The organism is Shinella sp. BE166 (assembly GCF_051201095.1).
GTDB lineage: Bacteria > Pseudomonadota > Alphaproteobacteria > Rhizobiales > Rhizobiaceae > Shinella > Shinella lacus.
Genome location: NZ_JBPEHL010000008.1, coordinates 112,460 through 170,130, shown reverse-complemented (window position 1 = coordinate 170,130; position 57,671 = coordinate 112,460). Strand labels below are relative to the sequence as shown.

Sequence of the window (57,671 nt, the reverse complement as noted above, 5' to 3'; positions counted from 1 at the left end):
CATCTGGTCGAACCACATCTGCGTGCCTTCCTTCGGGATCGTGTAGCCGATCTCGACGCCGTTGCCGGCCTCTTCCGCGCGGTCGCGGCCCTGGAAGATATCGCCCGACCAGCCGACCGCGATGCAGATATCGCCGTTCGCCAGGCCGTTGATGAATTCGGAGGAGTGGAACTTGCGCACGAAGGGGCGGATCTTCTGGAGCGCTTCCTCGGCCTTGGCAAGATCGGCCGGGTCGTGGCTATCCGGGTTCAGGCCGAGATAGGCGAGCGTCACCGGGATGATGTCGGTCGGCGAATCGAGCAGGTTGATGCCGCAATCCTTGAGCTTTTCAGCATTTGCCGGATCGAAGATCGCCGTCCAGCTGTCGATCGTGTCCGTGCCGAGGGCTTCCTTGATCTTGGCCTTGTTGTAGCCGATGCCGATCGTGCCCCACATATAGTTGATCGAATATTCGTTGCCCGGATCGAAGGGCTGCATGCGGGTGGCGACCATGTCCCACATATTCTTGAGGTTCGGCAGCTTCGATTTGTCGAGCTTCTGGTAGACGCCGGCCGAAATCTGGCGTTGCAGGAAGGTGTTGGTCGGCACCACCACGTCGTAGCCCGTGCCGCCGGCAAGCAGCTTCGTCTCAAGGATCTCGTTCGAATCATAGACGTCGTAGACGACCTTGATGCCGGTTTCCTTGGTGAAATCGTCGATGATCGAGCTATCGATATAGTCCGACCAGTTATAGACATTAACGACTTTTTCCTGCGCCAGCGCACCACCTGCACCAAACAGGGCGACCGTGGCAGCCGTCGTCAAAAGAGTACGTCTTATCATTGATTTATCTCCCAGTTTTTTTCCGTGCCTATGAGTTGCTATGAAAGAACAGTCACCGATTATGGATGTTTTTCGAGAGGCGACAAGCTGCATTCTACGCATAGACAGGGCGATTTTTGATATCACATTGTTCCCATTCCTATCATATTTGAAGCCCTATCCGCGGCGGAAATCAAGCGAAAATTCACTGGAAGTCGAAAAGGCTCAATCCCGCAACCATTTCGTCAAGCCCGAGGGGGCGCGTGACGGGCGGTTCGGCACGCGCAAGACAGCCCTGCCGCTCGCACAACCGACAGGCCGTGCCGACCGCGACCGTGCCGTCCCTGCGCACCGCTTCGGCATAGACCGTCTCTTCCGCATGCGCCGCATCGCAGCCGACGAGCAGTGCCGTGCGGCGCACCCGCTCCGCAAAGGCACCCTGCGGGCCTTCGAGCGTTCGCGATACCGTCAGGAAGGCGGCACCGTCAGGCATCTCGACGCGATCGACGAGGATCTGCCCCGGCTGGGAGAAGGCGGAATGCACGCCGAGCTTGGGACAGCCGCCGCCGAAGCGTGCCTGCGGAAAGCCTGACGCGCCCGCCCGGCGGAAGCGGTGGCCGGCATTGTCGATCTCCAGCATGAAGAAGGGCACGCCCGGCTTGCCCGGCCTTTGCAGCATGGTGAGCCGGTTTGCCGCCTGTTCGTAGGAGACGCCGAAACGCGAGCGCAGGATATCGACATCGTAGCGCGCGCGCTGCGCCGTCGCGTGAAAGGCCTCGTAGGGCATCATCAGCGCATGCGCCGCGTAGCGCGCCAGTTCGAAACGGGCGATACGCTTGGCCTCGGCATTCGAGAGGGCGAGCTGATCGAGTTCGGCAAAAATCTCGTCCTGAAGCGCCAGCTGCACCGTTTCCATGGCGATCTCGCGCATCTGGTCGAAGGGCGACAGGCGCTCCGACAGGAAGAGACGCATGGAGTGCCGGTCGAAGCGGCGGCGGAGGTTCGGCATGGTGTGCACGGGCAGCAAGCGCACGACGACGCCGTGCTCCTTGCGCAGCCACCCCTTCAGCGCCCCTGCCAGATCATCGCCGGGCGCAAGGGTCGCATGAAAGCGTTCCGCCGCCTCGTCGATCGCGCCGAAATAGTTGGGGCGGTTCTCCAGCTTGTCGCGCACCTCGTCCATCGGCAGCAGCGCGCCGGAGAGCGTCGTGGCGTGGCCTTCGCGGGCGAGCAGGTCGGCGAGATCGGTAAGACGGGCGGCCTGTTCGCGATAGGCGCGGTAGAGTTTCAGGATGCCGCTCGCGACATTCGGCGCGGCGTCGGCAATCTCGACCAGTTCATGATCGCCCGGCAATTCGCCGGCGAGCAGCGGATCGGCGAAGACCTCGCGCAGCTGGCGCGCATTGCCGGCGCTTTCGCCCTGAAGCTCGTCGAGGTCCACCTTATAGACGGAGGCGAGCCGCAGCAGGAGCTGCACCGTCAAAGGGCGCTGATTGCGCTCGATGAGGTTGAGATAGGAGGGCGAGATCGACAGGCCTTCCGCCATCGCGGTCTGGGTGAGGCCGAGCGTGTTGCGGATGCGCCGGACTTTCGGGCCGGCAAAGATCTTGTTCTCCGCCATATGTCACATCCTTTACACGATTGGCTGCTGCTAGAAATTTACAATCTTTACTTTTTTACAGACGCCCTTTGTCAAAGGCAAGACATCGTTACCCGATTACGCCGCTGATTTTCCGGTTTTTTCTCGCCCTATTGTGCGCTGCGATGTAAATACTGTCACATGAAATCGGGCAACAAAGAGAGCCAAGCCCGATCCCGAGACATCGCATTGGAGGATACTATGACCGATTTTTACAATCTCGTCCCGAGCGCGCCAAAAGGCCGGTTCGACGGCATCGAGCGCCCCTATACGGCCGAGACGGTCGAGAAGCTGCGCGGCTCGGTCCAGATCCGCCATACGCTCGCCGAAAACGGTGCGAACCGTCTGTGGAAGCTCATCCATGAGGAAGACTTCGTCAACGCGCTCGGCGCGCTCTCGGGCAACCAGGCCATGCAGATGGTCCGTGCCGGCCTGAAGGCGATCTACCTTTCCGGCTGGCAGGTCGCCGCCGACGCCAACACGGCCTCTGCCATGTATCCCGACCAGTCGCTCTACCCGGCGAACGCCGCTCCGGAACTTGCCAAGCGCATCAACCGCACACTCCAGCGCGCCGACCAGATCGAGACCGCGGAAGGCAACGGCCTTTCGGTCGACACCTGGTTCGCGCCGATCGTCGCCGACGCGGAAGCCGGCTTCGGCGGCCCGCTCAACGCCTTCGAGATCATGAAGGCCTTCATCGAGGCAGGCGTTGCCGGCGTCCACTTCGAAGACCAGTTGGCATCGGAAAAGAAGTGCGGCCATCTCGGCGGCAAGGTTTTGATCCCGACCGCCGCCCACATCCGCAATCTCGATGCAGCCCGTCTTGCCGCCGACGTTATGGGCACTTCGACGCTGGTCGTCGCCCGCACCGACGCCGAGGCCGCGAAGCTTCTCACCTCCGATATCGACGAGCGCGACCAGCCCTTCGTCGACCGGGACAAGGGCCGCACGGTCGAAGGCTTCTACCAGGTCAAGAACGGCATCGAGCCGTGCATTGCGCGTGCCATCGCCTATGCACCGCATTGCGACCTGATCTGGATGGAAACCGGCAAGCCGGACCTCGAACAGGCCCGCAGGTTCGCCGAGGCCGTGCACAAGGCCCATCCGGGCAAGCTGCTCGCCTACAACTGCTCGCCCTCGTTCAACTGGAAGAAGAACCTCGACGACGCGACGATCACCAAGTTCCAGCGCGAGCTGGGTGCGATGGGCTACAAGTTCCAGTTCATCACGCTCGCCGGCTTCCACCAGCTGAACTACGGCATGTTCGAACTGGCCCGTGGCTACAAGGATCGCCAGATGGCGGCCTATTCGGAGCTCCAGGAAGCGGAATTCGCCGCCGAGATCAACGGCTACACCGCGACCAAGCACCAGCGCGAAGTCGGCACCGGCTATTTCGATGCCGTGTCGATGGCCATCACCGGCGGCCAGTCCTCGACAACCGCCATGCATGAATCGACCGAGCACGAGCAGTTCCGCCCGGCCGCCGAATAACCCGACCCGTCAACCTTCAAGAACCCCCATAGAGCCCGCATTCCTGCGACGGCAGGTGTACCACCTGCCTGCAAATGCTCAAAAAAGAGGAGAAATGCCATGACAGTCCAGACCCGAGTCAAGGAACGTGCGGAAGAACAGGCGTCCGCCATGTCCCCCGACCAGCAGGCCATGATCCGCATGGTCGCCAACGACCTGCACCGCCTCAACCAGTCCGTCATGAAGGCGGTCGAGGCTGGCGTCTCGGTCGAGCTCGTCCGCTCCGCCCGCCACCACGGCGGAGAGGGCAACTGGGGTGACCTGCTGATCCCGGTCATCGTGACCCAGGGCCGCGGCTGACAGGCACGACATCCAGTCGAAACAAGGTCCCCGGTGCTCCCTGCGCCGGGGACCTTTTTACGTGCGGCTCGGCCGCTTGCCGGCGAAGAGGTCGGCGTGGCTTTTGAGCAGCCGGAACAGCCGGTCGGAGACGGTGCGGATATCGCGCCGGTGGCGATCCTCGCTATTGGTGACGACCCATTGGTGGTGCCGCAGCGCGCGGATTTCTTCGCCTGCCCGCTCCAGCGCCGGATCGAGATCGCCGACGAAGCAGGGCAGCACCGCCTGCCCGGCCCCGGCGCGCACGAGATCGAGCAATGAGCGCGGCCGGCTGACGATGACGGCAATAGTGCCCGCCGCACGCTCATGCGGCCAGCGCAGGTAGGCGGAGACCGCATCCTCCTGCGACACCGCCAACCAGCGGCCGGCAAGCGCCTCCCCGGAATTCTTCCGCCGATAGGCCGCATAGGCGACCTCCCCGGCATGCCGGCTGATCAGGCTCGGCTCGGTCGGCTCGACGGCCCGGATGCCGACATCCACCTCGCGGTGAGTGAGCGTCGCCCGGCGCTCGGAGATGGACAGGTCGAGGCGGAAGGGGTCGCGCTCGGTGCAAATGGCGGAAAAATTCTCGCAGACGAGCCATGTCACCCAGGTGCCGGCCATCAGCCGCACGGTGCTCGTCCCCTGCCCCTCCTGCCGCCAGCTTTCCACGCCGCGGGCGATCGCCTCCATACCCTGCAACTGCTCGAACAGCGCCTGACCCTCGCTGGTCAGCCGGTAGCCGGTCTGGCTGCGCAGGAAGAGCGGGCGGCCCATCGCCTCCTCCACTTGCAGCACACGCCGGCCGACTGTCGCGGGGCTCAAACCCGAGACCTGCGACGCGCCGGTGAGCCCGCCCTGCCGGGCGACTTCGAGGAAGATGCGGTAGGATTCCCAGGACATGTCTTTCATGGATGAAAAACATAGTGCGATTTCCGCTGTTCGTGAATACGGATTTGAAGGGTAATTTCCCTTCGTCGAACACGGCGCAGACAACGCCACCCACGCCATTCACCGCCACGGCGCGCCCCTCCCGGCGCCACGGCTGACCGTTGCCTTCAAAGGAAACAGGCATGCAAGACATGTACGGACTCGCGATCCTCTTCGAACTTTCACAGAAGCAGAGCGGCCGCCGCAAACACGAATTCGACCATCTGCGCGAAACCGCGCCGTTGCGTGCCGGCCTGCTGCGGCTGTGGCGCCGCCTGCGTCCTCTCCGAAACACGAAAGGCCCGGCATGACCGGGCCTTTCTGCAACAGGTATGCAGTGCTTATCAGGCCGCGCGCGAAGAGCGCATGGCCTGGGCTTCCCGCTCCCTCTCGAAGCGGAACTGGGCGATGAGCGCCATCAGTTCGTCGGCCTGCCCGGCAAGATGGCGGCTGGCACCCGTCGTCAGCTCCACCATGGAGGCATTCTGCTGGGTCATCTGGTCCATCTGGTTGACGGACCCGTTTACCTCCTGCAACGCGGCCGACTGGTCGCGGCTTGCGGTGGCGATCATCGCGACATGATCGCTGATGCCGACGATCTGCTGGCTGATGGAGGCGAGCACCGCCCCCGTCTGCTGCACGAGGCGCGAGCCGGTGCTGACCTCCTGCGTCGACTTGTCGATCAGGCCCTTGATTTCCTTCGCGGCCTCCGCCGACCGCTGGGCGAGTTCGCGCACCTCCTGTGCCACCACCGCAAAGCCCTTGCCCGCCTCGCCGGCACGCGCGGCCTCGATGCCGGCATTGAGCGCCAAAAGGTTGGTCTGGAAGGCGATGTCGTCGATCACCTCGATGATCTGCTCGATCTGCCGCGAGGCCTCCTCGATCCGCCCCATCGCCTCGATGGCGCTGGTGACGACCGCGCTGGAATTGTCGGCGCTGGCCTTGGTTTCGGCGACCTTGGTGTTGGCCTCCTGGGCGCGCTCGGCGGATGAGCGCACCGTGACGGTGATCTCGTCGACCGCGGCCGCCGTCTCCTCCAGCGAAGCGGCCTGCGCTTCCGTGCGGCGCGACAGGTCATCCGCGGAATGGCGCATCTGCGTGCCGCTCGACTGGATCGCCTCGGCATTGCTGCGAATGCTGCCCAGCGTGTCCTGAAGCCGCGCGAGAGAACCGTTGAAGTCCTGCCGGAGCTGTTCCAGGCGGCCGGAGAACGGCGTGTCGATGGCCTGCGAGAGATCGCCCCTGGCAAGGCGCCCGAGGCCGGCGGCGAGTTCGCTGACGGCAAAATCGATCTGCCGGTCGGTTTCGCGCTTTTCCGCGTCGCTCAATTCGCGCTCCGCCGCTGCCTGTTCGTCCTGGCGCTGCGCGATGTCCTCCATCTCGATCTTGCGCTGGGCATTCTCGCGGAAGACTTCGAGCGCGCGGGCGATCTGGCCGAATTCGTTCGCCTTGTCGCGGCTTGGAATATCCGTGTCGAGACGCCCTTCGGCAATGCCCCCGACGGCGCCGATCAGCGCGCGCAGCGGCCGCGTCGCCCGCCTGACGGCGAAATAGGCGAGCGCGCCGAAGACCAGCATCGAAAGCACGCCGGCAAGGATGGCGCGGACCTGAAGGTCATGAATTTTCTGGAAGTAGATCTCCATCGGGATGCCGATGAAAAGGATGCCGACATTGGCGCCGGCGGCGTTCTTGACCGGGAAATAACCGGTCATGAAGTCGCGGCCGAAGAGCTGCGCCGGCCCGAAATAGGGCTCGCCCTTGGCGAGAACCGCCTGTGCCGGATGCTCGGGCGCCAGTTTCGTGCCGACGGCCCGCGACCCGTCCTCCTTCTTCACATTCGTCGAGATGCGCACATAGTCCGCGCCCTGCTTGGCGAAAACCGTCGCGACGCCGGCAATGGAGCTCGCCGTGCGGTCGACGAGGTCGTGGTTGGCAAGCTCCGGCATCGCCTCGCTGTGGATCGCCGTGAGTCCGCCATCCTTCAACGCAACGGAGGCGTCTTCGATCGCCGCACCGTAGAGAACGGCCATGGCGCGCGTGGCATCCCGCGCATCGTTGGCCGCGTCCTCCAGCACATAGCTGCGCAGGTTGTAGTGCATCACGCCAACGATCACCGCGGCGCTGAGGAAGATGAAGGCAAAGGTCATCGCCGCATATTGATAGGCGACGGAAGATCTGAAAATCCTGATCATAGCGGACTCCTCTTGTCCGCAAATGATAAGAATCAAATATATAAGAAAAGCTGAAAATTCGCTGCAATAACCCATAAGAAACAGGGGTTTTTCAAGCAAAAAGGCCTGGAAATCCAGGCCTTTTCTTGGTTAACGGCGGTCCGGTCTACGCCGCGCGATAAAGGCCCTGGCCGTCGCGATCCTCTTCCAGGCGGAACTGCTCGACCAGCATCATCAGCGTGTCGGCTTCGCTGGCAAGCTTGCGGCTGGCGGCGGTCGTCAGGTCCACCATCGAGGCGTTCTGCTGCGTCATCTGGTCCATCTGGTTGACGGAGCCGTTGACCTCCTGGAGCGCTGCCGCCTGGTCGCGGCTGGCGGTCGCCATCATCTCCACATGGTGGCTGACGGTGACGATCTGCTGGCTGATCGAGGCCAGCACCGAGCCGGTCTCCTGCACGAGGTGCGATCCCGCGCTGACCTCGCTCGTCGACTTCTCGATGAGGCCCTTGATCTCGCGGGCGGCACTCGCGGACCGCTGGGCGAGTTCGCGAACCTCCTGCGCGACGACGGCAAAACCCTTGCCGGCTTCGCCGGCGCGGGCAGCCTCAATGCCGGCATTCAGCGCCAGGAGGTTGGTCTGGAAGGCGATGTCGTCGATCACCTCGATAATCTGCTCGATCTGGCGCGAGGCCCCCTCGATGCGGCCCATCGCGGCGATCGCATTGCTGACGACGGAGGCGGAGCTGTCGGCACTGCGCTTGGTGGCGCCGACGACGACATTCGCCTCATGCGCCCGCTCGGCGGAGGAGCGCACGGTGACGGTGATCTGTTCGACGGCGGCGGCGGTCTCTTCCAGCGACGAGGCCTGCGCCTCGGTGCGCTTGGCAAGCGCATCGCCGGAGCTCAGCATATCCGCGCCGCTGCGCTGGATCGACAGCGCATTGTTGCGGATCTGGCCGAGCGTGTCCTGAAGGCGCACGAGCGAGATGTTGAAATCCTGGCGAAGCTGCTCGAGGCGGCCGGAGAACGGCGTGTCGATCTGGCGCGACAGGTCGCCCTGTGCCAGGCGGCCGAGGCCGGCGGCAAGCGCGTTGACCGCGAAGTCGATCTGCCGGTCGAATGCCTGCTTTTCGGCATCGTTGCGGGCGCGTTCGGCTTCCGCGGCGCTGCGCTGCTCCTCGCTTTCGGCCTCGATGCGGATCTTCGACAACGCGTTCTGCTTGAAGACGCCGAGCGCGCGGGCCATGTCGCCGATCTCGTCACGACGGCCCTCGCCGGAAATGCCGGTATCGAGGAAGCCATCGGCGAGGCGGCGCATGGCGCCGGTGATCTGGCCGATCGGCCCCTTCAGCGTCAGAACCAGCGCGATGCCGGCAAGCACCGCGATCGCGACGCCGGCGACGGTTGCCAGGACCGAGACCTGGTTTGCCTTTTCGCGCTCGCTGCCGGCGCTGGTCTTCTGCTCTTCGGCGAACTGGCTCAACAGATTCCAGATCGTGTCGATGGACTGGCCGGCCGCGTCGAAGTCGGCGGCGCGCTGCGTGCTGATCGTCACGAGCGTCGCGCTGTCCGCATCCATGCGCTCAAGCACCGGCGCCAGCGTTTCATCGACCGTGTCGAAGAAGGCGAGGCCGCTGGCGCTGCCGCGCAGGCCGCTCATGTCGCTGCGCAGAAGCGAGAGATTGCTGAGCAGCTTGGTGCGATTTTCAACCGATGTCTGGCCGAGGAAGCGGGCGGCGATGATTTCGATGTCATAGATCGAATTCACCAGCTTGCGGGTGGCCGAAAGGATGGCTTCGGATTTGATGATCGGCTCGTCGAGTTCGCCGAAGATACGGGTCGCCTCGCGCATTTTCTCGCCCGCAGCGCCCTGAAGCTGGATGGCGACCTGGCGGAAGCGGTTGATGCGGCGTGCGATTTCCGGAACGGTGACGTCGGCCGGATCGGTCGAGGAGAGGAAACCGCCGAGTTCATCCACCGTGTTGCGGATGGTCGTGGAGACGACCTTCTGGCTCTTCGGCAGGATCATCGAAATGGAACGGTCGGTCTTCGAGATGGAGGGGTAGCGCTCCTTGACGAGCTTCAGCTTGTCGTCCGGCGTGGCTGCCTTGGTGAAATCGGAGAGGAAATCGGCGAAGAACTTGCTGGCATTCGTCAGGCGGTCGGCCTCGCGCAGCATGCTCTTGGCGGTGTTCTCGTTCTGGCGCACCGTGCGCTGGAGCTTGGTCGCCTCTTCCAGGATCTTGCCCTGCTCGGCCGCAAGATAATTGAGGTTCTTGCCCATCGCTTCATGGAGCTTCGCCTCGCGGACATAGAGCAGCCAGAGCCCTTCCATGCGCGCTTCGATATCCTTGGTCTGCTTCTGGGCTTCGAGGAGCTTGGAGGCGTCGACGTCCGGCGTCAGGCCATCCATCGTCACCCGCAGAAGCGCCACCTGCGCCTTCAGGCGCTCGTTCACGGCGTCGCGGCTTTCCTCGCTGGTGTTCTGCAGGAACCGGTTCATACCGGCATAGACATCCTTGAAGCCGCTCAGCGACTGGAGGACGCTGTTGGAAATCTCCATCCTGCCTTGCAGGAGGCCCGAGGCGTAAAGCCCGGTAAAGCCCACGGCGCAGATGCTGAGCACGAAGGGCAGAATGAAGACCAGAACCTTGGTCTGGATCTTGAAACGCGCGAGGATCTTATCAATGAACATGGCGGAACATCCGTTGTCGGCGTGTCCCACCCCTGCCCTTAAAGAGCCTCCCAAGGATTCGGACCGCCGGATTACCGACTTTCATGCGGCCGCAATGCCGCTGATCCGGGGGAGCACTCATTGCCAGCCGCGTTGCATCCGTCATGGGACGCGGCTTCCGGAACCCTATCCGGAAATCATCGGCGGCAAACTTTAAAATTCCATCACTTTTTAAACCGATTTATGACGGCTCAAAGGGCGGCGATGGCAAGGCCGGCGACAAGGATGGCGGCGAGCGCGCAATTGATGCCGATCGCGACGAGGCGGCGGCTTTCCTCGGCGGCAGCAATGGCGATGGCGCGGGCGGGGCGGCTTTTTGCCGGCATGCGGCGATACTCCGTTACGAGATACTACGGGCACCCGGATGATCCGGCCAGCCGGCCCACATCATGTTGTCTCCACGCGAAGGCGCGTGGAAAATGCCGACATCCTTGGAGCATCCGCCGCGAGGTCTTAAAGGACGGTAAACGCCGCCTAGCAGTCCTCGCGATCAGGCATCCTGGCCGGCCGCATGGCCGGACGCCCAGGCCCACTGGAAATTATAGCCGCCGAGCCAGCCGGTGACATCCACCGCCTCGCCGATGAAATAGAGCCCCGGCACCGCCTTCGCCGCCATGCTGCGGGAATCGAGGGTCGCCGTATCGACGCCGCCGAGCGTGACTTCCGCCGTGCGATACCCCTCCGAGCCCGGCGGGCGAAAGCGCCAGTCCTTGAGTTTCTGCACCAGCGCATCGGTGCGCCGCGCCGGCTGTTCGGCGAGCGGGCCGTCGATGCCGAGTTCGGTGACGACAAGCTGTGCGAGCTTCTTCGGCATGTGTTCGGCAAGCACGGTCTGCACCGCCTGCCGGCCGTTTTCGCGCCGGGCGGCGGCGAGTACGGTGGCGAAATCGACATCCGGGCGGATGTGGAGCGCGATCTCCTCGCCCTCCCGCCAGTAGGACGAGATTTGCAGGATGGCGGGACCGCTCAGGCCGCGATGGGTGAAGAGCGCTGCCTCACGAAACTCCGTCTTGCCATGGCGGGCGATGACGTCGACGGCGACGCCAGGCAGGCCCTCATGGGCGGCAAGTGTTGCCGGGTCCAGCGTCACCGGCACGAGGCCGGCGCGGGTTTCCACCAGCCGCAGGCCGAATTGTTCGGCGATGCGGTAGGCAAAGCCCGTCGCGCCCATCTTGGGGATCGACTTGCCGCCGGAGGCCATCACCAGCGAGGCGGCCTCGACGGTGCCGTTCTCCGTGACGATGCGGAAGGATGAGCCGTCGTGCTCGACGGCGCTGATGGACGTCGAGAGCCGCAGCTCGGCACCGGCCGCCTTCATCTCGGCGAGCAGCATCGCGATGATGTCCTTCGCCGAGTTGTCGCAGAAGAGCTGGCCGAGCGTCTTCTCGTGCCAGGCGATGCGGTGGCGCTCGACGAGATCGAGGAAATCGCGGGGCGTGTAGCGGGCGAGCGCCGACTTGCAGAAATGCGGATTGGCCGAGAGGAAATTCTTCGGGCCGGCGTGGATATTGGTGAAGTTGCAGCGCCCGCCGCCGGAAATGCGGATCTTTTCGCCGGGTGCGCGGGCATGGTCGAGCACGAGCACGCGGCGCCCGCGTTTGCCCGCTTCGATGGCGCACATCAAACCTGCCGCGCCCGCTCCGATGATGACGACGTCCCGCCGCTCTGCCACGTATAAGATCCTTGTTCACCCCTCCTTTCAGCCATCGCGGACGAAAGTCAATCGGTGCAGTAAAAACAGATTTTCTCTGAAAAATCGCCATTTCTACCCCCCGGGGGGAGCTAGTAAAGGGCTAAACACCGGTTATGATGCGCCATCGTCAACAACCCCGGTGTGTCATGCCGTCCAAAAAAAAAGTCGTTACCCCCACCATCGAGAAAGCCGCACGCTCTACTAAAATCCCTCCCGCCATCAGCGTGCCACGTGGGGTAAAGACCTGGAAGGACGCCGCAGACTGGCTGAGGGCCCGTGGCATCGAGGATATCGAATGCATCACGCCGGACCTCGCGGGCGTCCCGCGCGGCAAGATGATGCCGTCCTCGAAATTCACCTCGAACACCTCGCTGGCGCTGCCCTCGGCGCTCTACCGCCACACGATTTCCGGTGACTATCCGGAAGAGACCGGCAATTTCCGCTACGAGCCGCGCGACAGCGACCTGAAGCTGCTGCCGGATCTCTCCACGCTCTCCGTCGTGCCGTGGGAAAGCGACCCGACCGCGCAGGTCATCTGCGACATCGTCGGCTCGACCGGCGAGAACGTGCCCTATACGCCGCGCAACGTCCTGAAGAACGTCGTGAAGATGTATAGCGATCGCGGCTGGCGCCCGGTCGTCGCACCGGAAATCGAGTTCTATCTCGTCGCGATGAACGAGGACCCGGACTATCCGCTGCATCCGCCGAAGGGCCGCTCCGGCCGTGCCATTCTGGGCGGCCAGGGCTATTCCATCGCCGGCATCAACGAGTTCGACGAACTGATCGACGACATCTACCACTTCTCCGAAAAGCAGGGTCTGGAGATCGACACCCTGATCCACGAGGAAGGTCCCGCACAGCTCGAAATCAACCTGCGCCACGGCGATCCGATCGAGCTTGCCGACCAGGTGTTCCTGTTCAAGCGCACGATCCGCGAGGCGGCGCTGAAACACGGCATCTACGCCACGTTCATGGCCAAGCCCATGCAAGGCCAGGCGGGCTCGGCCATGCATATCCACCAGTCGGTGGTGGAGATCGCGACGGGCAAGAACGTCTTCTCCAATCCGGACGGATCGGCCTCGAAGGAATTCTTCCACTTCATCGGTGGCATGCAGACCTATGTGCCGAAGACGCTGGTGATGATGGCGCCCTACGTGAATTCCTACCGGCGCCTGACCCCCGAAATGTCGGCACCGGTGAACAATGCCTGGGGCTACGACAACCGCACGACGGCGTTCCGCGTGCCGGTTTCGGATGCCGCCGCACGGCGCGTCGAGAACCGCCTGCCGGGATCGGATGCCAATCCGTACCTGGCGCTGGCGGCCTCGCTCGGCTGCGGCCTGCTCGGCATCATGAACGAGATCGAACCGAGCGAACCGACGGGCGACACCGCCAACGAAGGATCGATCGACCTGCCGCGCGGCCTGCTCGAGGCCGTGTCGCTGCTCGAATCGGACTCGGCGCTTGCCGACGTGCTCAGCGCGGAATTCATCGGCCTCTATGCCGGCGTGAAGCGCGGCGAGTTCGAGACCTTCATGCAGGTGATCAGCCCCTGGGAACGCGAGTTCCTGCTGCTCAACGTCTGAGCGGCCCCGGCGGTCCGGGCCGCCCGAAGAGATCAGATCCTGAGAGCGGCCGGCGCCCCGGTGCGCCGCCGCATCCTCTTGAACATGAGAGTGTGAAATGCCCTGGCAAAGCCCGATTTCCCCCGGCGTCTCCTGGTATGAGGCCAGCGTCGGAGACCGCCCCGAATATGCCCCCCTCGACGGTTCCGTCGAGGCCGATGTCGCCATCGTCGGCGGCGGCTTCACCGGCCTCCAGGCCGCCTACAATCTCGCGAAGAAAGGCGTCCGCGTCGTGCTGATCGAGGCACACCGCTTCGGCGACGGCGCTTCCGGCCGCAATGGCGGCCAACTCGGCACCGGCCAGCGCACGGACGCGGAGACGCTTGAGGCTGAGATCGGTTTCGAGCGCGCCAAGGCGCTGTTCGACCTTGCGGAGAATGCCAAGCGGCACATCCACGATTTCGCCGTCGGCCAGAACCTCGACATCGACTATGTTCCCGGCCAGCTCAACGTGAGCCACAAGGCAAGCTACGAGAAGGAGTTTCGCGATCACATCGAGATCGCCGCGACCCGTTTCGGCTATCCGCATCTGAGCTACCTCGACCGAGCGCAGACCGAGGAGAGCGTCGGTTCCAAGCGGTTCCTCTTCGGCATGCGCGACACCGGCACCGGTCATATCCACCCGATGAAACTGCTTGTCGGCATCGCGCGGGCGGCGCAGGCTGCCGGTGCTAGCCTGCATGAAAAGACGCCGGCCCTGAAGATCGAGCGGACGGGCGGCAAGGCGGTCATCACGACGGCCAGGGGCACGATCCGCGCCGACAAGGCACTGATCGCCTGCAACGCCTATATCGGCAATCTCGAAGCGAAGACGGCCTCGCATGTCATGCCGATCCGCTCCTTTATCGGCGCGACGGTACCGCTCGACAAGTTCCCCGCGATCATTCCCGGCGGCGAATCGATTGCCGATACGCGCTTCGTGGTGCGCTACTTCCGCAAGACCCGCGATGGCCGGCTGCTTTTCGGCGGGCGCGAGGCCTATACGTCGGACAATCCCGCAGACATGACCCCGCCCATCCGCCGGCAGATCGAAGAGGTCTATCCCGAGCTGAAGGGTATCGAGCTTACCCATGCCTGGGGCGGCTCGGTCGGCATCACCATGCCGCGCAAGCCCTATGTGCGCGAGGTCATGCCCGGCATCACGACGATCGGCGGTTATTCCGGCCATGGCGTCATGCTGTCAAACTACTGTGGCAAGCTTTATGCGGAGGACGTGACCGGCGGCAGTGCGGAACTCGACCAGCTGAAGGCGCTGAAAATCCCGGCCTTCCCCGGCGGTCCCCGGTTCCGTTCGCCGCTTCTGTTCCTCGCCATGACGTGGTACGCGCTGCGCGACAAGCTCTGATCGAGTCGGAACCGTCGTTTTTGTTGCGTTGCACTCTGGCGTTTTTAAATCGATTAGATTATAACACCCGGCAACAGAACGAGATCGAGAAATCCGATGAGCAGCCAGATCATTCCCGTTGAGCCCTTCGACTATGTCGTCTTCGGCGGAACCGGCGACCTTGCTGAGCGCAAGCTCCTTCCGGCCCTCTACCACCGGCAGCTCGCCGGCCAGCTCTCCGACCCGACGCGCATCATCGGCGCGTCGCGAACCGCCTATACGCATGAGGAATACCGCAAGTTCGCCGTCGCCGCGCTGAAGGAACACCTGAAGCAGGGCGAATTCGACGAGACCGAGGTGAAGACCTTCTGCGACCGGCTGTTCTACGTCGCCGTCGACGCCAAGTCGGACGGCGGCTGGGACAAGCTGAAGGAGCTTCTCGATGAGGGCAAGGATCGCGTGCGCGCCTTCTATCTCGCCGTAGCACCCGCGATCTTCGGCGACATCTCGGAAAAGATCCGCGACCACAAGCTGATCACCAAGCAGACCCGCATCGTCGTGGAAAAGCCGATCGGCCGGGATCTCGCGTCCGCCAACGAGCTCAACAACACGATCGGCAAGGTTTTCCGCGAAGAGCAGATTTTCCGCATCGACCACTATCTCGGCAAGGAGACGGTGCAGAACCTGATGGCGCTGCGCTTTGCCAACGCGCTCTACGAGCCGCTGTGGAACTCCGCCCATATCGACCATGTGCAGATCACGGTCGCGGAAGCTGTCGGCCTCGAAAGCCGCGCCGGCTACTACGACAAGGCCGGCGCGCTGCGCGACATGGTGCAGAACCACATCCTCCAGCTTCTCTGCCTTGTGGCGATGGAAGTGCCCTCCTCCATGGATGCGGAAGCGGTGCGCGACGAGAAGCTCAAGGTGCTGCGCGCACTGAAGCCGATCGACCAGTATAATGTCGAACGCCTGACGGTGCGCGGCCAGTACCGCGCGGGTGCTTCCGCCGGCGGCCCGGTCAAGGGCTATCTCGAGGAACTCGAAGGCGGCGTTTCCAAGACGGAGACCTTCGTCGGCATCAAGGCGGAGATCGGCAACTGGCGCTGGGCGGGCGTGCCCTTCTACATCCGCACCGGCAAGCGGCTTGCCGCGCGCATGTCGGAAATCGTCATCACCTTCAAGCCCATCCCCCATTCGATCTTCGACCCCACGGCCGGCCGCATCGAAGCGAACCAGCTCATCATCCGCCTGCAGCCGGACGAAGGCGTCAAGCAGTCGCTGATGATCAAGGACCCCGGTCCGGGCGGCATGCGGCTGCGCAACGTCTCGCTCGACATGAGCTTTGCCGAAGCTTTCGACGCCCGCAATGCGGATGCCTACGAGCGCCTGCTGCTCGACGTCGTGCGCAACAACCAGACGCTCTTCATGCGCCGCGACGAGGTCGAGGCGGCATGGCGCTGGGTGGACCCGATCCTGAAGGCCTGGGAAGCGACCGGCCAGCAGGTGCAGGGCTACACGGCCGGCACCTGGGGCCCGAGCCAGGCCATCGCCCTCATCGAGCGCGACGGCCGCACCTGGCATGAATCGTAAGGAAGCCTGATGAGCGCGACAGTGCATGAATTTTCCGACGGCACCGCCCTGGCGGAAGGGCTTGCGGACCGGGTTTCCGGTGCGCTGGCCGAGGCTGTCACTTCCCGGGGCCGCGCCAGCATCGCGGTCTCCGGCGGCTCGACCCCGAAAGCCTTCTTCAAGGCCCTGTCGAGCCGCGACATCGACTGGGCGAAGGTGACGATCACGCTCGTCGACGAGCGTTTCGTGCCCGCCGACAACCCGCGCTCGAACCACCTGCTCGTCGCCGACAACCTGCTTCAGGGCAAGGCGCAGGCGGCGCAGTTCCTGCCGCTCTACCGGGACGCCGGCAGCGCGGAAGAAGCGGCGGAGATCGTCACGGCGGATGCCGCGGCACTCGGCCATCCCTTCGACGTCGTCATCCTCGGCATGGGCGCGGACGGCCACACGGCCTCGTTCTTTCCGGGCGGCAGCCGCCTTGCCGAGGCGATCTCGCCGGAGACCCCACGCGGCATCATCACCATGGAGGCAGAAGGTGCCGGCGAACCCCGCCTCACCTTCACCTTCGCCAGTCTTCAGGATGCACGCCTTCTGGTGCTGCATATCGAAGGCCAGGGCAAGAAGGACGTTCTGGCCGCTGCCGAAGGCGACGGCCCGGAAACCGACATGCCGATCCGCGCCGTGCTCCGGCGTGCAGCGACCCCGGTCGATATCTACTGGGCGCCTTGAGGCACCCTGCCGGCTAACCCCGGCTCCACCCGGCGCAAGACGCCGATGATTAGCGGACTGCGCAGCGCCCCCGCTCGCTTTGCCGCGCGAAAATGCAATCGAGAACAGTCAGGATAGCTCCCATGTCCGCCGACAAACGCATTGAAGCCATCACCGCCCGCATCGTCGAACGCTCGAAGCCGTACCGCCAGCCCTATCTCGACCGCGTGCGCGCCGCCGCCTCGCAGGGCGTGCATCGCGCCGTGCTGTCCTGCGGCAACCTCGCGCATGGCTTTGCCGTCTGTTCCCCCGCCGAGAAGGACGCGCTCGCCGGCGACCGCGTCCCGAACCTCGGCATCATCACCTCCTACAACGACATGCTTTCGGCCCATCAGCCGTTCGAGACCTATCCTGCGCTCATCCGCGAGGCCGCGCGCGAAGCTGGCGGCGTGGCGCAGGTTGCCGGCGGCGTGCCGGCCATGTGCGACGGCGTCACCCAGGGCCAGCCGGGCATGGAGCTATCGCTGTTCTCGCGCGACCTCATCGCCATGTCGGCCGGCATCGGCCTGTCGCACAACATGTTCGATTCGGTCGTCTATCTCGGCGTCTGCGACAAGATCGTGCCGGGCCTGACGATCGCCGCGCTGACCTTCGGCCACCTGCCGGCCATCTTCATCCCGGCCGGGCCGATGACCACCGGCCTGCCGAACGACGAGAAGGCGCGCGTGCGCCAGCTCTATGCCGAAGGCAAGGCCGGCAGGGCGGAGCTGCTGGAAGCCGAATCCAAGTCCTACCATGGCCCCGGCACCTGTACCTTCTACGGCACCGCCAATTCCAACCAGATGCTGATGGAGATTATGGGCTTCCACATGCCCGGCGCCTCCTTCATCAATCCCGGCACGCCGCTGCGCGATGCGCTGACCAAGGAAGCCACCAAACGTGCACTTGCCATCACCGCGCAGGGCAACGAATTCACCCCGGCCGGCGAGATGATCGACGAACGCTCGATCGTCAACGGCGTGGTCGGCCTGCATGCTACGGGCGGGTCGACCAACCACACGCTGCACCTGCTCGCCATGGCGCGCGCTGCCGGCATCCTGCTGACCTGGAAGGATATTTCCGAGCTGTCCGACACGGTGCCGCTGCTTGCCCGCGTCTATCCGAACGGCCTTTCGGACGTGAACCATTTCCACGCGGCCGGCGGCATGGGCTTCCTCATCCAGGAACTCCTGAAGCACGGCATGCTGCACGATGACGTGCGCACGGTCTTCGGCCAGGGCCTGCAAGCCTATACGATCGATCCGAAGCTCAGCGAGACCGGCACGGTGCTGCGCGAACCGGCACCGAAGGTCAGCCACGACCCGAAGATCCTCGCCAATATCGAGACGCCGTTCCAGGCGACCGGCGGCCTGAAAATGCTGACCGGCAATATCGGCAGCGCGGTCATCAAGATTTCTGCGGTGAAGCCGGAGCGCCATGTCATCGAGGCGCCGGCAAAAGTGTTCCACGACCAGCAGGAACTCAACGTCGCCTTCAAGGCCGGCGAACTGACGGGCGACTTCATCGCCGTCGTGCGCTTCCAGGGACCGAAGGCCAACGGCATGCCGGAACTGCACAAGCTGACCACCGTGCTCGGCATTCTTCAGGACCGCGGCCAGCGCGTCGCGCTCCTCACCGATGGCCGCATGTCCGGCGCCTCCGGCAAGGTGCCGGCTGCCATCCATGTGACGCCGGAAGCGGTCGACAACGGCCCGATCGGCCGCATCCGCACCGGCGATATCATCCGGCTGGATGCCGCTCACGGCACGATCGCGGTTCTGGTGGATGCCGCCGAGTTCGCCGCCCGCCCGCAGGCGACGGCCGATCTCTCCGGCAACGAATTCGGCATGGGCCGCGAACTTTTCGCACCCTTCCGCGCGATTGCGGGACCGGCGGACCACGGGGCGAGCGTGTTGTTCGCGTAAGATCAGAGGGGCGTTTCGCCCCTCTTTTCATCTCAGCTATAGATATCCAGCGTGCGGCCCTGGTGGTTGCGGTGCGTCGAGTAGACGAAGATGCGTTGCAGGTCCTTGTCGGAGAGCATGCGCAGGAAGCGGGCTTCGACGACGTCGTTGGTATAGACGCGCTGCGTCAGGCAGCCGATCATCGGCAGGCGGGCGCTGACGATGTCGAGGTAGAAATTGCGCGGCAGTTGGAACTTCGTCGTCATGGTGACGATGGCGCCACTGCGCGACAATTTGGTGATCAGGCACCGGCGCGAGACGAGATTGACGAGGCCGCCATTCTCGGTGAACTCGATGCGCGCCTCGTTGCAGGTGTCCTCCATCGGGAAACTTTTTTCCCGGTCGTACATGAAGGACTCTTCCTTGCTGAGGTAGTTGTTACGCGGTTCGGATCCCCGGATACTCATCTGCCTGTTGCCCCTGGCACTGTCTGCTTTCGAGAAAAGTTAGGGGAGCAACGCTTAACATCGGGTTGAGCGGCAGGGCTAAATCCTGCCGCCCCGCCGGTTTCGTGTCAGGTTTCAGGACGCGCGATAGCTTTTGCCGGCTGTATCGAAAAGATGCAGCTTCGCCCTCTCCGCCGTGAAGCGGATCCGGTCGCCGCGCTTGACGGCGAGGATGCCGGGGATCTTGGCGATGATCGGCTCGCCTTGCACGAGGCCCTCGATGTAGAGCAGCGTCACCTCGCCGAGTGCCTCGACGATCGCCACCGTGCCTTCGAAGAGGAAATCGTCGCCGGTGGAAATCTGGAGATCTTCCGGACGCACGCCGAAACTGGCCGCTTTGCCGACTTCGGAGGAAGCCGTCGCGATATCGACCGTGGAGGTGCGTCCGCCGGTCAGTTCCAGCACGGTCGCGGCGCCTGCGGACGTGATCTTCGCCGGGATGATGTTCATGGCGGGCGAACCGATGAAGCGGGCGACGAAGAGGTTTGCCGGGCGCTCGTAGAGCTCCAGCGGCGGGCCGACCTGCTCGATATGGCCGGCCGACAGCACGACGATGCGGTCGGCGAGCGTCATCGCCTCGACCTGGTCGTGCGTCACGTAGATCATCGTCGTGTCGGCCATCTGCTCGGAAAGCTTGGCGATCTCGATGCGGGTGGCGACGCGCAGCGCGGCGTCGAGGTTCGACAACGGCTCGTCGAAGAGGAAGACCTTCGGGTCGCGGCAGATGGCGCGGCCGATGGCGACGCGCTGGCGCTGGCCGCCGGAGAGCGCCTTCGGCAGGCGGTCGAGATACTTCGTGAGCTGGAGGATATCGGCGGCCGCGCGCACGCGCCGGTCGATCTCTTCCTTGCTTTCGCCAGCGATGCGCATGCCGAAGGCCATGTTGTCGAACACGGTCATGTGGGGATAGAGCGCGTAGGACTGGAACACCATGGCGATGCCGCGCTTGGAAGGCGGCACGTCGTTGACGCGTTCGCCGTCGATCATCATCTCGCCGCCGCTGATCTCCTCCAGGCCCGCGATCATGCGCAGCAATGTCGACTTGCCGCAACCGGACGGGCCGACGAAGACGATGAACTCGCCCTGCTTGATATCGAGATCGATGCCGTGGATCACGTCCACCGCGCCGTAGGACTTGCGGATATCCTTGAGAACCAGCCCTGTCATGTTCCTACCTCCCCTTTGGTCCGTTACGCGAAGCGGGCGAAAAAGCCGCTCCAGGCCGGAAGTTCGATGTTTTCGTCATGCATCATGCTGTCGAAGCCGTGACCTTCCAGAACGTCCAGCGTGCCGGAAGGCAGGTCGGCGAGGCGCGCGACCGGGCTCATGTTGAAGGCGCAGAAGACCTTCTCGTTGCCGTGCGTGCGCACGAAGGAGAGGATCGCGCCTTCGGCCGAATGGAACTCGATCTCGCCCTTTACGAGCGCGACGTGCTCCTTGCGGAAGGCCAGGAAGCGGCGGTAGTGCGCCAGAACCGAGGCCTCGTCGCTTTCCTGCACATTGACCGCGCGTTCCAGATGCACCTCCGGAACCGGAAGCCAGGGTTTGCCCTGGCTGAAGCCGCCGGATTGCTCGCGGCTGTCCCAGACCATCGGCGTGCGGCAGCCGTCGCGACCCTTGAAATCCGGCCAGAACTGGATGCCGTAGGGGTCCTGCAAGTCCTCATAAGCAAGGTCGGCTTCCGGCAGGGCAAGCTCCTCGCCCTGGTAGATGCAGACCGAGCCGCGCAGCGACATCAGCAGGCTCGCCAGCAGCTTAGCATGGGCGTCGTGATCGGTGACGGCGCTGCCCCAGCGGCTGATATGGCGCATCACATCGTGGTTCGAGAAGGCCCAGCAGACCCAGCCCTCGGGGGCCGCCTTTTCCAATGCGCGTTGCGTCTCGGCGACGAAGGCCGGCGTCAGCGGCTCGGGCGCCAGGAATTCGAAGGCGTAGCACATGTGCATCTTGTCGCCGCCGGACGTGTATTCGCCGGCGATTTCGAGGCCGCGCTGGCTGTCGCCCACCTCGCCGACGGCGGCGATGGCCGGAAACTCCTCCATGACCGCGCGGAAGCGCTTCAGGAACTCCAGGTTCTCCGGCTGGTTCTTGTCGTAGAGATGTTCCTGGTAATTGTAGGGGTTCACGGCGGGTGCCGTCTGGGCGTTGCGGCGCTCGGGGGCGAGCGACGGGTTGTCGCGCAGTTCCTTGTCGTGGAAGTAGAAGTTGATCGTATCGAGCCGGAAACCATCGACGCCGCGCTCCAGCCAGAAGCGGGCGACCGAGAGCAGCGCGTCCTGCACCTCCGGGCTGTGCAGGTTCAGGTCCGGCTGCGAGGTCAGGAAGTTGTGCATGTAATATTGCAGGCGCGTCGGGTCCCACTGCCAGGCGGAGCCGCCGAAGATCGACAGCCAGTTGTTCGGCGGCGTGCCGTCCGGCTTGGAATCCGCCCAGACATACCAGTCCGCCCTCGGATTGGTGCGCCGGGAGCGGCTTTCGACGAACCAGGGATGCTTGTCGGACGTGTGCGACAGCACGAGATCGATCATCACGCGGATATTGAGGCGGTGCGCCTCGGCGATCAGCGCGTCGAAATCGGCGAGCACGCCGAAGATCGGATCGACGTCGAGATAATCCGAGACGTCATAGCCGAAATCCCGCATCGGCGAGGTGAAGAAGGGCGAGACCCAGATCGCATCTGCCCCGAGGGAGGCGACATGGGCGAGGCGCTCGGTGATGCCCCTGATATCGCCGATCCCGTCGCCAGTGGTGTCCTGATAGGAGCGCGGATAGATCTGGTAGATCACCGCGCCACGCCACCAGTCCTTATCCGGGGTCAGAAGCGTTGAACTCGACGTCGTCATTCTGGTCAGTCCTGTAATTTTCTTGTTTCTGCGCAATTCCGGACGCAAAACCGCTTAACACTTTTGCTGGAATTGCTTTTGTCAGCCGCCCTTGACCGAACCCGCCAGCAGGCCGCGCACGAGATAACGCTGCAGGCTGAAGAACACGATGAGGGGGACGATGATGGTGATGAAGGCGGAGGCCGTGAGGATTTCCCAATTGCCGCCGCGCGAGCCGAGCAGGTTCACGAGACGTCCGGTCAGCACCAGTTCCTCATTGCCCGCCCCCAGGAAGACCATGGCGACGAGCAGGTCGTTCCAGGTCCACAGGAACTGGAAGATGGCGAAGGACGCGAGCGCCGGGAAGGACAGCGGCAGGATGATCTTCACGAAGATGTCGAAGTCAGAGGCGCCGTCAACGCGGGCGGATTCCAGGATTTCGCGCGGCAGGCCGGCCATATAGTTGCGCAGCAGGTAGACCGCGAGCGGCAGGCCGAAACCCATATGGGCGAGCCAGATGCCGACATAGGTTTTTGCCGGCACGCCGAAGAAGGCGCCCACGCCGTTATAGAGCCGCAGCAGCGGGATGAGCGACATCTGGAGCGGCACGACGAGCAGGCCGACGATGACGGCGATCAGGATTGCCCGGCCCGGGAAGGGCATCCAGGCGAGCGCATAGGCGCAGAAAGCCGCGACGAGGATGGGGATGATCGTGGCGGGGATCGCCACCGTCAGCGAGTTGATGAAGGAGGCGCCGATGCCTTCCGCGTTCAGCACTTCGCGGTAGTTGTCGAGCGTGAAGCGCGAGGGCACTGCTGCCGTGTAGAAGATGCGCTGGCCGCGCGTGCCTTCCATGCGGGTCGGCGAGACGATCTCGTAGCTGCCGTCCTCCTTGACGGTCAGCGTCTGGCCGTCGCCGATATCGGCCGCCGTGCCGGCCTCGAAGGCGGTGGGCTGCAAGGGGCGGAAGCCGAAGGCGGAGACCTTTGCGTCGCCGCCTTCCAGAAGATTGCCGGATATGACGAACTTGCCGTCACGCTCGACCTGCGCTTCCGGGGCTGCGGCACGGCCGGTCAGGTTCTGCGAGGAGGTGGAGAGCGCCGTCCACCAGCCGGAGACGGCGAGCTGGTCCTTGTCGCGCAGCGACGAGATCAGCAGGCCCGCGGTCGGCAGCGTCCAGAGCGCCACGAGCAGCAGGACGGAGAGATGGACGACGAAAATGAGCGGCGAACGGGACGTGGCGATCATCTCAGTGGCCCTCCATTTCCTTGGTGGCGTTGCGGATGTTCCAGATCATGATGGGGATGACGAGGATCATGATCACGACGGCGATGGCCGCGCCGCGCCCAAAATCCCCGCCGCCGCGGAACATCCAGTCGAACATCAGGTTCGCCAGAACCTGCGTCTGCCATTGCCCGTTGGTCATCGCGAGCACGATGTCGAAGACCTTGAGGACCAGGATTGTGATCGTCGTCCAGACGACGGCGATCGTGCCCCAGATCTGCGGCACCATGATCTTGAAAAAGATCTGGAAGCCGTTGGCGCCATCGATGACCGCCGCCTCGATCGTCTCTTCCGGAATGCCGCGCAGCGCGGCGGAGAGGATGACCATGGCGAAACCGGTCTGGATCCAGATCAGGATGACCATCAGGAAGAAGTTGTTCCAGAAGGGGATGGTCATCCAGGCTTCCGGCGAGCCGCCCATGGCGACGACGATGGCATTCAGGATGCCGATCTGCTCGGAGCCTTCGGCGCGGTAGTCGTAGACGAACTTCCAGATGACGGCGGCGCCGACAAAGGAGATCGCCATCGGCATGAAGATCAGCGTCTTGGCGATATTGCCCCACCAGATGCGGTCGGTCAGCGCGGCGACGATCAGGCCGAAGAAGGTGGCGAGCGCCGGCACCACGAGCAGCCAGAGGAAATTGTTGAAGATCGACTGGCGGAACTCGCCGTCATTGATCATCCAGGCAAAATTGCTGAAGCCGACAAACTGCTGGCCGGTGCGGTCATGGAAGGCGAGCCGGACGGATTCGAAGACGGGATAGACGAGGTAGACCGACAGCGCGAGCAGCGCCGGCGCCATGAACAGCCAGGGCCGGATCGCATTGGTGATGCGCAGGTTCTTCGAGGCTTGCGCGCCCGTCAGCCCCTTGGAAGGGAAGATCCTGTCGAGCAGGAAGTTCGTTCCGAAGAAATAGACGACGCAGGCGAGAACGCCCCCGACCATCGTGAAGATGGCGAATAACAATTGCTGCATGGCGATCCCTCCCCTGGAAACTTCCCCGCAATGTATTTTTACGGTCACGTCGAGCGCTCACGCGGAGCGCCCGCATGGTCCGGCTGCACTTCGGCATGCTTTGGGAAAACCGGCAGGCGACCGCCCGCCGGTTCACCGGGATGTTACTTGATGGCGTCCCAGGCCTTCTGGGCACCGTCGGCGACATCGGCCGCGGACTTGCCGCCGACGAAGTCGACCATGCCGGTCCAGAACGCGCCCGCGCCGATCTTGCCCGGCATCAGGTCCGAACCGTCGAAGCGGAAGGTCGTCGAGTTGAGCAGGATTTCGCCCTGCTTCTTCATCGGCGCGTTGGCATAGGCTTCCTTGTTGGCGCTCTTGTAGGGCGTCAGGAAGCTCGTCTGCGCCATCCACAGCTCATGCGCGATCGGCGTCTTCAGGAATTCGATGAAGGCGCGGGCGGGCGGCGTGTCCTTGGTGATCATGGCGAGCGTGCCCGCACCGAGCACCGGGTTGCCGAGCTCCGGCTTGCTGGCATAGGGCGGCATGTAGAAGAAGTCCGCATCCTCGCCGACGACCGTGCCCTCCGGGAAGAAGGACGGTATGAACGACGCCTGGTGGTGCAGGTAGCACTTCGGCGGCGAGGCGAAGAGGCCCTTCGGGCTGTCGCGGAAGTCGGTGGAGGCAACCGCCGCCGCACCGCCATCGACGAACTTGTCGTTCTTGGCGAACCAGCCGAATTCGTCGATCGCGCCGACCACGGCGGCATCGGTGAACGGGATCTGGTTGGTGACCCACTTGTCGTAGGTTTCCGGCGAGGCCGTGCGCAGCATCAGGTCTTCGACCCAGTCGGTCGCCGGCCAGCCGGTGGCGCCGCCCGAACCCAGGCCGATGCACCACGGCGTGCCGCCGTCGGCGACGATCTGCTCGGTCAGCGCCTTCAGGTCTTCCATGGTCTTCGGCACTTCATAGCCGGCGTCTTCAAAATTTTCCGGCACGTACCAGACGAGCGACTTCACGTCGATCTTGTAGGGGAAGGCGAAGAGCGCGGCATTGCCGTCCTTGCCCTTGTAGGTCGAAAGATCGACCCAGGACTGGCCGGCGGCGTAATTGTCGAGCAGCCATTGCTTGGTTTCGTCGCCGAGCGGGCTCAGGTAGCCCTTGGACGCGAGATCGGCGATGAGGCCCGGCTGCGGCAGGATGGCCACATCCGGCGGGCTGCCCGCCTGCGTGTCGATGACGATCTGCTGCTCGTAGTTTTCGGAAGAGGAATATTTGATCTCGACGCCCGTCGCCTCGGTGAAATAGGCGTAGACGATCTTGAAGAGCGCCTCGTCCTCACCGCGCCAGGGGCCGAAAATGGTCAGCGTCTGGCCCTTGAGGTCGTGACCCTTCTTGAAATCCTCGAAACTCTGCCAGTTGAACTTGGAATCTTCGCCGGGCTTGAATTTCAGCTCGGCCACGGCGCTGCCCGCCATAAAAAGCGCGAGCGCAGCCGTCATCAGCAACGTCTTTTTCACGAGATTTGCCTCCCATAGCAATCCCGCCCTCTCCCGGGGCAGGCATCTTCTAAAATACCCCAAAATTCAAAGCGCTTTGGATTTCCTTTCATCCCATTTCCCCCCAAGCTTCGTCAAGTACCCCTCAACAATTTGAACGTGAAATCGCCGTATCTAACGCAGTGCAGCGTAGTTTTGCGGCGCAAAATAGCCAAAACAGCTTTTCCTGTTTGATTTGCTGATGTTAGATGCCAAAACGCTTTGAGATAAATTCAGGGACAGAAAAGTCAAATATTCAAAGCGCTTCGATTATTTCAAGAAAGCTAAGCATGTGAATCTCAAGCAGTTATCGCAATTGCTGGGCCTCTCTCAGACAACCGTGAGCAGAGCGCTGAACGGCTATCCGGAGGTCAATGCCGAGACGCGCCAGCGTGTTCTCGATGCCGTGCGGGAGACGGGATATCGCCCGAACCGGGCCGCCCAGCGCCTCGCAACCGGCCGCGCGGGCTCGATCGGCCTCGTCATGCCGACGGCTGATGGCATCGAGTCCGACGTGCATTTCGGCGAATTCCTCGCCGGCCTCGGCGACGAGGCGGTCAAGCACGACTTTCATTTCGTCATCAATCCGAGCCACCCGGACGAAGAGGTCGCGACCTGCCGGCGGCTGGTGGCGAGCGGCAATGTCGATGCACTGTTCCTCGCCTATATGCGCGTGAAGGACCCGCGCATCGCCATGATGAAGACGCTGAAGACACCTTTCGTCGTGCATGGCCGGTCGATCGGCGTGCCGAACGACTACCCTTTCCTCGACATCGACAATACCGGCGCCTTCTACGATGCCGCGCGCCTGCTCGCGCAGCTCGGCCATCGGCATTTCGCGCTGCTGAACGGTCCCGACTATCTCGCCTATTCGATCCGCCGCAAGAAGGGCACCGTGCGCGCGCTTGCCGAGTATGGCCTGGTGCTGCGCGACGACTGTGTGGAACATTCCCAGATGACGGACGAACACGGTTTTCGCGCCATGGAGCGTTTCCTCCAGCTCGAAACGCCGCCGACCGCCGTGCTCTGCTCCAGCACCGTGCTGGCGCTCGGCGCCGTGCGGGCGATCAGCCAGGCGGGGCTGAAGCTCGGCGTCGACATCTCCCTCATCGCGCATGACGACGTGCTGCCGATGCTGAAGCCGGAGAATTTCATGGTGCCGCTGACGACGACGCGCTCGTCGCTGCGCGCCGCCGGCCAGCGCATCGCCCGCCGCCTGATCGCCAGCATCCTCGATCTCGAAACCCTGCCGCAGCAGGAGCTCTGGAAAACGGATTTGATCGTGCGCGCCTCGACGGGGCCGGCGCCGGCGGGGAAATGAAAAGGCGCCCCGCGAGGCGCCTTGCATCTAGTGACAATCAGAACTTCGGCGGCGTCCTGCCGGCCTTGCGGTAGGCGGCGATGACGGTGTTGGCCATCAGCATGGCGATGGTCATCGGGCCGACGCCGCCGGGGACGGGGGTGATGGCGCCGGCGACCTTGGCGCATTCTTCGAAGGCGACGTCGCCGACCATGCGCGACTTGCCCTCACCCTTCTCCGGTGCCGCAATGCGGTTGATGCCGACGTCGATGACGGTGGCACCCGGCTTCACCCAGTCGGCCTTGACCATTTCCGGACGGCCGACGGCGGCGACCAGGATATCGGCAGTACGGCAGACGGCGGCGAGGTCCTTGGTGCGCGAATGGGCTGTCGTCACCGTCGCATTGGCGGCGAGCAGCAGGGCCGACATCGGCTTGCCGAACAGGTTCGAACGGCCGACCACCACGGCGTTGAGGCCTGAGAGGTCGTTGCCATGCGTGCGACGCACGAAGACCATGGCGCCGGCCGGCGTGCAGGAAACGAGGCCGCCATCGAGATCGCCGGTCGCAAGCTTGCCGGCATTGACGACATGCAGGCCGTCGACGTCCTTTTCAGGCCTGATCGACTGGATGATCGGCTCGGAATTCAGGTGCTTGGGCAGGGGAAGCTGCACGAGGATGCCGTGAATGCTTTCGTCGGCGTTTAGCGTCTCGACGAGGCGGGCGAGTTCTTCCTGCGTCGTCTCCTCCGGCAGCGTGTGCTGGATGGAGGTGAAGCCGCACTCCTTGGCCATGCGGCTCTTGGAGGAGACATAGGCGTGGCTGGCCGGATCGTCGCCGACGATGACGACGGCGAGGCCGGGTTTTACGCCCGCATCCGTCTCCAGCGCGGCGGTCGCGGATTTCACGGCGTCAATCACGGAAGCGGCAACCTGCTTCCCATCGATAATGGTGGTCACATTTCTCTCCCTGAATGATGTGCCCCACTCTAGTGGGGCGGCCGCGCGGCGGGATGGCCTCTTAACGCCCTATGCTGTCCAAAACACATAATTTCAAGCGCGTGTTGCGGGAAACCGTCGGTCCGATGGATTTTCCTGTCAGCGATGCGAGAGCCATGCCTGCCGCATGACGGAGCCCGCATAGCAGGCGAAAAGTCCTTTTTTGACGCAACCATAAGGATTCTTCCGGTGGAAAGCCGAGTTCGTGCGCAAAAAATATCTCTTGATATCAGCCGCTTATACCAACGATGGGCGACATGGTTAGGAAAGCGTGAACGCCACCCATAGGCTTTTCCCGAAAACCTTAAATGGCCCTTCAGGCGAAGTTGTTAAACCCGACGTAGAACAGAACGCGCATTGCGGGATCGGCCAAGACCGTCCCGGAAGGAAGCTTTTCATGAACCTTATGTCGGGCAATATCGTCGCCTCGCAACGGGATATTCTCGGCCTGCCGGTCTGCGATCTCGGCTGGGCGGAGGCCTTCGCCTTTGCCGAGGAGGTGGCGACCATGCCCTTCGGGCAGAGCGTCATCGCCTTCATCAATGCCGGCAATGCCAATCTGATGATCCGCGATCCGGAATACCGCGCCGTTCTGGAGCGCCAGATCGTGCTGCCGGACGGCCACGGCGTCGACATCGCTTCCATGCTGTTCCACGGCCGCAAGTTCCCGGCAAACCTCACCGGCACGGATTTCGTGCCGGCTTTGCTCACCTATCTTGCCCGGCCGATGCGCGTGGCGATGATCGGCGCGCAGCAGGCGACGCTGATGCAGGCGGCGGAGAATTTTCGCCGGCACGCGCCCTGGCACGATTTCCTGCCGATTTCCGACGGCTTCTTCGACCGGGGGGCCTCCGATGCGGTGATGGAGCGGGTGCGCGAGGCGAATGCCGATATCCTGCTCGTCGCGATGGGCAGCCCGGCGCAGGAAAAATGGATCGACCGCCATGTCGGCCCCGGCCATGCCCGGCTGGTGCTGAGCGTCGGCAACCTGTTCGACGTCGTCGCCGATGCGCCGCATGCGGCGCCGGGCGGCATCCGCCGGCTGCGGCTCGAATGGCTCTACCGCCTGGTGAAAGCGCCATCGCGCCTCAGCCGCGCCGACTTTTCCTTCCTCTACCATGTGCTGCGCTACAAGTTTTCCGGCACAGGCGAGGCGCATGACAGGAACGATACGGCAAAAGCCGGCTCGCTCTGAGGCGGCCGGCTCTTATCGATCGATAAAAATGTGGTCAGGCGGTGGGTCTCAATGCCCGCCGCTTTTTTCCGCGGGCTTGCCGGCCGGAACTTCGCCCTTGACGAGCGTCTGGCCTTTCTTCGGCGCCGGGTCCTGCACGGAGGCGGTGGTAATATAGTCGATCTGCTCGACATAGACCTCCGCGATGACTTCCGCACCAAACCGGCGGTTCAGCCCCTCCTTGACGATGCCGCGAAAGGCATCGACATCGAAGCTTCCGACGGTCGCCACATCGATCATCTTCTTGCCGACGAGCAGCGTGTAGAGTTCGTCGGTGATCATCTGCGGGAGCGGTACGGTCTGTTTGGCGGCAAGCTCCTTGTTCGCCTTGTAGGCGAGCTTGGTCAGGAGATAGCCGCTGACACCGCCCTCCCCGATCACCGGCACGGTCGTCGTATAGCCGCTGACGAACTCCATGGCCGCCTCGCGCTCCGCGGCGGCCGTATCAACCTTGGGGGCCGAGGCCATCTTCAGCGAAAAATAAACCGAGGCGAGCGTGATCGCGAGAATCCAGACGCCGGTGCCGATAAGCTTGATCATGTGCCGTAACTCACGCGGAACTGTTCCTGCGAATAGGTGCCGTCGGCTTCGAGGTCCTGCACGGCATTCTTCAGGATGCTGACGACCTCACGCACCGCATCGAGATGGGCGGAGACGCGCTGGGCGTTGGTCGCGAGCTTTTCACGAACGCGGCCGAGCTGGGTGGAAAACGTCCGCGGCACCTCGTCCGGACGCACATCGCGCGTCAGCATCGCCAGCTCATAGAGGCAGCGGCTCTTGTGGGCGTTCGAGGTCGGCAGGTCGAATTCGGGATCGCTGCCGATATTGTCGTTTTCGTTGTCGATGATGGTCTCAAGCCGGCCGAGGACGGTGCGGATCCGGAGTTCGTTGGTCGCCTGTTCCATTTTGTTATGCTCCGCTTACGCTTTTCTTGTCATGTTCCTTGATGCCCGGCGTCAGGTCGGCAAAGGCCTCTCGCTGCAGGGCCTGCACCATGCCGGATGCGACACGGTCGGTATTCTTGTCTTTTTCCGGCGACGCGGCGCCGATACCGCTGCTCTTGGCGAGGCTTTCGGCAATGCCGATACCGCCGCCCTTGGCGATCGCAGTGCCGAGCTGGTCGGCCATCATGCCGCGCCACATCTCGCCGGCGGTGCCCTTGCCGTACATTTCTTCACTGTCTGCCGGCAGCATGGATTTCACGAAATTCTGCAACACCATGGCTTCGAACTTGCGCAGGTGCTCCGGCACGGACTTGCCGCCGACGGCGGAAACACCCTGGCTCGACGCGTGCGCACCGGCCGAATCCCTGTTGAGGATGCTGCCGACGGTGGCCTGGAAACCGGCGCCTGCTTCCGCAAGGCTCGTCGCCTCGAAGGCGGCGCGGTTCGATTTCAGCTTGGCTTGCGCTTCCTGAACCTGGGCCGGGTCGGCAGCGCGCACGACATCGAGCACCAGATCGCTGGGGGGAGAAATTGCCACGTCCTAAAGCCTTTCAGGTGTTTCCTGCAAGCCGGACCCGTCCTCATGGCGGTCCGCCGGCCTTTGACTGTTTGGGACATCGGGATCGTCCGCGCCGCGCTTGCGGCTGCTTCGACAAACCTCGTCATCGTCCTGATGCGACTATCGCTGCTCAACCTTACGGGAGGCTGGTGGCGGATGACGAAGTCGTGACGGCATCGACTGCCAAATCCACTCTGACGCAAGCTTCCATGAGACGGCGTTAAATCGCGTTTCATTACAGGGGCTTGGGCAAGGACGCCTAGTCGTCGCTCTTCTTGTAGGCGATGTGCTGGTCGATGAGGTCGTAGATGGAATTGTCGGCGGCCTCGCGGTCCTCGGCGCTGCGCGCTTCCTTGCGGTGCTCTTCCATGCGGTCGCCCTTGGTGCGCTCGCGCACGACGCGCATCTCGTGCATCTGCTGGACGTTGGCCAGCATCTGGTCCTGCTGCTGGAGCTTGCTGTACTGGCCGGAATAGTGGCGCGAAAAGCTGCGGTGCACCGGATCGAGCGAGTTGATCGCGCCGATGACGGCGTCCATCGTCTCGGCCACTTCCTGGCGCTGCTGGGTGGTGTTGGCGAGGTCGATCTCGGCCATCTTTTCCAGGTGGCGCTGCACGGAGACCAGACGTTTCAGCTTGTCCGACCGGTTCTGCGCCATCGTCATCGCCCCTGGAAGACTGGAATGAAGCCGGCTGCGAAAATCTCAAGCAGCGAGGAAATGCCGAAATACATCAGCACCAGGCCGCCCAGAATGATGAAGGGCAGCGAGACGAAGTAGATCGGGATCTGCGGCGCCAGCTTGTTGACGAGGCCGATGGAGACGTTGAACACCAGGCCGTAAAGGATGAAGGGGCTTGCGAGCCGCAGCATGATCATGAAGGTCTGGCTCAGCGTATCGGTGAGCGAGATCAGCGCGCTCTGCGGATTGAAGCCTTCGCCGAGCGGCATGACATTGTAGGATTCGATCAGCGCCCGCATGACGACATGGTGGAAATCCAGCATGAAAAGCACGAGCAGGCCGGCAAACGAGAGCAGGTTCGTCAGCTGGTTTTCGGCGGTGTCTTCGAGCACGTCCGGCGTCGGCGGCGCGTTGAAGCCCATCATCATGGTGAGCACCGTGCCCGCGAATTGCAGGCCGAGCACGTAATAGCGCGCGATCAGGCCGATGACGGCGCCGGTCAGCGTTTCGAAGACGATTAGCTTGAGATAGCCGTCGAGCGAACCCGAGGTGCGCGGGTAGATGACGTCCCACATGATGGGCAGGACCGCCATGGAGATCGCCACCGCCAGGAACAGGCGAATCTGCATGGAGAGGCGCGCGGAGGAGAAGCCCGGCAGCAACATGAAACACCCGCCGACACGGCAAAAGGCGGCGAACAGCGCCAGCACCGTGCCCTGCGGGTCCGTTATCATGAAATGGAGCCGAGAATCTTGATCTCGATGCCCTTGGCGAGCTCGACATGCGAGAGAACCGGCAATGTGGCGAACAGGCGCTCGATGATCATGCGCACATAAGTGCGCGATTCGGGCGACGTGACCAGTACGAAAGGCGTGCCGCGGTCCAAAAACTCGCGGATAACCCGCGTTGCCTGCTCGGAAAACTCTTCGAGCTGGCGCGGATCGATGTCGAACTCGACGATTTCGCCCTTTGTGTCGCGCTTCAAGGCCTGGTGGAAGACCATGTCCCACTTGTTGCCGAGGCGCAGCACCGGTAGCACGCCGTTTTCGGCGAGATCGCCGCAGATCTGCTGAGACATGCGGATGCGGACATGCTCGACGATTTGCTCGGTCTTGCGGACATGCGGCGCGAGTTCGGCGACCGCTTCGAGGATGAGGTGCAGGTTGCGGATCGAGACGCGCTCGGCAAGCAACAGCTTCAGGACGGCCTGGAGGCCGGAATAGGACATGTGCGACGAGCAGATTTCGTCGGCGAGCTTGCGGTATTCCGGATCGAGGCGCTCGATCAGCACCTTGACGTCCTTGTAGGACAGGAGCTGAGGCAGGTTGTTGCGGATGACTTCGGAGAGGTGCGTGAGAACCACCGAGACGTTATCGATCGGGTGGAAGCCTTCGCGGCGCAGGTCGTCGGCGAAGGTTTCGAGGATCGAGACCGCCGGCATGCCGAAGGCGGGTTCGCGGATATCGTCGCCCGGCACGCTCGGCTTGCGCCCGCCGCCGGTGACGACCAGCACTTCGCCGACGCGCACGATGTTGGACGCGATCGTCGTGCCGTGGATGCGGATTTGGTAGGATTTGTCGGGGATCGAGATGTCGTCGGAAACCTTGATTTCCGGCACGACGAAGCCGTATTGCCCGGCGAATTTCTTACGCATCTTGCCGACGCGGAAGGCGAGTTCCTGGTGCGCGCCGAGCAGGCGTGTCGAGACCTGCTTGCCGAGCAGAAGCTCGATTTCGGCGGTCTTCAGCACCGACTTGACCGAATCCTTCTCCTGGTCGCGCGTCTGTTGGACCTGTTTGGCCTCGTCGTCCCGGCGCGCCTTGTTCTCCGCTTCAATGCGGCGCGGGATCATCCACGCCCCGAAGGCCATGAGACCACCGAGCATCATGAACGGGAAAAAGGGCAGGCCCGGAATAACGGCGAGCATCATCATCAGGCCGGACGCGACGAAGAGCGCACGTGGATAGCCGGAGAGCTGGTTGACGACCGCCTGGTCCGTCGAGCCTGCCGTGCCGCCCCGCGACACGATGAGACCCGCGGCGAGCGAGACGATGAGGGCCGGGATTTGCGAGACCAGGCCGTCGCCGACCGAAAGCTTTACGAAGACGTCGGCCGCTTCCGACAGTTCCATACCGTGGCGGAAATACCCGATGATGATACCGCCGAAGACGTTGATGGCGGTGATGAGCAGGCCGGCGATCGCGTCGCCGCGCACGAATTTCGACGCACCGTCCATCGAGCCGAAGAAGGAGCTTTCCTCTTCCAGTTCGCGGCGACGCAGCTGCGCCTGTTTCTCGTCGATCAGGCCCGCCGAAAGGTCGGCGTCGATCGACATCTGCTTGCCGGGGATGGCGTCGAGGGTGAAACGCGCGCCGACTTCGGCGATACGCGTTGCGCCCTTGGTGATGACGATGAAGTTCACCACGATGAGGATCATGAAGACGATAAGACCGATGACGAAGTCGCCGGACATGACGAGGCTGGCAAAGCCAGCAATAACGCCACCCGCCGCATCATGGCCCTCGTTGCCGTGCGAAAGGATGACGCGGGTCGTGGCGATGTTGAGCGCCAGCCGGATCATCGTCGCGATCAGCAGAACGGTCGGGAAGGACGAGAAATCGAGCGGGCGCTGGATCCACAGCGCCACCATCAGGATCAGGACCGAGAAGGCGATGGAGAAAGCCAGCCCCATGTCGATCATGAAGGCCGGAATCGGCAGGAAGAGGATCGACAAGATCGTCAGGATGCCAACGGCGAACGCGATGTCGCGGCCGTTTGGGCTCATCTTCGGAATGCTGATTGCCGGTACTTGCGCCATCGAAAGAGTTCCCGTCTCGTCATGAGAGGCGGCGGCGCGTCACACGCGTCGCCCATTTTCACCCCATGACCTACAGGCCGAAGCTTGCGCAAACCTCTCCTGTGTCATGGTCGGGCCTGACCCGACCATCCACGCAACGGCTGTGGATCCTCGGGTCAAGCCCGAGGATGACGTCCCGCAGGTGGGATACTCTTGCGACAGAAACCGGCTAGAAGCCGCTTTCTATTCGGGAAAAGACTATATTGGTAAAAATGGAGATCTGGGCGCCGATGAAGGGGGCCGAAATGGCGATCGTTACGAAGATCGCGAGGATTTTCGGCACGAAGGTGAGGGTCATTTCCTGCACCTGGGTCAATGCCTGGATAAAAGCGATGGCGACGCCGACGATCATGGCGGCAAGCACGGCCGGTCCGGAGGCCACGACGACCGTCCAGATGGCTGCCTGCGCTATGTCGAGGGCGTCTGCCTCATTCACGTTTCGGGTTCACTCGCCGTGGTTTCGCTGACCTTCACGCCGGGACCGATGACAAGGGTCTTGCCCGAATCAAGCGTCGCAACGATGCCGTCGTTGTATAGCGTGACTTCCTTGACGACGCCAGAAATCTTGCCGTCCTCGCTGGTGACGGTGCGGCCGATGACCGAGTTCGCTTCCTGCAGCGAGGTGCGTTGCAGCAGGCTTTCCAGGTTCTTGTTGGTCTTGATAGTCTGCTCGACCTGCGAGAAGGTCGCAAGCTGCGCCATCTGCTGGGTCGCGTCCATCGGCTCGGTCGGATCCTGGTTCTTCATCTGCGCCACGAGCAGCTTCAGGAAGCTTTCGTAGTTGATGGTCGCCGACTTCTCGTCCGTGCCGGATTCAGCGCCGGTAACGGTCGGAACATAAGGCTTGTCTGCCGCCGATGCGGCGCCGACGGGGGTTACCATGGTGCGATCTCCCTGCGGATCTGTTCGATGGTGGCCGGCGGGATCTCCTGATTGTTGAGGATGCGATCCTCGATCGGGTAGAGCGCGCGGATGGCTTTCAGCGCCTCGAAGACGCGGTCCTGGGTGACGAGGGCGTCGACGCGCTTGAGCTCGGCGAGCACTTCCTCGTTCTTGAAGCAGGAAAGCAGCATGATGACCGATTTGCGGAACATGGCGATCGACTGTTCGGCCCCTTCCGGATTGATCAGCGCCATCTGGGCGATGAAGTAGAGCTGGCGAAGCGGCGTAGTGGCCTGCTCGGGCTGAAGAACGTGGTTTTCCAGGAGGAAGGTGACATCGTTGAGGAATTCGATCGCGACCTTGCGGTCGACCCTCAAAACTGCGCCGTTGACGAAGATGCGCTCACCGGACTTCAGCGATATACGCAGTGTACTTTTCATTTGATGCCATCCTTGATGATGGTGGTGATGTCGATGATGCCCTGGAAATTGTTGGATTCGCGTTTGCGAATCTTTTCGACTTCCTTGAGTATCCAGATGGCGATCGAGATGAGGTTGGCCCGAAGCTCGTCTTCGAGCTGGTTTTCCGGGTTTCCGAGATCTTCGATAAAGCGTATCCAGACGCGGCGGGTGAAGTAGATCGCCTCCACCGCTTCCCTGCCGTAGGTGCCGCCATCGGAGGCCATTGCCGCTGTCAGAAGCGCAATCGACCGGTCGAGGACCTGCCGCTCTCGATCTTTCGAGACGGCAACGCCTTCCTCCATGATCTCGGCATATGAAAACTGGTACATTCAGACATCCTTCATGTGTGTCCGTACCCTCTGGTTCATCAGAGGTAATTCAGCAGGCTCAGGTTCTGGATCCTCGACGTCAGCGTGTAAGCGAGTGAAAGCTGCGATTCGAGCGTGGTGACGCGCGTCGCCGCCTCGTAGGTATCGATGCCTTCCATATCTTTGATGCTGGTGCTCAGGATGGTGATCTGGGCATTGAGCGAGGTATTGGCCTGGGTCACGCGCGCCTCGGAAATGCCGAGCTTCGAACGCTCGCCATCGATGCCGGAGATCGCGCGGCCCGTATAGTCGATCGCCGCGTCGCTGACCGTCTTGCGGGTCTGTTCGGAAACGCCGAGCGCCAGCAGCTCCTGACCGAGCACGAGGCCGAGCGCCATGTAGCGCATGCCCTCGACATTGGTGTTGGTCGAGCTCTGCACCGTCTCGGCCGTGCTGATGCGGCTCTGCATGTTCTCGTCGGACGCGTTCGACCAGTCCGTCTCCCAGCCCGGCCCCATGAAACTGGTTTCAAGGCTGTCGATGAAGTCCTGCATGTCGGTCGGCGTGATGCCGGCGACAGCGACTTCATCGGTCTGCGGGAAGCCGAAATGCGTGGCGAATGCGGCGTCGAACGCGGCCTTCGCATCGGAAACCGGCGTTTCCTGCAAATAGTCCTTGAGCGGCGTCACGTCGGTGTTGATGCCGGCAAAGAGGAATTCACCGCTGAACGAGCTGTTGGCGGCGGCGGTGAAGGTCGACATCGCGTTGCCGATGTTTTCCTTCGCGAGCGCCAGTTGGTCGGCCGACGTGATGCCGGAAAGCGCGATGAACACTTCCAGCGCATCGTTTGCCGCCGTCGACATCTGGCCGAGCGCTTCCTGGGAGGCGGCAAGGCGCTGCGTCGTCAGCGCGTTGGTGCTCTTCAGCGATTCCATGCGCTGGAGGTCGCGGTGCAGGTTCAGCGTGCGCGCGGTCTTGGCGCCAAGCACGGCGCCGACATCGGCATGACGGCCGGTGACCGTCTCCTCCTGAAGCTGCAACATCTCCTTCTGCGCGCTGGCGACCGTGAGCCGCATCGCGTTCTGAAGGGACATGTTCGAAACGAAAGAAGTCTTCATAACTTACCCCGCCGCCTGAAGAAGCGCGGCAATCATCTCATCGACCGCCGCCACGAGTTTCGCCGACGCCTTGTAGGATTGCTCGAGGTCGAGAAGCAGGGCCAGTTCCTCGTCGAGGCTGACGGCCGTCACATTGAGAAGCGCTTCCTGGGTGCGGCCGAGCAGCGCTGTCTTGTCGTCGCCTGCGGTCGTCGCCGCGCTGCGGATCTGTTCCAGCCAGCCAACCGAGCCGGTCGAGAAGGCGAGGATCGTGCCGGTCGTGTCGATCGCCGCATCCGGGTCGAAGGTCCTGGTCGTCTCGAAACCCGTCGCGTAGCCGTTCAACAGCTCCGAGAAGCTGGCATCGTCATTCAGGTTGAAGGTCGCGTTGATGCCGTCGCGCAGCAGCATGGCATTGCCGCCCTGCGCAGTGATCACGTCCGGATTGACCTTGATGACCGCGCCGAGACCGGGCGAATTGACCGTCGGGATGCCGCTCCAGGTGAAGAGACCGTCGGTCGCCACGAAGGTGCCGGAGCCCGGCGGCGTCTCGACGCTCTCGGAGAACATCGAGATGAGGGCGACGGACATTTCATCGAGCTGGTTCTGGAAGGTCGGCGCGACGTTGTCACGGATCTGCAAGAGAGCTGCGATCGAGCCTTGTGCGCTGGTGTTGCCGCCGGCACCCGGCTGGATCGGCACGCCGTCCACATAGACCGGAAAGCCATCGACGGCCGCCGTGTAGGTGGTCTGCGGCTCGAAGGTCACCGTGCGCGCCACCGTCTCGAACAGCACCGTGCCATCGCTCGTGTAGAGCGCCAGGTCGTTGTTCGTGCGGTTGACGGCGGTGACGCCGACGATCGCGGAAATTTCGGTGAGCAGCTTGTCGCGCTGGTCGAGCGCGTCGTTGACGTCGGTGCCAGAAGCCGTGCCCTGCTTGACCTTGTCGTTCTGGGTCTTGAATTCGCCGAGCAGGCGGTTGAGTTCCTTCACAGCCCCGTCGATGTCCGCATCCGCTTCGGAGCGAAGCTTCTGCAGGGCGTGCGAGGTGCCGTTCAGGGAATTTGCAACGTCGATCGCATCCGACACGACCGTCTCGGCGAGCGAGACTTCGTTCGGCTTGTCGGCGAAGGTCTGGAGATTGTCGCGCAGCTTCGCGAGATAGGTGGAGGGCGCGAGTTCATAGTCCTCGCCGCCCATCATCATCTTCATCTGCGTGAGACCGGACAGGAGCGTGTCCTGGCCGGCGGACTTGGAGATCGACAGCAGGTTCTGCTTCAGCAGTGCTTCGTTCTGCGCACGCTGCGTTTCGACCACCGTTGCACCGGAGGTCGCCGTAGCGAGGATCGCCGCGCGGCGGGCGTAGGCCGGGTTGCTTGCATTGGCAATGTTCTTCGACGCGACGGCCGATTGAAGGCCTACGTTGGAGAAGCTGGACTGAGCAGTCTTCATTGCTGCTGAAAGCGACATCGGTTCTACCTAACTCTCGAATGCACGCGCGGCGTCATGCCGGCTTATCTCTTGAGATTGACGAGGACTTCCATCAGTTCGGAACCGGTCTGGAAGACCTTCGAGTTGGCAGTGTAATTGCGCTGCGACTCGATCATGCTGGTCAGTTCTTCGGCGATGTCGACGTTGGAGTCTTCCAGCGCGCCGGAGATGATGGTGCCGTAGCCGCCGTTACCGGCATAACCCATGACAACCACACCGGAATCGCTGCTCTGTGCGTAGACGTTGCCCGGCAGAGGCTTGAGGTTGTCCGGGCTCTGCACGTTCGCCATGGCGATACGGTATTTCGGAGCGAGGTCGCCGTTCTCGTATTTGAGGTAGACGATGCCGTCGTCGCTGATTTCATAGCCGGCAACACCGCTCGGGCCGATGCCGTCGATGTCACCCTTGGCTGCAAAGTCGGCCGCAAGCTGCGTGCTGCCGCCGCTGGTGCCGCCGATGGAGATTTCCAGCGGGTTGAGCACGCCGCCGCCGATGGTCGTCGGGCCGGCCAGCGTGATGTCCGTCGGCGAGACGAGCTTGCCGTCCGTGTCGAAGGTCAGGGTCGTTGCTGCGAGAAGCGGCGTGACCGTACCGGAGACCGGGTCCGTATAGTTGACTTCCAGCGACCACTCGTTCGGGGTGCCCGTCGTCGAATATTTGAAGTCGAGCTTGCGGGTGTTGCCGAGGCTGTCATAGGCGACCAGCGAGGTCGTCTTGGAGAAGGGGTCTTCCGCATTCGACGGCAGGTTGACGTGCAGGTAGCCGCTTTCGGAGGCCTTCACGTTCAGCTCGCCGGCTGCAAGGTTGATCTCTTCGAGGCCCGCAAAACCGTTGATGACGATCGTCGGATCTTCGGTCGAGGAATAGGGGTAACCCATCAGCTTGAAGCCGGACGAGTTCTGCAGCGAGCCGTCGCTCATCGGCGTGAAGGCGCCGGCGCGGGTCATATATTCGACGCCGTCGGAACCCTGGACGATGAAGAAGCCCTTGCCGTTGATGGCGAGGTCCGTCGCAGAGGTGGTGTAGGTGAAGGTGCCCTGCGAAGAGATGGAGTAGCGCACATCCGTGTTGACGCCGCCGGAATTGTAGGCGCCTCCGGTGGTGGGCAGGATAAGGGAGGAGAACTGGGTCGAGGCCTTCTTGTAGCCCGTCGTATTCGCATTTGCGATGTTGTCGGCCACCGTGCTCAGGCGGTTCGCCTGTGCATTCATGCCGGAAACACCCGTTCTCATCGTACCGTAGAGGCTCATGTCATTTCCCCGTTCGTCTCGTCACTACGACCCTATGAAACGGGCCTTGCGTGAAGCTGGCTGCCAGGGTCCGCCTTCCCCGCCAGCCGGCAATCTCTTTTCAGCCCTGCCAGTCGATGCAGTAGCCAAGGAAGCGCTTGGAATCGATCGGGTCGAAACCGAGCTTCTTGCGCAGCTTCTTGCGCAGTTTGCTGATGTGGCTTTCGACGACATTCTCTTCGACGTCCTCGTCGAAGATGCCGTAGATCGCGTTGAAGATCTGGGTCTTGGAAAGCCGGCGGCCGCGGTTGGCGACCAAATATTCCAGGATGCGGCGCTCGCGACGCGGCAGCGGGAAGACTTCGTCGCTGATTTCCGGGTCGCGACCGTCGGAAAACACACGGATCGGGCCGATTTCGGTGAAGTTGGTCAGCGCCTTCAGGCGCCGCCGGATGGCCGCCGCACGGGCCAGGATTTCCCGGGGATGCACCGGCTTGCGCACGACGTCATCCACGCCGCTGTCGAACAGCGCAAGCGTGTTTTCCAGGGAGGGTGTGTCGCTGACCGCGATCACCGGGGCCTGGGAGCGGTCCCGGATCGCGCGCGGCAGTTCCATGCCGAGCTGGCCCTGGCCAATCAGGAAGGCCTCGACCGCATCGATATCCGAATCGGCAGCGGTGTTGACCCACTCGCCGAATTCACGGGGATCGAACCCCGTCGAGGGCACGCCCTCGCGTCCAAATAGAGAAGTATAACCATCTTTCACGAGCTCTCGCTCATCAACCACTACGATCATTCGTCCGCCTCCGAATCAGTGTGGTGCCACGTTGAGGCAGTGGTACGAATCGGGCGAATCACCGGCAATTAGAGAAAGTGACTGAGTGGAATTAACAGTTGATTAAGATTTGCGTGCCGATTTGATCTACATATAGTAGGTCGCCTCGACTTTCGCCACAACTATGTAGTGGAAAAGTTAACAAAGGTTAACGACGCGCCTTGTCATCCCAATTCAGGGCGCATTCCTGCCACATTACGGCACAGGTCGTTCGGACTGTGAAATTTCAACTTTTAGTCGAATTATTGACAGAACTGTTTCGCGTTCGCCGTCCAGCTTCCATAGCCCGTCGCGACCAGATTTGCGATCACCCGGCAGACATAACGCTTCTGCGCGGGGTCGTTGTTCGGCCCCGCATGATAGCGCGCGACGGCCATCGTCCAGGTCTCATGCCTGGCGTGAAGCCGCGAAAGAAACGCCGCCGCATACTCGACGTTCTTGCGCGGGTCAAACATTTCCGCCGTCGAGGCAAACTGGTCGCGGTGGAAGTGGTGGTTGATCTGCATGCAGCCGAGGTCGATCAGCTTCGCGCCGCTGGCGCGTGCCTTTTCGAAAGCCTGCAAGGCATCCTGCCGGTCGCGGCCGAAAAAGGCCTTGCCCTCGATGTTCATGGCATAGGGCTGCAACGATCCCTTCCGACCGGTCTCGGTGAGACCGACGGAATAGAGGATGCCGGCCGGTATGTCGTATTTCGCAGCCGCGGCGAGGATTTCACGCTCGCAGGCCCCGACGGAGGCGTTGGCGTCAGAGATAGACGCCGCCAGTGCGCTGAGGCTGACCGCCAGCGAGGCCAGGAGCGTTTTCCGACGTGTTGCCTTCATGGGACATTCCCTCGCGTGCAAAATTGCGTGCCTGCTGCTCTCCGCCGCCCTGGCGGCCATTGCCGCCTTCACGCGCCTGCGGGTTGGAAAACTGCTGCTGTTGCTGCTGGTTCTGGCTGTCGCCCTGCTGGGCGTTCGCGCTCTTGTCGGCCGGCGAAAGCTGCACGGTGACTTGGTCGACGGCAAAGCCCTGGCCGCGCAGCGCGCGTACGATGGCGTCCTGGTCGTCGGTAAGCTGGCGATAGGCCTCGCCCGTCTCCACCTGCAGCGAGACGACGAGCGCGTCGCCGTGCAGGCGCAGGGTGGCGGTGACGAGGCCGAGCTCGATCGGGTGCATCTGGATCTTCAGCGTGTTGACGACCTTGCCGGTCGCAGCCGCTTCGGAATGGCTGAGCCCGCCGGTGGCGCTGAGCGAGGCCGCCCATTGCGGATCCTGCGTGATCGCGGACGTCACGGCGCCCGCATTGCCGGTCTGCGCGAGGCCGATGTAGCGGCGCGCATCGACCACGGTCACCGTCTCGCCCTTCACGCCGGTCGGGTTGGCGTCGCGGAAGGTGGCGCGCTCGCCGGCGTCGGAAAGTTTCATGTCGAGATCGCGCCCCTTGCCGTCGGCACGGATCAGGCGGAAGAGCTGGTCGGTATCGGATTGCGGCACCTCGCCGGCGTCCGCACCATCGACCGCCGCCGTCGCATCGGCCTTCACGGCCGTGGCATCGGCGCGGGCGTCAGCCTTGGCCTGGCCCTTGCCGCCGGTCTGCGTCTTGACGTCCTGTACGGCGCCCGCAATTCCGGCCTTCACCGCTGCGCCGTTGGTCACGGCATGGGACACGGCGTTCGGGGCGGCCAGCATTTCCAGGAGATTGCCGACATCCGTGTTCGCCGATGCCGCCTCTGCCGTGTCGGTCGTCGCCTCGGCTGCGTCCGCGGCCGGCTCGTCGGTTTTGCGTGTAGCGACCTTGTCGGTGTTGCGGCCCTCGCCCTGTGTCTTGCGACCGTGGCGGCCAGCGGCTTCGAGCAGGGCTGCCGCCTTTTCCTCGAAGGGCACCGCGTCCTCTTCAGGCACGTCCGCCCCGGCCTTGTTGCGCAGGGCTTCGTTGAGCGCCGTGCCGTCGCGACGGCCGAGCTTGACGCGCGTCTCGTCGGTCTTGTCGCCTTCCGGTTCACCCGCGCCGATCGAGAGCGACAGGCGCGCGCCCTTGCGGCCCGCCTCGCCCTCTCGTCCGGAGATGCTCGCAACGGCACTAGCGAAACCGCCCTCTTCCGAAGCGCCGGCGGAAAGGCCGTGAGCGGCCTTGCCCTTGGTTGGCGCATGCCCCTGCACGACGCCCAAAACCCCGCTACCGATGGTGCTCAACTGCCTTCTCCTTTCAAGAGCGCGTCGATTTCGTCGAGCTTGGACCGGCCGCCCGATACGAATGTATCGAAAGCCGGATCGATGCCCGCCGTTTCGCCCTGCTCTTTCGTTTCCTCTTTCGGCTCAATGGCCGATGCGACCGGCGTTTCTTCGCCGCCGGCGCGCGGGTCCATCGCCCGGTCGGCCATTTCCGCTTCGCTCAGCCCCTCGTAGGAGGCATCCTCCACATCGTCAGCAGGCACGGTGGCCTTCGCCTCCACCGGCACCGTCTCCGGCACGCGCAGCACTTCCTCGGCCACCGCGCGGGCAGCCGCCTTCAGGGCGCGGTCCTTGGCCGAAAGCTTGTCGTCGGGAATGGCGATGATCGATTCCATCGCCTGCGCCACGTCGCCTGACGGCACCGAGGCAAGGCCCGAATAGAGATCCGCCAGCACTTTCGGCACGCTTTCGCCGTCTCCAGACAACGCCTGCGCGCGTTCGGCAGCGAGCGAAGCCAGCTTGTTCTTGCCGGAGATCGCGGCGAGCCGTGCCATGCGCAGGTAGACCTCGCGCTGGCGGGGCACGTCCATGAAGGAGAGGATTTCAAGGATATCGTCTTCCTTGATCGCCTCGAAATGGTCCACCGCCAGCTTCACGAAAAGATCGGCGAACTGGCTGGCATAGGGCGAGCGCAGGTAGCGGCGCGCATAGCGGTTGGCATAGGCCATGCTCTTGTCGATCCAGCCCGCTTCGCTGGCGATATAGATCGAGCGGCGCAGGGCCGCCTCCTCGACGATCGTGCCGGGCGCGACGAGGCGACCCCAGTCGAAATAGGTCAGCGCCAGCGCCGGGTCCTTGCGCATGACGGAATTGGCCGAGACGAGCGCCAGATAGGCGCCGACGCGCGAGCGCTTATATTCCGGGAAGATTTCCGCCAGCGACTTGACGCTCTGCGTGCCGCGGCCGCTGAGATAGCTGCGCAGCGCATCCGTGAGGCGGGAATCGAAGTGCCCGTCCACATCCTTGGTGATCAGGAATTCCAGCGTCTCGGGGTTGCCACCGCTCATCGCGTAGACGAGGGCCGCATCGACATTGCGCGGATCATCGAAGATCGACGAATCCGCCGTGCGCAGCCGCTCGTCAATGGTGCTCAGCAGGAAGCGCTGCATCTCCATCGCCGAATGATCGCCGAGCGCCACCGTGTCCTGCACATATTGCAGCGACCGGATCATCTTGTAGGGCGCGAGGTCGTCAAGATTTTCGGCGCGCGCGGAGGCGGCACCGCAAACCGCAGTGCAGAGGACCGTACCCGTCAGGAGGAGGCGCCGCAACAAGCCCATGGCGTCAGGTGCCCTCGGCCTGGATGAGGATTTCGATGCGACGGTTGGCGTCGGCCATCGGGTCGTCCGGCACCTTCAGGCGACGATCGGCAAAGCCGGTCACCTGGCTCACGCGCTTCTCCTCCAGCCCGCCGCGCACCAGCATGTAATAGGCGCTCTCGGCGCGCTCCATGGACAGGCGCCAGTTGTCGTTCTTGCCGCCGGCGAAGGGGCGGGCATCCGTATGGCCACGGATGGCGATCGCGCCGGGCCGGGCTTCGAGGATCTTGCCGATCTTCTCCATGGCCAGCACCATCTCGCGCTTGGGCAGCGCCGAGCCGATGTTGAACATGGGCGTATCGAGCTGGTCGGTGAGGCTGACGAGCAGGCCGCCCTCGGCCGGCGTCACGGTCAGGCCTTCCGCCAACTTGCCGAGCGTGCCGATCTGTTCGGTGATCTGCTTCTTCAACTCGTCGGCCTTCTTTTCCTCGGCGGACTTGGCCTCGTCTTCCTTGGCCTTCGCCTCCTCGGCGATGGCCTTTTCAGCTTCGGCCTTCGCAGCGGCAGCCTTTTCGGCCTCTTCCTTTTCGAGCGCTTCCTTCACCGTGTCGTCGCTGGCCGCAGCCATCTGCTGGGCGGTCTTGCCTTCGCTGCCGGCATCGGTCGCCTGCGAGACCTCGACCTGCTGCGTCCAGAAATCCGGATCGAACGGGTCGCGATAGGCTTCGCCGCCATTGGCGCCGGTGGCGGGACCGGAGGTCGCCGCACCGCCCTCGCCCTTGGCGCTGACATTGGCCTGCTGGCCGACTTCCTGCGCGATCTCGGAGAGCACGGAATAGGGGTTCTCGAAGAAATTGGCCTCGGAATATTGCGATTCCTCGCCGGCCGTCGTCTTCTCGTCCTTGCCGCTTTCGGCGCCGTTGCCGCTTGCCTGCTGCTGGCCCTGCTCCTTGGACTTGTCCTGGGTGGCCTCGCCTTCGGCGCTGTTGGCCGGCTTCTTCACCGATTTGTCGGCCGGCTTGTCGTCGGTCAGCTTGATCGGGTTGAAATAGGACGCGACCGAGGCCTGCGTCTTCTCGTTTGCGGCATTGACGAGCCACATGACGAGGAAGAACGCCATCATCGCGGTCATGAAGTCGGCATAGGCGATCTTCCAGGCGGCCGAATGGTGGTCGCCTTCATGATCGCCATGACGTTTGACGATGATGATCTCGTTCTTGCCGTGGTGGTGATTTTCGCCTTCGCTCATGCAAGCACCTTGCGTACGGTATCAGCCCAAGCCGCCATCCGCGTTACGAGGACGGTTTCGCCGAACTCCACCGTCAGATCGACATCCTGCATCTCGACATGCCGGAAGACCGGCGCGGGCTCGTCGAAATGCGATTGCAATTGTTCGAAGAGGTTGAACGGCCCCTTCACCGTGATCGCCATGCCCTCGTCGGCCTTGAGGCCCTCGGCGATCATGCGGGCGAGGTCGGCGACGGCACCCGTCGTCAGGATCTCGCTCATGACCGGCGCCAGAACCTCGGCCGTCTGGGCGGCAACGCGATCGGCAACTTCGCCGGTCAGCGTGGAAAACCGCTCGGCCAGCGCCCTGGCATAGTCCAGCTCGTAGCGCATCTTCAGCGCGTCGAGTTCGGCCTCGTGCTCCGCCTTCAAGGCGGCGATATCCGCCTCGTGTTTGGCGACAAGCTCCGCCTCGGCTTCCGCCCGGCCTTCCGCAAAAGCTTCGGCGCGTTCGGCGGCAAGGTCGACCGGCGGTTCCGGCGGCGGCATAACGAATGCCGGAGCGGCAGCGCCACCCTCGGCCTCACCCATGGAAGGCGACGAAAAGGCGGGCGTCCTGGCGCGCGGCGGTGCTCCAAAATCCTTGAGGTAACGGGCGAGTTGCACACTCATGCCGCGCCCTCCCGCCCTGCCGCGTGCCGGACGAACGAAAAGAGGACCCGACGGGAACCCCGTGGGCCGTTTCGACGCTCGCTCTCGAAAACACTGGAACCTGACACCACCGCTGACCTGTCTCCTCGGACAACAAGCACCTTTCGGGTCGCGAAAGGCGCACAATCTTCCTGATCGTGCCATTGAGCCTAGGGGTTCAAACTTGTGCGAGGATGAAGATGAAAGGGTGTTGGGCCGCGCCAGGGCAAATAGCGCGGCCCAACCGCCCGCCTCGGCCGATGACCAGCGGCCGGGCGGATGAGAAAACCTGCCAGCTCTTACTGACGGAAGAGCTGGAGGATGTTTTCGGCACTCGAATTGGCGATGGACAGCGACTGGATGCCGAGTTGCTGCTGGGTCTGCAACGCCTTGAGGCGGGTCGATTCCTCGTTCATGTCGGCATCGACGAGACGGCCGATGCCCTTGTCGATCACATCGTTGAGGCTGGCGACGAAGCTCTCCTGCATGCCGATGCGCTTGGTAATGGCGCCGAGCGTGGAGGCGGAGTTCGTCAGGTCCTTGATGATGCTGTCGACGACGCTGATCATATCATCGAGCTGTTCGTAGGTGGTCGTGTCCGGATCGTTCGGATCGTCCTTGATCGAGATCGGCGTATCCGTGGGGGACGCGCCACCCATGTCGATCAGGTAGTAGAAGCGCGATGGGCCTGCCCCGTCGTCGGTCAGTTCGCTTGCGTCGATCGACTTGGTGAGGAAGCCGCGCTCGGGGTCCTCGATATCGACCAGCACGGAGGTCTCCGTGTCGAAGTCGAGTGTGGTGACCTTCACGTTGCCGCCGGCGGTGCGCACGAAGGAGGCCACGACGGATTTGATGCCGAGCGGATCGTCGCCGGTATTATAGAGCCAGTTCTCGCCCGAGAAGGACGCCGACTGGGCGGCGGAGACGAGCTGGTTCTTCAGTTCTGTGATTTCGTCGTTGATCTTGTTCTTGTCGACGCCCGGCTCGCGCGCGGCCACCAGCTTCGCCTTGATCTCGCTCATCACCTCGATGACGTTTTCAAGCGAGGTATAGGCGGTGTCGACCTTGGCGGCGCCGAGGCCGAGTGCGTCGGCGACGGTCGAAAGCGCGCGGTTGTCGGAGCGCATCGTAGTGGCGATCGACCAGTAGGCGGCGTTGTCGGCGGCGGTCTCGACGCGCAGGCCCGACGAAACGCGTGCCTGGGTCGTCTCGAGACCCGTATCGATGGAACGGAGGGTTTGCAGCGCCGCCATGGCGGCGGAGTTGGTCAATATGCTGGTCATTGGCATTTGCCCTGATGAAGGATTGTCGGGGACATGCCGGAGTGGGCGGGGACCGGTAACGACGAAGGGGCTTCATGCATCCGGCGCCGCTGTTTTGCCCTGGGCGCCAGTTCATCGTTCTTAATGAAGAGTTAACGGCGAATGGTTAACAAATGGTTAACGCCGTTAAGACTTCATAAAGGAAGGTGAAAAAAGCGTAAGTGGGCGATGGCTATTTCTAGCCAGGACACGACGCCACTCAACCATAAGACGCAGAGGAAGAAGACAGCCTTCGCCCCAGTATGGTACGGCCCTGTACCGATCCGGCAAAATTTGCACCGTTTTCAGGCGCTCCGCGCTTGTATTGCGTGGAACTGTTGCAACCTGTTAACGCATTGTTAGAACTTCCTGCTTAGAACTTTCCCTAGTTGCGAGAGTTCTACCCATTATCGGTACTTGCAACAACTGGCGTGGGGATCGGAGCCGCCATTAGGCTCCGGAAGCATGATGCCCTTCCGATACGCTGGCTCGTTCGAGTCATGTTCCATGAAAACAAAGTTATCGTCCGACAGGACACCCGAATTGCGAAGTCAATGGCGGGTCCGCGGACGTCCAACGCTGCAGCAAGCGCAGGACGTGCTGAGCGTGCCTTAAGGGATCGTGCCGATCCTTTCCAGGCCGTTCGCAGGGCAATGACGTTTGTGGACAGCCAACCATCAAGGGCGCGCGTTCATGACTTCAATCGTTACAAATCTTACCGTCACCCAGATCCGAAACCTTTCCTCCGCGGCAATCCAGCTCCTCAACTCCGAAGACGTACAGGCGTTGAACAGCACGCAGATCGCGGCACTCAGCTCCTCGCAGGTCAACGCATTTTCGAGCGACAGCCTTCTGGCCTTCAATTCGGACCAGATCGGCGCGATCGCCGTCAGCGCACTCGCAGGCCTCAGCGCATCGCAGCTCGCAGCACTCGAATCCGGCCATATCAGCGGCCTCAACTCCAAGCAGATCAGCGCACTCAGCAGCGCCCAGGTCGACAGCTTCACGACCGACCAAATCGACGTGCTGAGCAGCGCGCAGATCGCCGCTCTCGGCTATGACGCCTTCACCACCATCAACTCTGACGAGCTCGCAACCTTCACCACCGACGAAATTGCCGCCATCAGCGTCAAGGCTCTCGCAGGCCTGACGACCGACGCGCTGGCCGGCCTCGACACCGACAAGATCACCGCGCTGAACAGCAAGCAGATCGCCGCTCTCAGCAGCGACCAGCTCGCAGCCCTCTCCTCCGACCAGGTTGCAGCGCTCACCACCGATCAGGTTGTCGCCCTGACGGCAAAGCAGCTCTCCGGCCTCACCACCGATACCGTCGCAGCACTCAGCACCGACCAGGTGGCCGTCCTCGGCAGCAAGCAGATCGTCGCCTTCTCCAGCGCCCAGGTCGAAGCCCTGACGTCGGAACAGATCGAAGCCCTGAACAGCTCGCAGATCGCAGCCCTCGGCTCGGCAGCACTTGCCACGATCAGCTCGGACGAACTGGCAACCTTCACCACCGACGAACTGGCCGCCATCAGCGTCAAGGCTCTGTCGGGTCTCTCCTCCGCCGCTCTCGCCGGCATCACCACCGACAACATCACTGCCCTGAACAGCAAGCAGATCGCCGCTCTCTCCACGAGCCAGATCTCGGGCCTCTCGTCCGACCAGGTTGCTGCACTCAGCACCGACCAGGTTGTCGCCCTGACGGCAAAGCAGCTCTCGGGCCTCTCCACCGACACGGTCGCAGCGCTCAGCACCGACCAGGTCGCCGTTCTCGGCAGCAAGCAGATCGTCGCCTTCTCCAGCGCCCAGATGGCCGCCCTCACCTCCGAACAGGTCGAAGCTCTCACCAGCACGCAGATCTCGGTTCTCAGCTCGTCGGCACTCTCCACCATCAGCTCGGACGAACTGGCTACCTTCACCACGGATGAACTGGCCGCCATCAGCGTCAAGGCTCTGTCGGGTCTCTCCTCCGATGCCCTCGCCGGCATCTCGACCGACGACATCACTGCCCTGAACAGCAAGCAGATCGCCGCTCTCTCCACGAGCCAGATCTCGGGCCTCTCGTCCGACCAGGTTGCCGCTCTCAGCACCGACCAGGTTGTCGCCCTGACGGCAAAGCAGCTCGCTGGCCTCTCTACCGACACGGTCGCCGCTCTGAGCACCGACCAGGTCGCCGTCCTCACCAGCAAGCAGATCGTCGCCTTCACGAGCGCCCAGGTCGAAGCCCTCACCTCCGAACAGGTGGAAGCTCTCACCAGCTCGCAGATCGCAGCGCTCGGCTCGTCGGCACTCTCCACCATCAGCTCGGACGAACTGGCTTCCTTCACCACCGATGAACTGGCCGCCATCAGCGTCAAGGCTCTGTCCGGTCTCTCCTCTGCCGCTCTTGCCGGTATCACCACCGACAACATCACGGCCCTGAACAGCAAGCAGATCGCCGCTCTCAGCAGCGACCAGCTCGCAGCCCTCTCGTCGGACCAGGTTGCCGCACTCTCCACCGACCAGATCGTCGCCCTGACGGTGAAGCAGCTCGCCGGCCTCTCCACTGACTCGGTCGCCGCTCTCAGCACAGACCAGGTCGCCGCCCTCACCAGCAAGCAGATCATCGCCTTCAACTCCGGGCAGGTAGAGGCTCTCTCCTCCGAACAGATCGAAGCGCTGAACAGCTCGCAGATCGCAGCCCTCGGCTCCTCGGCACTGTCCACCATCAGCTCCGACGAGTTGGCAACCTTCACCACGGATGAGCTGGCCGCCATCAACGTGAAGGCCCTGTCTGGTCTCTCCTCCGCCGCTCTTGCCGGTATCACCACCGACAACATCACGGCGCTGGACAGCAAGCAGATCGCGGTTCTCTCCACCAGCCAGATCTCGGGTCTCTCCTCCGATCAGGTTGCAGCTCTGAGCACCACCCAGATCTCGGCTCTGACGGCAAAGCAGCTCTCGGGCCTCGCTACCGACACCGTCGCGGCCCTCAGCACCGATCAGGTTGCCGCCCTCAGCAGCAAGCAGATCGTTGCCTTCTCCAGCGGTCAGGTAGAGGCTTTCTCCTCCGAACAGATCGAAGCGCTGACCAGCTCGCAGATCGCAGCTCTCGGCTCCTCGGCACTGTCCACGATCAGCTCGGACGAACTGGCTACCTTCACCACGGATGAGCTGGCCGCCATCAGCGTCAAGGCTCTGACCGGTCTCTCCTCGGGTGCTCTTGCCGGTATCACCACCGACAACATCACTGCCCTGAACAGCAAGCAGATCGCCGCCCTGAGCAGCAGCCAGATCTCCGGTCTCTCGACCGACCAGGTCGCAGCACTGAGCACGAGCCAGATCAACGCCCTGACCGCCAAGCAGCTCTCCGGCCTGTCCACCGACACGGTCGCAGCGCTGAGCACCGACCAGGTCGCGGCTCTCAACAGCAAGCAGATCGTTGCCTTCACCAGCAGCCAGATTGCGACCCTGACGAGCGAACAGGTCGAAGCCCTGACGCCCGGCCAGATCGCAGCCCTGAGCTCCTCGGCAATCGCAGCGATGGACGCAGACGAGATCGCCACCTTCTCGACGGCTGATATCGCAGCCATCGGCGTCAAGGCTCTCTCGGGTCTGTCCACCGACGACATCGCAGGCCTCACCTCCGACCAGGCCCGCGCCTTCACCAGCCAGCAGATCGGCGCCCTGAACAGCGCGCAGGTCGAAGCGGTCATCGCGGCTTACAACGACGTCTAAGCCGAACATCACGGCCTGACATAAGGCGGCGCGGTTCACACCGCGCCGCTTTTTTTGCGTCCGCTTTCGGGGCTGCGGAGCGCCGGAAACGACCAGCCCGACGCAAGTCTGTTCCTGTAGCAAGGCGAACGAGCTCTTTTGCGAACCGTTCAACAGCCGTTGCCGCAGGATGTCCATGACCGTCAGCACCCCCATTCACGCAGATCCCAATGCACCCCTCCTCCACCTGATGGGTCGGGCCCGCAACCAGCAGCTTTCGCTTTCGGAGCTCTTCCAGAGCGCGGAAAGCCTCAGCGCGGGCGGGCACAGGGCGCATGCGGTGGAGCTCTACAAGACTTGGATCGCCTTCAACGACACCAACCCGCTGCTGCATTTGGCCTATTTCAACTACGCGGTTTCCCTTTCGGGCGCCGGCGACGCGGCGGGAACCATTCACGCGCTTCGCGCTGCCATCCGCATCAATCCGCAATTCGGCCAGGCCCATATCAATCTCGGCCGGACGCTGGAGGATTGCGGGCTGGTCGGGCAGGCCGTGCAGCAATGGCGCGGCTTCGTCGACACGACGACGGACGTGACGCCGGACCGGATCAACAACCGGCTGCTCAGCCTGCAGCATATCGGCCGCGTGCTCGAAGGCACCGGCCATCTGGAAGAAGCCGAGGCAGCGCTGTGGCAGGCCATGGAACTGTTGCCGACGCGCACAGAAGCCGCGCAGCACTGGATTTCGCTCCGGATGCGCCAATGCAAGTGGCCGATCGTCTCCTCGTCGCTGCATATCACGCCGCGGCAGTTCATGGATGCCATGTCGTCCATGACGATTGCCTGCTACACGGACGATCCGTTCTTCCACATGGCGAAGGCCTATCGCTACTCTCAGACGGCCGTCGGCCGGCCCGCCGATCTCAAAGCCTTCGTGCGCAAGCCGGTGCGCCAGAAATCGGGCACCGGAGAGCGGCTGCGCGTCGGCTACGTCTCCTCGGACCTGCGCCAGCACGCGGTCGGCTTCGCGCTCAGCGAGGTTCTCGAACTGCACGATAAATCATCAGTCGAGATCTTCGCCTATTACTGCGGCGAGCCGGCGCCGATCGACAAGACGCAGGCGCGAATCAAGCTGGCGGTCGACCATTGGCGCGACATCAGCCCGCTCAGCGACCTGGATGCCGCGCGCCTGATCGCGACCGACCAGATCGACGTGCTCGTTGACGTCAACGGCTATACCAAACACGCTCGCACGAAGATTTTCGCCTATCGGCCGGCGCCCGTCATCGTCAACTTCTGCGGATATCCGGGCACAGTTGCGAGCCCCTATCACCAGTACATGATCGCCGACGAGCACATCGTGCCGCCGGAAAACGAGATCTATTACACCGAGAAGGTCCTGCGCATTCCCTGCAACCAGCCGGTGGACCGCAAACGCCTGGTCTCGCCGCGCCCGATGCGCTCGGCCGTCGGCCTGCCGGAAAACGCTTTCGTCTTCGCCAGCTTCAACGGCATGCAGAAGATCACCGCCCCCTGCTTCCAGCGCTGGATGAGCATCCTCACCGCCACGCCGGGCAGCGTGCTGTGGCTGCTGGCCGGTGACGACAGCGTCAACGAGCGGCTCAAGCAGCTCGCGACGCAGAGCGGCATCGCGCCGGAGCGAATCATCTTCGCGGGCAAGGCGCAGAACCCGGACCATCTGGCCCGAATCGGCCTCGCCGACCTCTTCCTCGACACGTTTCCCTACGGCGCGCATTCCACGGCTGCCGACGCCATCACCCAGGGCCTGCCGGTGCTGACCGTGTCCGGCAAGAGCTTTGCGTCGCGCTTCTGCGGCAGCATCGTCACGGCGGCCGGCATTCCCGAACTGGTCTGCGCCGACCCGGACACCTACGTTCAAAAGGCCATCGCTTTTGCCCGGAACCCGGCGAGTCTCGCGGCCGTCCGGCAATCGCTCCAGGCCCAGCGCGAGACCTGCGCGTTGCGCGACATGGACCGCCTCGCACGCCGCCTCGAAGAGCTGTACTGGCAGATGCAGGGCGATGCGGAACGCGGCGAACTGCCTGTGCCGGACCTGCGCAACCTCGACGTCTATTACGAGGTGGGGGCCGAGCTTGCGGCTGCGGGCATCGAATTCGAGACCGACGAGGCCTACCGTCAGCGCTACCGGGCCGAACTCGTTGCGCTCAACGAGCATGCTCCCCTCTATCCGGACGCGCGCCTCTGGCAGACGGCCGGTTAACCTCCGGCCGCGAGCGCGCCAAACGTGAGAACGCAGGACGGGATGCCATGCGCGTAAAAGAAAAAATCCTCATCGTCGGCGCCGGACTGTCCGGCGCCGTCATCGGCCGGGAACTCGCCGATGCGGGCTACCGGGTCGAGGTCATCGATCAGCGCAATCATATCGGCGGCAACTGCCACACGGTGCGCGACGAAGCGACGGGCGTGATGGTGCATATCTACGGGCCGCATATCTTCCACACCGACGATACCGAGGTGTGGGACTATGTGAACGGCTTCCAGACCTTCATGCCCTACAAGAACCGGGTAAAGACGACGAGCGGCGGCCAGGTCTATTCGCTGCCGATCAACCTGCACACGATCAACCAGTTCTTCGGCAAGACCTTCCGGCCCGACGAGGCGCGCGCCTTCCTGGAAGACCAGGGGGACAAGACGATCACCGATCCGCAGAGCTTCGAGGAACAGGCGCTGCGATTCGTCGGCCGCGATCTCTACGAGGCCTTCTTCAAGGGCTATACCCAAAAGCAGTGGGGCTGTTCGCCGACCGAGCTTCCAGCCTCGATCCTGAAGCGGCTGCCGGTGCGCTTCAACTACGAAGACAACTATTTCTTCCACAAATACCAGGGCATGCCGGAGACCGGCTATACCGAAATGATCGAGCGCATCCTCGACCATCCGGATATCACGGTGACGCTGGAAACCAGCTTCCGGCGTGACCAGACCGAAGGTTTCGCCCACGTCTTCTATTCCGGCCCCCTCGACGGCTATTTCGACTACGAACTCGGCCGGCTCGGCTACCGCACACTGGATTTCGAGCGCTTCACCTATGACGGCGACTACCAGGGTTGCGCGGTGATGAACTACGGCGACGTGTCGGTGCCCTATACGCGCATCACCGAGCACAAACATTTCTCGCCCTGGGAGGAGCATGCGGGCTCGGTCTGCTATCGCGAATTTTCGCGCGCCTGCGAGGCCGACGACATCCCCTACTACCCCATCCGCCTCGTCGAGGAGAAGGCGCAGCTTGCCGACTATGTCGCGCGCGCGGAACAGGAAGCGGGCGTCACCTTCGTCGGGCGGCTCGGCACCTACCGCTATCTCGACATGGATGTGACGATCCGCGAGGCGCTCGATACGGCCCGGCTCTATCTCGCCCGCAGGGCCGAGGACGACGCCATGTCGAGCTTCCTGCGGTCGCCGCTTTAAGACAAGGAAAAAGGCCCCGGAAAACCGGGGCCTTCTGATGGACTTGAAGGATTAAGCCTCGCTTTCCGATTAACGGAAGAGCTGGAGGATGCCTTCGGAAGAGGAGTTGGCGATCGACAGCGACTGGATGGCGAGCTGCTGCTGGGTCTGCAGGGCCTTCAGGCGGGTCGATTCTTCGTTCATGTCGGCGTCGACGAGGCGGCCTACACCGCTGTCGATCGAGTCCGTGAGCTTGGAAACGAAGTCTTCCTGCAGGCCGATACGCATCGAGATCGAGCCAAGCTCGGCGGCTGCGCTGGTCATTGCCGAGAGCGACGTTTCGACGTCGGAGAGGAACTCGCCGATATCGGCCGGGGTCATCGTGTCGTCGAGTTCGATGTCGATGACGGCGGTGCCGGAAACGGCGCCGGCCGTACCGAGGATACCGGCGGCGAAGTCGATGTCGGTGCCATCATGGCCGAAGAGGACGTTGCCGTCGGCGGCGGAGTTGAAGGTGTAGGTGGTCGTCTTGACCGAGACGGTGTCGTCAGCGGCGCGGACGAAGCCCGAAACGACGGACTTTTCGACGGCATCTTCGCCGGCAACCCAGTTTTCGCCCGAGAAGGAAGCCGATTCCGCAATGCTGCGCAGCTGATCCTGAAGCTGGGTGAGTTCTTCCTGGATCTTCGCCTTGTCGATGCCTTCTTCCGTGGCGGCAACAAGCTTGGACTTGATTTCCTTGACGACTTCGATCGCCGAGTCCATCGCCGCATAAGCGGTGTCTACCTTGGCGGCGCCGAGGCCGAGGGCGTCCTGAACAGCGGAAAGCGCCATGTTGTCGGAACGCATCGTGGTCGCGATCGACCAATAGGCGGCGTTGTCGGCTGCACCAGCGACGCGCAGGCCAGACGAAACGCGGGCCTGGGTTTCTTCCATGTTGCTGCCGATGGAACGCAGGGTCTGGAGTGCGGTCATTGCCGCAATGTTCGTCAGAATGCTCGTCATGTCTAAGGTGCCCCTTGAGTGGCTGAAACTGGGAGAAGGGACATTCCGGGGTCGCCGGGTAACGGTGGTCAGCATCATGCCTGCTAACCGGTTAAGTTTCTTGGTTAACCCACCGTTTCGATGAGCACAGAAAACCGCATTAAGGTTAAGGAAGTCTTTAGCGCGGAATAAAAAGCAAAAAACCGCACCCGTTGCCGGGTGCGGTTCTTTGTAGGGATGGGGTGCGGTCAGCCTCCGCGCCTTCCCCCGATGGTCGATTAACGGAAGAGCGACAGGATGTTCTGCGATTCGCCGTTGGAGATCGAAAGCGCCTGGATGGCCAGCTGCTGCTGGGTCTGGAGCGCCTTGAGGCGGGTCGACTCTTCGTTCATGTCGGCGTCGACAAGGCGGCTAACGCCCTGGTCGATCGTGTCGGAGAGCTTCGAAAGGAAGTCGTCCTGCAGGTTGATGCGCATGGAGATCGAGCCGAGCGTACCAGCTGCGTCCGTCATTGCGCTGAGCGCGTCTTCAACGTCGGAGAGTGCGCCGGCGAGGGCGTCGCCGTCCATGGCGCTGATGTCGAGCGTGTAGACTTCGTTGCCTTCGGTGCCTGCGGTGCCGAGGATACCAGCGCTGGTGTCGACGTCGGTGCCATCGTGACCGAACAGCACGTTGCCGGTCGCACCGGTGTCGAGCGTGTAGGTCGTCGTCTTGACGGAGACGCCATCGTCAGCCGAGCGAACGAAGCCGGAAACGACCGTCTTGTCGCCAGCAGCGCCGGCAATCCAGTTTTCGCCGTTGAACGATGCGGATTCCGCGATGTTCAGGAGCTGTTCCTGGAGCTGGGTGATTTCCTTCTGGACCTTCGCCTTGTCAACGCCTTCTTCGGAAGCGGCAACGAGCTTGGTCTTGATCGTCTTTACGACCTCGATAGCGGCGTCCATACCGGCATAGGCGGTATCGACCTTGGCGGCACCCATGCCGAGCGCATCGGATACGGCCGAAAGAGCCATGTTGTCGGAGCGCATGGTGGTCGCGATCGACCAGTAAGCGGCGTTGTCCGAGGCGCTGCCAACGCGCAGGCCGGACGAAATGCGGCCCTGCGTCGTTTCCATGTCGTTGCCGATAGAACGCAGCGTCTGGAGAGCTGCCATTGCAGACGTGTTGGTGAGAATGCTCGCCATTCTAGTTGTCCCTTTTTTTACAAAATACTGGTGGGGACATACCGGACTGAAAACTTACCGGTTACGGCGGTTCGGCATCATGCCAACTCGGTTTCTTCAGGGCTCTGAAGGGATACCAAACCCGTCGTGTGAGCCCCAACCTCGCAGCCAATCCTTGCCAACTTCTTAAATCGGGCAAGCGGCCGCAACCCGTTGAAAAACAGGGTAAACAGCGGGTAAAATGATATGGTTAATGAGCTCTAACTGAAGGAGCGGACGAGGCTTCCGACGAGCAGATTCCAGCCGTCGATCAGCACGAAGAACAGGATCTTGAAGGGCAGCGAAATCGAGGTCGGCGGCAGCATCATCATGCCCATGGCCATGGTGATGGTGGCGACGATCATGTCGATGACGAGGAAGGGCAGGACGACCAGGAAGCCGATTTCGAAGCCGCGTCGGATTTCCGAGATCATGAAGGCCGGGATGACGACGCGCAGGTCCGCGATGTTGTTCTGGACGACCGTCTGGCCACGCTCTTCGGCAAGCGAGATGAAGAGCTCGAGGTCCTTGTCGCGGGTGTTGGCCACCATGAATTCGCGGAAGGGTTCCGCAATGCGCCGCATCGCTTCGGTCTCGTCGATCTGGTTGGCGATCATCGGCTCGACGCCGTTCTGCCAGGCGCGGTCGAAGGTCGGCGCCATGACGTAGAAGGTCATGAATAGCGCGAGCGACACGAGAATCATGTTGG

General features: G+C 63.0%; 50 protein-coding genes (2 of these 50 running past the window's edge). 13 read left to right on the top strand and 37 right to left on the bottom strand.

The features are described 5' to 3' along the window. Positions 1 to 837 carry the 5' portion of a polyamine ABC transporter substrate-binding protein gene (locus J2Y63_RS20515; RefSeq protein ID WP_435267678.1) on the bottom strand. It extends 273 nt beyond the left edge of the window, so only the first 837 of its 1,110 coding nucleotides appear in the window; it begins with the start codon at positions 835 to 837; the stop codon falls past the left edge of the window. Between the two features lie 169 nt (positions 838 to 1,006). Continuing rightward, positions 1,007 to 2,422, bottom strand: a complete 1,416-nt coding sequence (locus J2Y63_RS20510) for a helix-turn-helix domain-containing protein (protein WP_435267585.1) — start codon at positions 2,420 to 2,422, stop codon at positions 1,007 to 1,009. A gap of 219 nt (positions 2,423 to 2,641) precedes the next feature. Here J2Y63_RS20510 and aceA point away from each other — a divergent pair, with 219 nt between their 5' ends. Then, a complete protein-coding gene (aceA, locus tag J2Y63_RS20505) occupies positions 2,642 to 3,931 on the top strand; it encodes an isocitrate lyase (protein WP_435267584.1) in 1,290 nt (429 codons plus the stop codon). A gap of 99 nt (positions 3,932 to 4,030) precedes the next feature. Then, positions 4,031 to 4,270, top strand: coding sequence for an SMc00767 family acetate metabolism repressor (locus J2Y63_RS20500; protein ID WP_319318536.1), 240 nt, complete (start codon positions 4,031 to 4,033; stop codon positions 4,268 to 4,270). A 57-nt stretch (positions 4,271 to 4,327) separates the two neighbouring features. On the opposite strand, the gene J2Y63_RS20495 is transcribed toward J2Y63_RS20500, so the two are convergent. After that, entirely contained in the window at positions 4,328 to 5,200 is an 873-nt protein-coding gene (locus tag J2Y63_RS20495) for a LysR family transcriptional regulator (protein WP_435267583.1), read from the bottom strand. 161 nt (positions 5,201 to 5,361) lie between these two features. Between J2Y63_RS20495 and J2Y63_RS20490 the strand changes: the two genes are divergently transcribed. After that, the gene (locus J2Y63_RS20490) at positions 5,362 to 5,529 is read left to right on the top strand and encodes a hypothetical protein (protein ID WP_435267582.1); all 168 of its coding nucleotides are present in this window, start codon (positions 5,362 to 5,364) and stop codon (positions 5,527 to 5,529) included. A 33-nt stretch (positions 5,530 to 5,562) separates the two neighbouring features. Here J2Y63_RS20490 and J2Y63_RS20485 read toward each other — a convergent pair whose 3' ends face one another. From J2Y63_RS20485 to J2Y63_RS20470, 4 genes are all read right to left on the bottom strand, one after another. After that, positions 5,563 to 7,410, bottom strand: a complete 1,848-nt coding sequence (locus J2Y63_RS20485; RefSeq protein ID WP_435267581.1) for a methyl-accepting chemotaxis protein — start codon at positions 7,408 to 7,410, stop codon at positions 5,563 to 5,565. Positions 7,411 to 7,555: 145 nt separating this feature from the next. Then, on the bottom strand, positions 7,556 to 10,084 hold the full coding sequence (locus J2Y63_RS20480) for a methyl-accepting chemotaxis protein (protein ID WP_435267580.1): 2,529 nt from the start codon (positions 10,082 to 10,084) through the stop codon (positions 7,556 to 7,558). 230 nt (positions 10,085 to 10,314) lie between these two features. Next, positions 10,315 to 10,449 carry a hypothetical protein gene (locus J2Y63_RS20475; protein WP_435267579.1) on the bottom strand — a complete coding sequence of 45 codons (135 nt, stop codon included), beginning with the start codon at positions 10,447 to 10,449 and terminating at the stop codon, positions 10,315 to 10,317. Between the two features lie 164 nt (positions 10,450 to 10,613). Then, entirely contained in the window at positions 10,614 to 11,795 is a 1,182-nt protein-coding gene (locus tag J2Y63_RS20470) for an NAD(P)/FAD-dependent oxidoreductase (RefSeq protein ID WP_435267578.1), read from the bottom strand. 167 nt (positions 11,796 to 11,962) lie between these two features. On the opposite strand from J2Y63_RS20470, the gene J2Y63_RS20465 reads away from it, so the two are divergent. The 5 genes from J2Y63_RS20465 to edd all read left to right on the top strand — a co-directional run bounded on the left by J2Y63_RS20465 (position 11,963) and on the right by edd (position 19,006). Continuing rightward, positions 11,963 to 13,402: a glutamine synthetase family protein gene (locus tag J2Y63_RS20465; protein WP_256120696.1), complete on the top strand. Its 1,440-nt coding sequence runs from the start codon at positions 11,963 to 11,965 to the stop codon at positions 13,400 to 13,402. 97 nt (positions 13,403 to 13,499) lie between these two features. Then, positions 13,500 to 14,786: an NAD(P)/FAD-dependent oxidoreductase gene (locus tag J2Y63_RS20460; protein ID WP_435267577.1), complete on the top strand. Its 1,287-nt coding sequence runs from the start codon at positions 13,500 to 13,502 to the stop codon at positions 14,784 to 14,786. 96 nt (positions 14,787 to 14,882) lie between these two features. Beyond that, positions 14,883 to 16,355, top strand: a complete 1,473-nt coding sequence (gene zwf, locus J2Y63_RS20455; protein ID WP_256120698.1) for a glucose-6-phosphate dehydrogenase — start codon at positions 14,883 to 14,885, stop codon at positions 16,353 to 16,355. Between the two features lie 9 nt (positions 16,356 to 16,364). Next, a complete protein-coding gene (pgl, locus tag J2Y63_RS20450; RefSeq protein WP_435267576.1) occupies positions 16,365 to 17,063 on the top strand; it encodes a 6-phosphogluconolactonase in 699 nt (232 codons plus the stop codon). 122 nt (positions 17,064 to 17,185) lie between these two features. Beyond that, complete coding sequence (gene edd / locus J2Y63_RS20445) at positions 17,186 to 19,006, top strand: phosphogluconate dehydratase (protein WP_435267575.1); 1,821 nt, start codon at positions 17,186 to 17,188, stop codon at positions 19,004 to 19,006. A 32-nt stretch (positions 19,007 to 19,038) separates the two neighbouring features. On the opposite strand, the gene J2Y63_RS20440 is transcribed toward edd, so the two are convergent. From J2Y63_RS20440 to J2Y63_RS20415, 6 genes are all read right to left on the bottom strand, one after another. Then, positions 19,039 to 19,452, bottom strand: coding sequence for a hypothetical protein (locus tag J2Y63_RS20440; RefSeq protein ID WP_256120702.1), 414 nt, complete (start codon positions 19,450 to 19,452; stop codon positions 19,039 to 19,041). A gap of 114 nt (positions 19,453 to 19,566) precedes the next feature. Continuing rightward, positions 19,567 to 20,658 (bottom strand): ABC transporter ATP-binding protein, encoded by a 1,092-nt coding sequence (locus J2Y63_RS20435; RefSeq protein WP_435267574.1) that lies wholly within the window; start codon positions 20,656 to 20,658, stop codon positions 19,567 to 19,569. Positions 20,659 to 20,681: 23 nt separating this feature from the next. Further along, the gene (locus tag J2Y63_RS20430) at positions 20,682 to 22,334 is read right to left on the bottom strand and encodes an alpha-glucosidase (protein ID WP_435267573.1); all 1,653 of its coding nucleotides are present in this window, start codon (positions 22,332 to 22,334) and stop codon (positions 20,682 to 20,684) included. Positions 22,335 to 22,415: 81 nt separating this feature from the next. Beyond that, positions 22,416 to 23,561 (bottom strand): carbohydrate ABC transporter permease, encoded by a 1,146-nt coding sequence (locus tag J2Y63_RS20425; RefSeq protein WP_435267572.1) that lies wholly within the window; start codon positions 23,559 to 23,561, stop codon positions 22,416 to 22,418. 1 nt (position 23,562) lies between these two features. Next, positions 23,563 to 24,573 carry a carbohydrate ABC transporter permease gene (locus tag J2Y63_RS20420; protein ID WP_435267571.1) on the bottom strand — a complete coding sequence of 337 codons (1,011 nt, stop codon included), beginning with the start codon at positions 24,571 to 24,573 and terminating at the stop codon, positions 23,563 to 23,565. Positions 24,574 to 24,716: 143 nt separating this feature from the next. Next, positions 24,717 to 26,054 (bottom strand): ABC transporter substrate-binding protein, encoded by a 1,338-nt coding sequence (locus tag J2Y63_RS20415; protein WP_435267677.1) that lies wholly within the window; start codon positions 26,052 to 26,054, stop codon positions 24,717 to 24,719. 328 nt (positions 26,055 to 26,382) lie between these two features. Here J2Y63_RS20415 and J2Y63_RS20410 point away from each other — a divergent pair, with 328 nt between their 5' ends. Beyond that, positions 26,383 to 27,411 (top strand): substrate-binding domain-containing protein, encoded by a 1,029-nt coding sequence (locus J2Y63_RS20410; RefSeq protein ID WP_435267570.1) that lies wholly within the window; start codon positions 26,383 to 26,385, stop codon positions 27,409 to 27,411. Between the two features lie 37 nt (positions 27,412 to 27,448). Here the strand turns inward: J2Y63_RS20410 and folD are convergent, their stop codons facing one another. Further along, positions 27,449 to 28,348 (bottom strand): bifunctional methylenetetrahydrofolate dehydrogenase/methenyltetrahydrofolate cyclohydrolase FolD, encoded by a 900-nt coding sequence (gene folD / locus J2Y63_RS20405; RefSeq protein ID WP_435267569.1) that lies wholly within the window; start codon positions 28,346 to 28,348, stop codon positions 27,449 to 27,451. A 436-nt stretch (positions 28,349 to 28,784) separates the two neighbouring features. Between folD and J2Y63_RS20400 the strand changes: the two genes are divergently transcribed. Next, a complete protein-coding gene (locus tag J2Y63_RS20400; RefSeq protein WP_435267568.1) occupies positions 28,785 to 29,582 on the top strand; it encodes a WecB/TagA/CpsF family glycosyltransferase in 798 nt (265 codons plus the stop codon). A 48-nt stretch (positions 29,583 to 29,630) separates the two neighbouring features. Here the strand turns inward: J2Y63_RS20400 and J2Y63_RS20395 are convergent, their stop codons facing one another. The 20 genes from J2Y63_RS20395 to J2Y63_RS20300 form a co-directional block, all read right to left on the bottom strand. Continuing rightward, the gene (locus J2Y63_RS20395) at positions 29,631 to 30,161 is read right to left on the bottom strand and encodes a hypothetical protein (RefSeq protein ID WP_435267567.1); all 531 of its coding nucleotides are present in this window, start codon (positions 30,159 to 30,161) and stop codon (positions 29,631 to 29,633) included. Further along, the gene (locus J2Y63_RS20390) at positions 30,158 to 30,526 is read right to left on the bottom strand and encodes a hypothetical protein (protein WP_256120712.1); all 369 of its coding nucleotides are present in this window, start codon (positions 30,524 to 30,526) and stop codon (positions 30,158 to 30,160) included. The genes J2Y63_RS20395 and J2Y63_RS20390 overlap by 4 nt, the downstream gene beginning before the upstream one ends. A gap of 4 nt (positions 30,527 to 30,530) precedes the next feature. Continuing rightward, positions 30,531 to 31,103 (bottom strand): rod-binding protein, encoded by a 573-nt coding sequence (locus J2Y63_RS20385; protein WP_256120713.1) that lies wholly within the window; start codon positions 31,101 to 31,103, stop codon positions 30,531 to 30,533. A gap of 280 nt (positions 31,104 to 31,383) precedes the next feature. Then, entirely contained in the window at positions 31,384 to 31,782 is a 399-nt protein-coding gene (locus tag J2Y63_RS20380) for a hypothetical protein (protein WP_435267566.1), read from the bottom strand. Positions 31,783 to 31,784: 2 nt separating this feature from the next. Beyond that, the gene (gene fliR / locus J2Y63_RS20375; RefSeq protein WP_256120715.1) at positions 31,785 to 32,537 is read right to left on the bottom strand and encodes a flagellar biosynthetic protein FliR; all 753 of its coding nucleotides are present in this window, start codon (positions 32,535 to 32,537) and stop codon (positions 31,785 to 31,787) included. After that, positions 32,534 to 34,621, bottom strand: coding sequence for a flagellar biosynthesis protein FlhA (flhA, locus tag J2Y63_RS20370; RefSeq protein WP_435267565.1), 2,088 nt, complete (start codon positions 34,619 to 34,621; stop codon positions 32,534 to 32,536). Before flhA ends, fliR begins: the two co-directional genes overlap by 4 nt. Before the next feature lie 208 nt (positions 34,622 to 34,829). Beyond that, positions 34,830 to 35,096 (bottom strand): flagellar biosynthesis protein FliQ, encoded by a 267-nt coding sequence (gene fliQ / locus J2Y63_RS20365; protein WP_256120717.1) that lies wholly within the window; start codon positions 35,094 to 35,096, stop codon positions 34,830 to 34,832. Further along, entirely contained in the window at positions 35,093 to 35,542 is a 450-nt protein-coding gene (flgD, locus tag J2Y63_RS20360) for a flagellar hook assembly protein FlgD (RefSeq protein WP_256120718.1), read from the bottom strand. The genes fliQ and flgD overlap by 4 nt, the downstream gene beginning before the upstream one ends. Further along, positions 35,536 to 35,982 (bottom strand): flagellar biosynthesis repressor FlbT, encoded by a 447-nt coding sequence (flbT, locus tag J2Y63_RS20355; RefSeq protein WP_256120719.1) that lies wholly within the window; start codon positions 35,980 to 35,982, stop codon positions 35,536 to 35,538. The genes flgD and flbT overlap by 7 nt, the downstream gene beginning before the upstream one ends. Then, positions 35,979 to 36,332: a flagellar biosynthesis regulator FlaF gene (gene flaF / locus J2Y63_RS20350; protein WP_256120720.1), complete on the bottom strand. Its 354-nt coding sequence runs from the start codon at positions 36,330 to 36,332 to the stop codon at positions 35,979 to 35,981. The genes flbT and flaF overlap by 4 nt, the downstream gene beginning before the upstream one ends. Positions 36,333 to 36,370: 38 nt before the next feature. Further along, positions 36,371 to 37,429, bottom strand: a complete 1,059-nt coding sequence (locus tag J2Y63_RS20345) for a flagellar hook-associated family protein (protein ID WP_435267564.1) — start codon at positions 37,427 to 37,429, stop codon at positions 36,371 to 36,373. Between the two features lie 3 nt (positions 37,430 to 37,432). Further along, positions 37,433 to 38,878, bottom strand: a complete 1,446-nt coding sequence (flgK, locus tag J2Y63_RS20340) for a flagellar hook-associated protein FlgK (protein ID WP_435267563.1) — start codon at positions 38,876 to 38,878, stop codon at positions 37,433 to 37,435. A 44-nt stretch (positions 38,879 to 38,922) separates the two neighbouring features. After that, positions 38,923 to 40,149 (bottom strand): flagellar hook protein FlgE, encoded by a 1,227-nt coding sequence (locus J2Y63_RS20335; protein ID WP_256120723.1) that lies wholly within the window; start codon positions 40,147 to 40,149, stop codon positions 38,923 to 38,925. 100 nt (positions 40,150 to 40,249) lie between these two features. Further along, positions 40,250 to 40,924, bottom strand: a complete 675-nt coding sequence (rem, locus tag J2Y63_RS20330; RefSeq protein ID WP_435267562.1) for a transcriptional activator Rem — start codon at positions 40,922 to 40,924, stop codon at positions 40,250 to 40,252. Between the two features lie 281 nt (positions 40,925 to 41,205). Next, a complete protein-coding gene (locus tag J2Y63_RS20325; RefSeq protein ID WP_256120725.1) occupies positions 41,206 to 41,784 on the bottom strand; it encodes a transglycosylase SLT domain-containing protein in 579 nt (192 codons plus the stop codon). After that, the gene (locus J2Y63_RS20320; protein WP_435267561.1) at positions 41,708 to 43,138 is read right to left on the bottom strand and encodes a flagellar hook-length control protein FliK; all 1,431 of its coding nucleotides are present in this window, start codon (positions 43,136 to 43,138) and stop codon (positions 41,708 to 41,710) included. The genes J2Y63_RS20325 and J2Y63_RS20320 overlap by 77 nt, the downstream gene beginning before the upstream one ends. Further along, a complete protein-coding gene (motC, locus tag J2Y63_RS20315; RefSeq protein WP_435267676.1) occupies positions 43,135 to 44,451 on the bottom strand; it encodes a chemotaxis protein MotC in 1,317 nt (438 codons plus the stop codon). Before motC ends, J2Y63_RS20320 begins: the two co-directional genes overlap by 4 nt. Positions 44,452 to 44,461: 10 nt before the next feature. Continuing rightward, entirely contained in the window at positions 44,462 to 45,685 is a 1,224-nt protein-coding gene (locus J2Y63_RS20310) for a MotB family protein (RefSeq protein ID WP_435267560.1), read from the bottom strand. Then, positions 45,682 to 46,335, bottom strand: coding sequence for a hypothetical protein (locus J2Y63_RS20305; RefSeq protein ID WP_435267559.1), 654 nt, complete (start codon positions 46,333 to 46,335; stop codon positions 45,682 to 45,684). The genes J2Y63_RS20310 and J2Y63_RS20305 overlap by 4 nt, the downstream gene beginning before the upstream one ends. 317 nt (positions 46,336 to 46,652) lie before the next feature. Continuing rightward, positions 46,653 to 47,636 carry a flagellin gene (locus J2Y63_RS20300; RefSeq protein WP_435267558.1) on the bottom strand — a complete coding sequence of 328 codons (984 nt, stop codon included), beginning with the start codon at positions 47,634 to 47,636 and terminating at the stop codon, positions 46,653 to 46,655. Between the two features lie 711 nt (positions 47,637 to 48,347). Between J2Y63_RS20300 and J2Y63_RS20295 the strand changes: the two genes are divergently transcribed. The 3 genes from J2Y63_RS20295 to glf all read left to right on the top strand — a co-directional run bounded on the left by J2Y63_RS20295 (position 48,348) and on the right by glf (position 54,797). Next, complete coding sequence (locus J2Y63_RS20295) at positions 48,348 to 51,371, top strand: beta strand repeat-containing protein (RefSeq protein WP_435267557.1); 3,024 nt, start codon at positions 48,348 to 48,350, stop codon at positions 51,369 to 51,371. Positions 51,372 to 51,546: 175 nt separating this feature from the next. Continuing rightward, positions 51,547 to 53,592: a glycosyl transferase gene (locus tag J2Y63_RS20290; RefSeq protein WP_435267556.1), complete on the top strand. Its 2,046-nt coding sequence runs from the start codon at positions 51,547 to 51,549 to the stop codon at positions 53,590 to 53,592. Positions 53,593 to 53,639: 47 nt separating this feature from the next. Then, entirely contained in the window at positions 53,640 to 54,797 is a 1,158-nt protein-coding gene (glf, locus tag J2Y63_RS20285) for a UDP-galactopyranose mutase (RefSeq protein ID WP_435267555.1), read from the top strand. A 69-nt stretch (positions 54,798 to 54,866) separates the two neighbouring features. Here glf and J2Y63_RS20280 read toward each other — a convergent pair whose 3' ends face one another. The 3 genes from J2Y63_RS20280 to fliP all read right to left on the bottom strand — a co-directional run. After that, positions 54,867 to 55,781: a flagellin gene (locus tag J2Y63_RS20280; RefSeq protein WP_256120734.1), complete on the bottom strand. Its 915-nt coding sequence runs from the start codon at positions 55,779 to 55,781 to the stop codon at positions 54,867 to 54,869. Between the two features lie 257 nt (positions 55,782 to 56,038). Further along, positions 56,039 to 56,944, bottom strand: a complete 906-nt coding sequence (locus tag J2Y63_RS20275; protein WP_256120735.1) for a flagellin — start codon at positions 56,942 to 56,944, stop codon at positions 56,039 to 56,041. A 239-nt stretch (positions 56,945 to 57,183) separates the two neighbouring features. Then, on the bottom strand, positions 57,184 to 57,671 hold the 3' portion of the coding sequence (gene fliP, locus J2Y63_RS20270) for a flagellar type III secretion system pore protein FliP (protein ID WP_256120736.1). It continues 259 nt past the right edge of the window; only the last 488 of its 747 coding nucleotides appear in the window; the start codon falls outside the window, past its right edge — the gene reads right to left on this strand; the stop codon is at positions 57,184 to 57,186.

Coding starts and splice junctions, on each gene's coding strand:
- J2Y63_RS20310 (WP_435267560.1), bottom strand. CDS start 45,685: ATGAGCGAAGGCGAAAATCACCACCACGGCAAGAACGAGATCATCATC.
- edd (WP_435267575.1), top strand. CDS start 17,186: ATGTCCGCCGACAAACGCATTGAAGCCATCACCGCCCGCATCGTCGAA.
- pgl (WP_435267576.1), top strand. CDS start 16,365: ATGAGCGCGACAGTGCATGAATTTTCCGACGGCACCGCCCTGGCGGAA.
- J2Y63_RS20275 (WP_256120735.1), bottom strand. CDS start 56,944: ATGGCGAGCATTCTCACCAACACGTCTGCAATGGCAGCTCTCCAGACG.
- J2Y63_RS20495 (WP_435267583.1), bottom strand. CDS start 5,200: ATGAAAGACATGTCCTGGGAATCCTACCGCATCTTCCTCGAAGTCGCC.
- aceA (WP_435267584.1), top strand. CDS start 2,642: ATGACCGATTTTTACAATCTCGTCCCGAGCGCGCCAAAAGGCCGGTTC.
- J2Y63_RS20490 (WP_435267582.1), top strand. CDS start 5,362: ATGCAAGACATGTACGGACTCGCGATCCTCTTCGAACTTTCACAGAAG.
- zwf (WP_256120698.1), top strand. CDS start 14,883: ATGAGCAGCCAGATCATTCCCGTTGAGCCCTTCGACTATGTCGTCTTC.
- flhA (WP_435267565.1), bottom strand. CDS start 34,621: ATGGCGCAAGTACCGGCAATCAGCATTCCGAAGATGAGCCCAAACGGC.
- flgD (WP_256120718.1), bottom strand. CDS start 35,542: ATGGTAACCCCCGTCGGCGCCGCATCGGCGGCAGACAAGCCTTATGTT.
- J2Y63_RS20415 (WP_435267677.1), bottom strand. CDS start 26,054: ATGACGGCTGCGCTCGCGCTTTTTATGGCGGGCAGCGCCGTGGCCGAG.
- J2Y63_RS20335 (WP_256120723.1), bottom strand. CDS start 40,149: ATGAGCCTCTACGGTACGATGAGAACGGGTGTTTCCGGCATGAATGCA.
- J2Y63_RS20325 (WP_256120725.1), bottom strand. CDS start 41,784: ATGAAGGCAACACGTCGGAAAACGCTCCTGGCCTCGCTGGCGGTCAGC.
- J2Y63_RS20435 (WP_435267574.1), bottom strand. CDS start 20,658: ATGACAGGGCTGGTTCTCAAGGATATCCGCAAGTCCTACGGCGCGGTG.
- J2Y63_RS20400 (WP_435267568.1), top strand. CDS start 28,785: ATGAACCTTATGTCGGGCAATATCGTCGCCTCGCAACGGGATATTCTC.
- J2Y63_RS20460 (WP_435267577.1), top strand. CDS start 13,500: ATGCCCTGGCAAAGCCCGATTTCCCCCGGCGTCTCCTGGTATGAGGCC.
- J2Y63_RS20395 (WP_435267567.1), bottom strand. CDS start 30,161: ATGATCAAGCTTATCGGCACCGGCGTCTGGATTCTCGCGATCACGCTC.
- glf (WP_435267555.1), top strand. CDS start 53,640: ATGCGCGTAAAAGAAAAAATCCTCATCGTCGGCGCCGGACTGTCCGGC.
- J2Y63_RS20420 (WP_435267571.1), bottom strand. CDS start 24,573: ATGCAGCAATTGTTATTCGCCATCTTCACGATGGTCGGGGGCGTTCTC.
- J2Y63_RS20440 (WP_256120702.1), bottom strand. CDS start 19,452: ATGAGTATCCGGGGATCCGAACCGCGTAACAACTACCTCAGCAAGGAA.
- J2Y63_RS20390 (WP_256120712.1), bottom strand. CDS start 30,526: ATGGAACAGGCGACCAACGAACTCCGGATCCGCACCGTCCTCGGCCGG.
- flaF (WP_256120720.1), bottom strand. CDS start 36,332: ATGTACCAGTTTTCATATGCCGAGATCATGGAGGAAGGCGTTGCCGTC.
- fliR (WP_256120715.1), bottom strand. CDS start 32,537: ATGATAACGGACCCGCAGGGCACGGTGCTGGCGCTGTTCGCCGCCTTT.
- J2Y63_RS20295 (WP_435267557.1), top strand. CDS start 48,348: ATGACTTCAATCGTTACAAATCTTACCGTCACCCAGATCCGAAACCTT.
- J2Y63_RS20465 (WP_256120696.1), top strand. CDS start 11,963: ATGCCGTCCAAAAAAAAAGTCGTTACCCCCACCATCGAGAAAGCCGCA.
- J2Y63_RS20430 (WP_435267573.1), bottom strand. CDS start 22,334: ATGACGACGTCGAGTTCAACGCTTCTGACCCCGGATAAGGACTGGTGG.
- J2Y63_RS20425 (WP_435267572.1), bottom strand. CDS start 23,561: ATGATCGCCACGTCCCGTTCGCCGCTCATTTTCGTCGTCCATCTCTCC.
- J2Y63_RS20345 (WP_435267564.1), bottom strand. CDS start 37,429: ATGAAGACTTCTTTCGTTTCGAACATGTCCCTTCAGAACGCGATGCGG.
- J2Y63_RS20485 (WP_435267581.1), bottom strand. CDS start 7,410: ATGATCAGGATTTTCAGATCTTCCGTCGCCTATCAATATGCGGCGATG.
- J2Y63_RS20280 (WP_256120734.1), bottom strand. CDS start 55,781: ATGACGAGCATTCTGACGAACATTGCGGCAATGACCGCACTCCAGACC.
- J2Y63_RS20305 (WP_435267559.1), bottom strand. CDS start 46,335: ATGAGTGTGCAACTCGCCCGTTACCTCAAGGATTTTGGAGCACCGCCG.
- J2Y63_RS20480 (WP_435267580.1), bottom strand. CDS start 10,084: ATGTTCATTGATAAGATCCTCGCGCGTTTCAAGATCCAGACCAAGGTT.
- flgK (WP_435267563.1), bottom strand. CDS start 38,878: ATGTCGCTTTCAGCAGCAATGAAGACTGCTCAGTCCAGCTTCTCCAAC.
- J2Y63_RS20300 (WP_435267558.1), bottom strand. CDS start 47,636: ATGACCAGCATATTGACCAACTCCGCCGCCATGGCGGCGCTGCAAACC.
- J2Y63_RS20510 (WP_435267585.1), bottom strand. CDS start 2,422: ATGGCGGAGAACAAGATCTTTGCCGGCCCGAAAGTCCGGCGCATCCGC.
- flbT (WP_256120719.1), bottom strand. CDS start 35,982: ATGAAAAGTACACTGCGTATATCGCTGAAGTCCGGTGAGCGCATCTTC.
- rem (WP_435267562.1), bottom strand. CDS start 40,924: ATGATCGTAGTGGTTGATGAGCGAGAGCTCGTGAAAGATGGTTATACT.
- J2Y63_RS20500 (WP_319318536.1), top strand. CDS start 4,031: ATGACAGTCCAGACCCGAGTCAAGGAACGTGCGGAAGAACAGGCGTCC.
- J2Y63_RS20475 (WP_435267579.1), bottom strand. CDS start 10,449: ATGCCGGCAAAAAGCCGCCCCGCCCGCGCCATCGCCATTGCTGCCGCC.
- J2Y63_RS20380 (WP_435267566.1), bottom strand. CDS start 31,782: ATGGCGCAGAACCGGTCGGACAAGCTGAAACGTCTGGTCTCCGTGCAG.
- J2Y63_RS20290 (WP_435267556.1), top strand. CDS start 51,547: ATGACCGTCAGCACCCCCATTCACGCAGATCCCAATGCACCCCTCCTC.